This is a genomic window from Streptantibioticus rubrisoli, from assembly GCF_024436055.1.
In the GTDB taxonomy this organism is placed as follows: Bacteria; Actinomycetota; Actinomycetes; order Streptomycetales; family Streptomycetaceae; genus Streptantibioticus_A; species Streptantibioticus_A rubrisoli.
This window is the reverse complement of the sequence record NZ_JANFNH010000001.1, coordinates 279054-336724: the sequence shown is the minus strand read 5'-3', so window position 1 is coordinate 336724 and position 57671 is coordinate 279054. Positions and strand designations below refer to the sequence as shown.

Annotated in this window: 52 protein-coding genes, 1 pseudogene and 1 riboswitch (2 of these 54 cut by a window edge); of the genes and pseudogenes, 37 read left to right on the top strand and 16 right to left on the bottom strand. The window is 70.7% G+C overall.

The annotated features are described in order from the left end of the window. The 4 genes in view from NON19_RS01655 to NON19_RS01640 are tightly spaced (at most 30 nt apart) and all read left to right on the top strand, a layout consistent with a single transcriptional unit that may run on beyond the window. A protein-coding gene (locus NON19_RS01655; RefSeq protein ID WP_255924698.1) for a pyridoxal phosphate-dependent decarboxylase family protein crosses the window boundary here: on the top strand, positions 1–1226 show its 3' portion. It extends 274 nt beyond the left edge of the window; the window shows 1226 of its 1500 coding nt (coding positions 275–1500); its start codon lies beyond the left edge, outside the window; its stop codon occupies positions 1224–1226. 30 nt (positions 1227–1256) lie between these two features. Beyond that, entirely contained in the window at positions 1257–2594 is a 1338-nt protein-coding gene (locus NON19_RS01650; protein ID WP_255924697.1) for a lysine N(6)-hydroxylase/L-ornithine N(5)-oxygenase family protein, read from the top strand. A gap of 1 nt (position 2595) precedes the next feature. Next, complete coding sequence (locus NON19_RS01645; protein WP_255924696.1) at positions 2596–3189, top strand: GNAT family N-acetyltransferase; 594 nt, start codon at positions 2596–2598, stop codon at positions 3187–3189. Between the two features lie 11 nt (positions 3190–3200). Continuing rightward, a complete protein-coding gene (locus tag NON19_RS01640; protein WP_255924695.1) occupies positions 3201–4991 on the top strand; it encodes an IucA/IucC family protein in 1791 nt (596 codons plus the stop codon). An 88-nt stretch (positions 4992–5079) separates the two neighbouring features. Here the strand turns inward: NON19_RS01640 and NON19_RS01635 are convergent, their stop codons facing one another. From NON19_RS01635 to NON19_RS01620, 4 genes are read right to left on the bottom strand one after another with little or no spacing between them, the layout of a single operon-like run. Further along, positions 5080–5550 carry a DUF3291 domain-containing protein gene (locus NON19_RS01635; protein WP_255924694.1) on the bottom strand — a complete coding sequence of 157 codons (471 nt, stop codon included), beginning with the start codon at positions 5548–5550 and terminating at the stop codon, positions 5080–5082. 32 nt (positions 5551–5582) lie between these two features. Beyond that, positions 5583–6221, bottom strand: a complete 639-nt coding sequence (locus NON19_RS01630; RefSeq protein ID WP_255924693.1) for a helix-turn-helix transcriptional regulator — start codon at positions 6219–6221, stop codon at positions 5583–5585. A gap of 58 nt (positions 6222–6279) precedes the next feature. After that, positions 6280–7488: an MFS transporter gene (locus NON19_RS01625; RefSeq protein ID WP_255924692.1), complete on the bottom strand. Its 1209-nt coding sequence runs from the start codon at positions 7486–7488 to the stop codon at positions 6280–6282. After that, complete coding sequence (locus tag NON19_RS01620; protein ID WP_255924691.1) at positions 7419–9614, bottom strand: MMPL family transporter; 2196 nt, start codon at positions 9612–9614, stop codon at positions 7419–7421. The genes NON19_RS01625 and NON19_RS01620 overlap by 70 nt, the downstream gene beginning before the upstream one ends. 128 nt (positions 9615–9742) lie before the next feature. On the opposite strand from NON19_RS01620, the gene NON19_RS01615 reads away from it, so the two are divergent. Then, complete coding sequence (locus NON19_RS01615; protein ID WP_255924690.1) at positions 9743–10357, top strand: TetR/AcrR family transcriptional regulator; 615 nt, start codon at positions 9743–9745, stop codon at positions 10355–10357. Here NON19_RS01615 and NON19_RS01610 read toward each other — a convergent pair. The 3 genes from NON19_RS01610 to hemH are packed head-to-tail and all read right to left on the bottom strand — an operon-like array spanning position 10348 to position 13309. Next, positions 10348–10806, bottom strand: coding sequence for an L-2-amino-thiazoline-4-carboxylic acid hydrolase (locus NON19_RS01610; protein ID WP_255924689.1), 459 nt, complete (start codon positions 10804–10806; stop codon positions 10348–10350). The genes NON19_RS01615 and NON19_RS01610 overlap by 10 nt on opposite strands. Further along, positions 10806–12176: a protoporphyrinogen oxidase gene (hemG, locus tag NON19_RS01605; RefSeq protein ID WP_255924688.1), complete on the bottom strand. Its 1371-nt coding sequence runs from the start codon at positions 12174–12176 to the stop codon at positions 10806–10808. Before hemG ends, NON19_RS01610 begins: the two co-directional genes overlap by 1 nt. Further along, positions 12173–13309 (bottom strand): ferrochelatase, encoded by a 1137-nt coding sequence (gene hemH, locus NON19_RS01600; RefSeq protein ID WP_255924687.1) that lies wholly within the window; start codon positions 13307–13309, stop codon positions 12173–12175. Before hemH ends, hemG begins: the two co-directional genes overlap by 4 nt. Positions 13310–13529: 220 nt before the next feature. Here hemH and hemE point away from each other — a divergent pair, with 220 nt between their 5' ends. From hemE to NON19_RS01565, 7 genes and pseudogenes are all read left to right on the top strand, one after another. Next, positions 13530–14567: a uroporphyrinogen decarboxylase gene (hemE, locus tag NON19_RS01595; protein WP_255924686.1), complete on the top strand. Its 1038-nt coding sequence runs from the start codon at positions 13530–13532 to the stop codon at positions 14565–14567. After that, positions 14564–15517: an oxygen-dependent coproporphyrinogen oxidase gene (gene hemF / locus NON19_RS01590; RefSeq protein WP_255924685.1), complete on the top strand. Its 954-nt coding sequence runs from the start codon at positions 14564–14566 to the stop codon at positions 15515–15517. The genes hemE and hemF overlap by 4 nt, the downstream gene beginning before the upstream one ends. Beyond that, complete coding sequence (hemA, locus tag NON19_RS01585; RefSeq protein WP_255924684.1) at positions 15514–16839, top strand: glutamyl-tRNA reductase; 1326 nt, start codon at positions 15514–15516, stop codon at positions 16837–16839. The genes hemF and hemA overlap by 4 nt, the downstream gene beginning before the upstream one ends. Before the next feature lie 29 nt (positions 16840–16868). Then, complete coding sequence (hemC, locus tag NON19_RS01580; RefSeq protein ID WP_255925011.1) at positions 16869–17768, top strand: hydroxymethylbilane synthase; 900 nt, start codon at positions 16869–16871, stop codon at positions 17766–17768. Next, a complete protein-coding gene (hemB, locus tag NON19_RS01575) occupies positions 17765–18754 on the top strand; it encodes a porphobilinogen synthase (RefSeq protein WP_255924683.1) in 990 nt (329 codons plus the stop codon). The genes hemC and hemB overlap by 4 nt, the downstream gene beginning before the upstream one ends. 147 nt (positions 18755–18901) lie before the next feature. Further along, positions 18902–19789 (top strand): MBL fold metallo-hydrolase, encoded by an 888-nt coding sequence (locus NON19_RS01570; RefSeq protein WP_255924682.1) that lies wholly within the window; start codon positions 18902–18904, stop codon positions 19787–19789. Positions 19790–20083: 294 nt separating this feature from the next. Further along, a riboswitch (cyclic di-AMP (ydaO/yuaA leader) is annotated at positions 20084–20259 on the top strand. A gap of 3 nt (positions 20260–20262) precedes the next feature. Next, positions 20263–20619: pseudogene (locus NON19_RS01565) on the top strand (transglycosylase family protein); the annotation flags it as partial. Between the two features lie 221 nt (positions 20620–20840). Here NON19_RS01565 and NON19_RS01560 read toward each other — a convergent pair. Both NON19_RS01560 and NON19_RS01555 read right to left on the bottom strand, forming a co-directional pair. Beyond that, a complete protein-coding gene (locus tag NON19_RS01560; RefSeq protein WP_255924681.1) occupies positions 20841–21824 on the bottom strand; it encodes a quinone oxidoreductase family protein in 984 nt (327 codons plus the stop codon). Positions 21825–21989: 165 nt separating this feature from the next. After that, positions 21990–22544 (bottom strand): GNAT family N-acetyltransferase, encoded by a 555-nt coding sequence (locus tag NON19_RS01555; RefSeq protein WP_255924680.1) that lies wholly within the window; start codon positions 22542–22544, stop codon positions 21990–21992. Between the two features lie 119 nt (positions 22545–22663). Between NON19_RS01555 and NON19_RS01550 the strand changes: the two genes are divergently transcribed. After that, a complete protein-coding gene (locus NON19_RS01550; RefSeq protein WP_255924679.1) occupies positions 22664–23521 on the top strand; it encodes a patatin-like phospholipase family protein in 858 nt (285 codons plus the stop codon). Between the two features lie 35 nt (positions 23522–23556). On the opposite strand, the gene NON19_RS01545 is transcribed toward NON19_RS01550, so the two are convergent. Then, positions 23557–23790, bottom strand: a complete 234-nt coding sequence (locus tag NON19_RS01545) for a hypothetical protein (protein WP_255924678.1) — start codon at positions 23788–23790, stop codon at positions 23557–23559. A 165-nt stretch (positions 23791–23955) separates the two neighbouring features. Between NON19_RS01545 and NON19_RS01540 the strand changes: the two genes are divergently transcribed. From NON19_RS01540 to NON19_RS01530, 3 genes are all read left to right on the top strand, one after another. Next, entirely contained in the window at positions 23956–24333 is a 378-nt protein-coding gene (locus NON19_RS01540; protein ID WP_255924677.1) for a hypothetical protein, read from the top strand. Positions 24334–24511: 178 nt separating this feature from the next. Beyond that, positions 24512–27226, top strand: coding sequence for a discoidin domain-containing protein (locus tag NON19_RS01535; protein WP_255924676.1), 2715 nt, complete (start codon positions 24512–24514; stop codon positions 27224–27226). A 136-nt stretch (positions 27227–27362) separates the two neighbouring features. Continuing rightward, entirely contained in the window at positions 27363–27929 is a 567-nt protein-coding gene (locus NON19_RS01530) for a DJ-1/PfpI family protein (protein ID WP_255924675.1), read from the top strand. 70 nt (positions 27930–27999) lie between these two features. Here the strand turns inward: NON19_RS01530 and NON19_RS01525 are convergent, their stop codons facing one another. Together NON19_RS01525 and NON19_RS01520 are read right to left on the bottom strand one after the other, a co-directional pair. Beyond that, positions 28000–28911 (bottom strand): glutaminase, encoded by a 912-nt coding sequence (locus NON19_RS01525; RefSeq protein ID WP_255925009.1) that lies wholly within the window; start codon positions 28909–28911, stop codon positions 28000–28002. Between the two features lie 86 nt (positions 28912–28997). Next, entirely contained in the window at positions 28998–30443 is a 1446-nt protein-coding gene (locus tag NON19_RS01520; protein ID WP_255924674.1) for an APC family permease, read from the bottom strand. Between the two features lie 252 nt (positions 30444–30695). Between NON19_RS01520 and NON19_RS01515 the strand changes: the two genes are divergently transcribed. Beyond that, positions 30696–34310 (top strand): hydantoinase B/oxoprolinase family protein, encoded by a 3615-nt coding sequence (locus tag NON19_RS01515; RefSeq protein ID WP_255924673.1) that lies wholly within the window; start codon positions 30696–30698, stop codon positions 34308–34310. A gap of 27 nt (positions 34311–34337) precedes the next feature. Here the strand turns inward: NON19_RS01515 and NON19_RS01510 are convergent, their stop codons facing one another. The 3 genes from NON19_RS01510 to NON19_RS01500 form a co-directional block, all read right to left on the bottom strand. After that, on the bottom strand, positions 34338–34775 hold the full coding sequence (locus NON19_RS01510; RefSeq protein WP_255924672.1) for a hypothetical protein: 438 nt from the start codon (positions 34773–34775) through the stop codon (positions 34338–34340). 152 nt (positions 34776–34927) lie between these two features. Beyond that, positions 34928–35068 (bottom strand): DUF6126 family protein, encoded by a 141-nt coding sequence (locus NON19_RS01505; protein ID WP_255925008.1) that lies wholly within the window; start codon positions 35066–35068, stop codon positions 34928–34930. Positions 35069–35091: 23 nt separating this feature from the next. Next, positions 35092–35442, bottom strand: coding sequence for an ArsR/SmtB family transcription factor (locus tag NON19_RS01500; protein WP_255925006.1), 351 nt, complete (start codon positions 35440–35442; stop codon positions 35092–35094). Positions 35443–35699: 257 nt separating this feature from the next. Here NON19_RS01500 and NON19_RS01495 point away from each other — a divergent pair, with 257 nt between their 5' ends. Next, a complete protein-coding gene (locus NON19_RS01495; RefSeq protein WP_255924671.1) occupies positions 35700–35936 on the top strand; it encodes a DUF6296 family protein in 237 nt (78 codons plus the stop codon). A gap of 58 nt (positions 35937–35994) precedes the next feature. Here the strand turns inward: NON19_RS01495 and NON19_RS33035 are convergent, their stop codons facing one another. Continuing rightward, positions 35995–36537, bottom strand: a complete 543-nt coding sequence (locus NON19_RS33035) for a chaplin (protein WP_303653200.1) — start codon at positions 36535–36537, stop codon at positions 35995–35997. Between the two features lie 587 nt (positions 36538–37124). Between NON19_RS33035 and NON19_RS01485 the strand changes: the two genes are divergently transcribed. The 19 genes from NON19_RS01485 to NON19_RS01395 all read left to right on the top strand — a co-directional run. Continuing rightward, positions 37125–38072, top strand: coding sequence for a quinone oxidoreductase family protein (locus NON19_RS01485; RefSeq protein ID WP_255924670.1), 948 nt, complete (start codon positions 37125–37127; stop codon positions 38070–38072). Between the two features lie 144 nt (positions 38073–38216). Beyond that, positions 38217–39047 carry an IclR family transcriptional regulator gene (locus NON19_RS01480; RefSeq protein WP_255924669.1) on the top strand — a complete coding sequence of 277 codons (831 nt, stop codon included), beginning with the start codon at positions 38217–38219 and terminating at the stop codon, positions 39045–39047. Between the two features lie 217 nt (positions 39048–39264). Then, the gene (locus NON19_RS01475) at positions 39265–39945 is read left to right on the top strand and encodes a peptidylprolyl isomerase (protein ID WP_255924668.1); all 681 of its coding nucleotides are present in this window, start codon (positions 39265–39267) and stop codon (positions 39943–39945) included. Positions 39946–40146: 201 nt separating this feature from the next. Further along, positions 40147–41997, top strand: coding sequence for a glycoside hydrolase family 15 protein (locus NON19_RS01470; protein WP_255924667.1), 1851 nt, complete (start codon positions 40147–40149; stop codon positions 41995–41997). A gap of 118 nt (positions 41998–42115) precedes the next feature. Next, complete coding sequence (locus tag NON19_RS01465) at positions 42116–43138, top strand: GlxA family transcriptional regulator (RefSeq protein ID WP_255924666.1); 1023 nt, start codon at positions 42116–42118, stop codon at positions 43136–43138. Next, the gene (locus tag NON19_RS01460; protein ID WP_255924665.1) at positions 43135–44829 is read left to right on the top strand and encodes a thiamine pyrophosphate-binding protein; all 1695 of its coding nucleotides are present in this window, start codon (positions 43135–43137) and stop codon (positions 44827–44829) included. The genes NON19_RS01465 and NON19_RS01460 overlap by 4 nt, the downstream gene beginning before the upstream one ends. After that, entirely contained in the window at positions 44801–45454 is a 654-nt protein-coding gene (locus NON19_RS01455; protein ID WP_255924664.1) for an SRPBCC family protein, read from the top strand. The genes NON19_RS01460 and NON19_RS01455 overlap by 29 nt, the downstream gene beginning before the upstream one ends. Continuing rightward, positions 45451–46461, top strand: coding sequence for a 3-oxoacyl-ACP synthase III family protein (locus NON19_RS01450; RefSeq protein WP_255924663.1), 1011 nt, complete (start codon positions 45451–45453; stop codon positions 46459–46461). Before NON19_RS01455 ends, NON19_RS01450 begins: the two co-directional genes overlap by 4 nt. A 293-nt stretch (positions 46462–46754) precedes the next feature. Further along, entirely contained in the window at positions 46755–48071 is a 1317-nt protein-coding gene (locus NON19_RS01445) for a PucR family transcriptional regulator (protein ID WP_255924662.1), read from the top strand. 266 nt (positions 48072–48337) lie between these two features. Beyond that, the gene (locus NON19_RS01440; RefSeq protein WP_255924661.1) at positions 48338–49318 is read left to right on the top strand and encodes a 3-oxoacyl-[acyl-carrier-protein] synthase III C-terminal domain-containing protein; all 981 of its coding nucleotides are present in this window, start codon (positions 48338–48340) and stop codon (positions 49316–49318) included. A 51-nt stretch (positions 49319–49369) separates the two neighbouring features. Beyond that, positions 49370–50290: a diiron oxygenase gene (locus NON19_RS01435; RefSeq protein WP_255924660.1), complete on the top strand. Its 921-nt coding sequence runs from the start codon at positions 49370–49372 to the stop codon at positions 50288–50290. Then, positions 50280–50540, top strand: a complete 261-nt coding sequence (locus NON19_RS01430; RefSeq protein ID WP_255924659.1) for a hypothetical protein — start codon at positions 50280–50282, stop codon at positions 50538–50540. Before NON19_RS01435 ends, NON19_RS01430 begins: the two co-directional genes overlap by 11 nt. After that, complete coding sequence (locus NON19_RS01425; protein WP_255924658.1) at positions 50537–51472, top strand: aminoacyl--tRNA ligase-related protein; 936 nt, start codon at positions 50537–50539, stop codon at positions 51470–51472. The genes NON19_RS01430 and NON19_RS01425 overlap by 4 nt, the downstream gene beginning before the upstream one ends. Continuing rightward, positions 51469–52572 carry an SDR family oxidoreductase gene (locus tag NON19_RS01420; RefSeq protein ID WP_255924657.1) on the top strand — a complete coding sequence of 368 codons (1104 nt, stop codon included), beginning with the start codon at positions 51469–51471 and terminating at the stop codon, positions 52570–52572. The genes NON19_RS01425 and NON19_RS01420 overlap by 4 nt, the downstream gene beginning before the upstream one ends. After that, positions 52569–53156, top strand: coding sequence for a ferritin-like domain-containing protein (locus NON19_RS01415; protein WP_255924656.1), 588 nt, complete (start codon positions 52569–52571; stop codon positions 53154–53156). The genes NON19_RS01420 and NON19_RS01415 overlap by 4 nt, the downstream gene beginning before the upstream one ends. Continuing rightward, positions 53153–54028 (top strand): 4'-phosphopantetheinyl transferase superfamily protein, encoded by an 876-nt coding sequence (locus NON19_RS01410; RefSeq protein ID WP_255924655.1) that lies wholly within the window; start codon positions 53153–53155, stop codon positions 54026–54028. Before NON19_RS01415 ends, NON19_RS01410 begins: the two co-directional genes overlap by 4 nt. Before the next feature lie 52 nt (positions 54029–54080). Continuing rightward, positions 54081–56375, top strand: a complete 2295-nt coding sequence (locus tag NON19_RS01405) for an MMPL family transporter (protein WP_255924654.1) — start codon at positions 54081–54083, stop codon at positions 56373–56375. A 52-nt stretch (positions 56376–56427) separates the two neighbouring features. Then, a complete protein-coding gene (locus NON19_RS01400) occupies positions 56428–57048 on the top strand; it encodes a methyltransferase family protein (protein WP_255924653.1) in 621 nt (206 codons plus the stop codon). 13 nt (positions 57049–57061) lie between these two features. Continuing rightward, positions 57062–57671, top strand: partial view of an AMP-binding protein gene (locus tag NON19_RS01395; protein WP_255924652.1) — the 5' portion only. The gene runs 1052 nt beyond the window's last position; 610 of the gene's 1662 nt are visible here — the first part of the coding sequence; its start codon is at positions 57062–57064; its stop codon lies off the right edge, out of view.

Below are 57671 nucleotides of genomic sequence, written 5' to 3'. Positions count from 1 at the left end.
CGGTGGTGATACCGGCGGTGCTCGCCGAGGCGGTGATCTCCTCGGTCAACTCCTCGCTGGACACCTGGGACCAGAGCTATGGCGGCACGCTGATCGAGCGGCGGCTGATCGACTGGACCGCGGAGCGGATCGGCCTGGGCGAGCACGCGGACGGCGTGTTCACCAGCGGCGGTACCCAGTCCAACCTGCACGCGATGCTGCTCGCCCGCGACGAGGCCTGCCGTACCGCGCAACAGCACTCGCCGACTCCGTTGCGCAAGGCGGAGATCCTGCCCCGGCTGCGTGTCCTCGCCTCCGAGTGCGGCCACTTCAGCATCGCCAAGGCCGCCGCCCTACTGGGCCTCGGCTACGAGGCCGTGCTCCCCGTACCCTGCGACGAGAACCGGCGGATGCGCACCGACGCGCTCGCCGCCGAGCTGGACCGCTGCCGGGACGAGGGCCTGGTGGTGATGGCGGTCTCCGCCACCGCGGGCACCACCGACTTCGGCAGCATCGACCCGCTACCGAAGATCGCCGAGCTGTGCGAGCGAGCCGGGACCTGGATGCACGTGGACGCCGCCTACGGCTGCGGGCTGCTGGTCTCCAACCGGCGCCGCCATCTGCTCGACGGCATCGAGCGTGCCGACTCGGTGACGGTCGACTACCACAAGTCCTTCTTCCAGCCGGTCAGTTCCAGCGCCATACTGGTCCGCGACCGCTCGACGCTGCGCCACGCCACGTACCACGCCGACTACCTCAACCCGGTCAGGGCCGCCGAGAACCTGATACCCAATCAGGTGGACAAGAGCATCCAGACCACCCGGCGGTTCGACGCGCTCAAGCTGTGGCTCACGCTGCGCGTCATGGGAGCCGACGGTGTGGGAGCGCTGTTCGACGACGTGGTGGACCTCGCCGCCGACGCGTGGAAACTGCTGGGCGACGACCCGCGCTTCGAGGTGGTCACCGAACCCCAGTTGAGCACCCTGGTCTTCCGCTACGCCCCGGCGGAAGGCGCCACCCCCGCGATGTGCGACCGGGCCAACCTACGCGCCCGTGAGGCACTTGCCGCCTCCGGCGAGGCCGTGGTCGCCGGCACCGTGGTGGACGGACGGCACTACCTGAAGTTCACCCTGCTCAACCCCCGCACCACGCTGGAGGACATAGCGCACGTCCTCGACCTGCTCGCCGACCACGCCCACCGCTACCTGTCCGAGCACGCGGAACCCAGCCAGGCCCTGGCCAGCTGACCCACCCGACCCACCGGACCGGAGAGACCCTTGGCCACGCCCCCCACCCCCCATGATCCCAGCAGGCCGTACGACTTCATCGGCATCGGCCTCGGCCCCTTCAACCTCGGCCTCGCCTGTCTGACCCAGCCGATCGAGGAGCTGACCGGACTGTTCCTGGAGAGCAAACCGGGCTTCAACTGGCACACCGGAATGCTGCTGGAGAGCAGCACCCTGCAGACCCCGTTCATGTCGGACCTGGTCACCCTCGCCGATCCGACCTCGCCCTTGTCGTTCCTCAACTACCTCAAGGAATCGGGCCGCCTGTACTCGTTCTACATCAGGGAGAACTTCTACCCGCTGCGCAGCGAGTACAACGACTACTGCCGCTGGGCGGCCGGCAAGCTGGACAACCTGCGCTTCGGCCACCAGGTGACCAGCGTCGAGTACCACGAGGACGACGGGCTGTACGCGGTGCACGCCATCGTGCTGTCCACCGGCGAGCGCACCGTGCACCGCGCCCGGCGCCTGGTGCTCGGCACCGGAACGCCCCCGCACATCCCCGAGCCGTGCCGCGGCCTGGAAGGCGATCTGATCCACAACTCCCGCTACCTGGACAGCAGGTCATCGCTGCAGGAGAAGCGGAGCATCACCATCGTCGGCAGCGGCCAGAGCGCCGCCGAGATCTACTACGACCTGCTGCAGGACATCGACGCCCGCGCCTATGAGCTGACCTGGGTGACCCGCTCCCCGCGGTTCTTCCCCCTGGAGTACACCAAGCTCACCCTGGAGATGACCTCACCGGAGTACATCGACTACTTCCACGCCCTGCCGCAGGCCACCCGCGACCGGCTGACCGTGGAGCAGAAGCCGCTCTACAAGGGCATCAACTCCGACCTGATCAACGCCATCTTCGACCTGCTGTACCAGAAGAACCTCAAGGGTCCCTGCCCGACCCGGCTGATCACCAACACCGCGCTCACCGACGCCGGTTACGACGCGGCGAGCGGTACGTACACCCTGGGCCTGCGCCAGCAGGAGCAGCGGCGGGACTTCTCCCTGACCACCGAGGGCCTGGTGCTGGCCACCGGCTACCGCTACCAGGCGCCGGACTTCCTGGCCCCGGTACGCGACCGGATCGTCTGGGACGACCAGGGCCGCTTCGCGGTGCGCCGCAACTACAGCGTCGACACCGCCGGGAACGAGATCTTCGTCCAGAACGCCGCGGCGCACACCCACAGCATCACCGCACCCGACCTGGGCATGGGCGCCTACCGCAACTCGTGGATCATCCGCGAACTGCTGGGCCGGGAACACTACCGGGTGGAGAAGTCCATCGCCTTCCAGGAGTTCGGCGCTCCCGTCGGCGCTGAAGGAGGCGTGGCCTGAGATGACCGACGTGGTCTTCAACCGTACCGACGAGCGGCTCGGGCGGTTCGCCGTCCGCCCCGTCGACCCGGCCACCGACACCGAGCTGCTGCACCGTTGGGTCACCCACCCCAAGTCCGTCTTCTGGATGATGCAGGACGCCCAACCGGCCGATGTGCGCCGCGAGTTCGAGGCGATCGACGCCGATCCGCACCATGACGCGCTGCTTGGGCTGTACGAGGACCGCCCGGCGTTCCTCGTCGAGCGGTACGATCCCACGCACAGCGAACTTGCCGGACGGTACGCCGTCCGGCCCGGCGATGTCGGCATGCACTTCCTGGTGGCGCCCACCGACACCCCGATCCCCGGCTTCACCCGCGCCGTCCTCACCACCGTGATGGAGCTGCTGTTCAGCGACCCCGCCAACCAGCGCGTCGTGGTCGAGCCGGACATACGCAACCACGCGGTGCACGCGCTCAACGCGGCGGTGGGCTTCCGGGTCGTGCGGACCATCGCGCTACCGGACAAGCACGCCCATCTCAGCACCTGTACCCGTCAGCAGTACCTGGCCGCCCGCGAGGGCGCCGCCACCGTGGCTGCCGAAGCCACGCAGTGAACCGGAGCGCCATGCACAACCACACCCCGCGCGACGTGGTCGCGCATCTGACACCCGAACTGTGGAGCCGCGCCAACCGGTCGCTGGTCCGCAAGGCCCTCGCCGAGTTCTCCCACGAACGGCTGCTGGCCCCGAGACGGCAGGAGTCCGGCGAGTACACCGTCACCAGCGACGACGGCACGGTGGAGTACCGCTTCACCGCCCGGCTGCTCACCTTGGACCACTGGTGGATCGACCCGGACTCCATCACCCGGCACCGCGGTGGCGCCCAACTCCCCCTGGACGCACTGGACCTGTTCATCGAACTGCGCGAGACCCTCCACCTGGACCAGGAGGTCCTCCCCGTCTACCTGGAGGAGATCAGCAGCACACTGGCCAGCAGCGCCTTCAAACTCTCCCAGCCACCGGTCGGTTCGGCGGAACTCGCCAAGGCCCCCTTCCAGCGGATCGAGGCCGGGATGACCGAGGGCCACCCCTGCTTCGTGGCCAACAACGGCCGGTTGGGTTTCGGCGCGCCCGAGTACCTGACGTACGCGCCCGAGGCCGCGGACGGGGTACGGCTGATCTGGCTGGCCGCCCGGCGCGACCGGTCGACGTTCTCGGTCGGCGCCGACCTGGACTACGACGAACTGATCCGCTCCGAGCTGGGCGAGGCAACCCTGGAGCGGTTCACCGCCACGATGGCCGAACTCGGCCTGGACCTCGGTGACTTCCACCTGATGCCGGTCCACCCCTGGCAGTGGTGGAACAAGCTGTCGGTGACGTTCGCCGCCGAGGTCGCCCAGCGCAACATCGTCTGCCTCGGCCACGGTGACGACACCTATCTGCCCCAGCAGTCGATCCGCACCTTCTTCAACACCTCCGACCCGTCCAAGCACTATGTGAAGACCGCGCTGTCGGTGCTCAACATGGGCTTCGTGCGCGGCCTTTCCGCCGAGTACATGAAGGCCACTCCGGCGATCAACGACTGGCTGGCCGCACTGGTCGCCGAGGACGAGGTGCTCCAGCGAACCGGTCTGGCCGTGCTCCGGGAGCGGGCCGCCGTCGGCTACCACCACAGGCAGTACGCCGCCACGTCCGCCAAGGGCTCGCCGTACCTGAAGATGCTGGCCGCGCTGTGGCGGGAGAGCCCGGTGCCGAAGCTGGCGCCCGGTCAGCGACTGGCCACCATGGCCTCGCTGCTGCACGTCGACCGGGGCGGGGGCTCGTTCACCGCCGCGCTGATCGAGGAGTCGGGACTCGACGCCGCGACCTGGCTGCGCCGCTATCTGGACGCCTACCTCACCCCGCTGCTGCACTGCTTCTACGCCTACGGCCTGGTGTTCATGCCGCACGGCGAGAACGTCATCCTGGTGCTGGATGGCGGGGCCGTCCAGCGGGTGATCTTCAAGGACATCGCCGAGGAGATCGTGGTGATGGACCCGGACACCCCGCTGCCGCCCGAGGTCGAGCGGATCCGCGCGCGGGTGCCGGAGGAGTTGTGGACGCTGTCGCTCTTCACTGATGTCTTCGACTGCTTCCTGCGCTTCCTCAACGGGATCCTCAGCGTGAACGGCACGCTGGACGAGGACACGTTCTGGTCGACGGTCGCCGACTGCGTGGCCGAATACCAGTCGGCACACCCGCACTTGGCCGAGCGGTTCAAGCGGTACGACCTGTTCTGCGGGGAGTTCGCACTCTCCTGCCTCAACCGGTTGCAGCTGCGCGACAACCGGCGGATGGTCGATCTGCAGGACCCGACCGGGGCGCTCCAACTCGTCGGCACCGTGAAGAACCCGATCGCGCGCTTCGCCCGAACCTGACGAGACCCCGCATCCCGTCGTCCCCGGGGCCCGGAGCGGGGAAGGCCGCGGCCCCGCCCGGGGTGGGTCCGCGTCGGCAAGGCGGACCCTAGGCTTGCGCGGTTCTGGCTGGCGCCGGGTAGGGGTCGCGGAAGGTGAAGGCGAGCGGTCCCGGGCCATGTTCCCGCACCATGGCGATCCGCTCCATCGCCTCGGCCACGCTCGGGCGGTGACCGGCCGGGATCCACCACAGGGCCTGGTACGCCTCGGCCATGCGATGGAACCACTCGCGGCGACGGCTCAGCACGCGGAGATGGTCGGTGTGGTAGGTGAAGTTCCGCAGGGCTTCGACCGACTCCCAGACCGAGCAGTTGATCAGGAGCATGTCGTCGTTGTCGTCGGGTCGGAAAGCGGTCGCGTCCGCGCCCCCGTCGTCGACCATGCGCCAGACGAACCCGGGACTGCCGTCCGCGAGGGCGTTGATCTCGGGCAGTTGAGCGACGAAGTCGGCCAACTCGGGGCCGTCGAGCGGGGCGACCATGCGGCCGACGTTGACCTGCGCGAGGTGAAAGCCAGTCATGTGCCCAGCATGGCCCGGCCCAACTTCTATAGTCAATGAGATTTGTTTTTAGAAAGTGCCACGCAACACCCGCCGGGACACGGTTCCATCGCCGGTGACCACTGGTAGGTCGCCAGGCCCTCGATCAGCGCGAGGTTCATCCCGCAGATGAGGGCAGGGAACTCCTCCGCCAGCGCGTGGAAGGGGCAGTTGTTCAACCGCAGCGTCTCCCCGTCCCAGAAGGGCTGGTAGCCGCGCGCCCGCAGCACCTCGACCAGATCGCCGGCAACCGCGTCCGGGTGCGCCGCCCCCGCGGCCTTCGCCGCGGCGTGCAGTTCCCGGTCCAAGCCTGCGTTCTCCACCACCTCGGCGAGCAGCCGACTGACGGCGTCGTAGGACCGGGGCGGCACGGACGCGGTGTGCTCACCCTCGGCACGCCCGTACACCTTCGCGGGCCGCCCCGCCCCGGGGCCGCTGCGCCCCGACAGCCGCCGGAAGGACACGGTCAGCAGTCCGGCCTCGACCAGCTTGTCCAGGTGGAAGGCGGCCAGCGACCGGGAAATCCCGACTGCCTCTGCGGCCGCGTCGCGCCCTACCTCGCCCGGGGCAGCGGCGACGTGTCGATAGAGCTGGCGGCGCACGGGATCACCCAGCATGCCCAACACTGCGAATGCGGAGTCCTCGGCGGTCACGCGGCGATTCTATGACCGATGGGAGTCACCCAAGCAGCGCCGAGCAGTCGTCATGGGTCTACCCATCCCCCCGACTCCCCGCGCCGTGGAACCCCGCCGCCACCACCGCCACGCCCGCCAGGGCCAGAATCGCGCCGCCCAGAAGGATCCAGTGCAGGCGGTCGGCTGTGACGTGTTGCCGGAAGGACAGACCAGCCAGGGCCACGCCCGCGGCGGCGCCCAGTAGGCGACCGGCGGAGAGTTGGGCGGAGACCCGGCCGTGCAGGGCGTCGGGGACGGAGTTCAGGGCGGCGCGCGAGGTCGCGGGGAACAGCAGGCCGAGCGCGAAACCGAGTACCACACCGCCGGGGACCATCAGCGGGCCGTGCGGCGGCAGCAGCGCGTACGCGCCGAACACCACCGCGGCGGCCAGGAAGCCGCACAGGGCCGGGCCGCGCTCCCCGTACCGGTCGGTGGTGCGTCCGGCCACCGGACTGGCCGCGCCGATGAACAGGGCCAGCACCATGGGCGCCGCGGCGGCGGTCAACGCACCGTAGCCCGCGGCCTGTTGCAGGTACTGCTCTATGGCGAAGAACGTGCCGATCATCATGGCGAAGGTGAGCGCCGCTGTGATCGACGCCGCTCGCGCGGTGCGCATCGGGCCGTCCGCGGCACGCGACGGCCCGGACGTTGCGATCCGCACCCAGCCGAGTGCCGCCGCGACCGCCGACAGCGTCAGCGCCAGCAGCGTCCACCAGTTGGCCCGCCAGCCCCAGCCCGCGGTGAGCAGTCCGCCGAGCAGCGGCCCGACGAGGTTGGCCAGGCCGGAGGCGCCGCCCCAGATGCCCAGCGCGGTCCCCCGGCGCTCGGCCGGGAAGCCGCCGACCGCGCCGGTGAGCGCGGCGGGGCTGGCGAGCCCGGCGCCGACGCCCTGCACCACGCGGGAGGCGATGAGCACGGCGAGGGATCCGGCCAGCGCGCCCATCAGCGTTCCGGCGGCGAACACGGCCAGCCCGAGCAGCGCGGTGCGGCGCGGCCCGAAGCGCTCCACCATCCGGCCGCCGGGCAGCAGTCCAGCCGCGTAGGTGGCGAAGTAGGCGGTCAGCACCCAGGACTGGCCCTGTGCGGTGGCGCCGAAGTGACCGCCCGCCGAGGGCAGTGCCACCGTGACGATGGTGCCGTCGAGTTGCAGCAGCGTGGCGACCGCGGTGCAGGCCGCTAGCTGCCGCCACGCGGCGCGGGCGACGACGGGCCGTTGCCCGCTTCCTTCGGTGACTGTCTGGGCCATGGCTGTGTCGGCTCCCGGTGAACTGTCGTGGTGGGCTGGGTGGTCAGGGTCCGGCCGGGCCACCACGAACGCTCCCCCAGCAGATGGGTGAGGGCGGGCACCAGTGCGGTCCGTACCAGGAAGGTGTCCAGCAGCACGCCGACGCAGACGGTGAAGCCGAGTTGGAACAGCATGACCAGCGGCAGCACCATCAGCACCGCGAAGGTACCGGCGAGGATGACCCCGGCACTGGTGATCACCGAACCGGTGGCGCGCAGCCCGACGGCCACCGCGGTACGGGTGTCGTGGCTTCGGGTCTCCTGCCGGACCCTGGCCATCAGGAAGATGTTGTAGTCCACGCCGAGCGCCACCAGGAACAGGAACGCGAAGGTGGGCTCGACGGGGTTGATGCCGTGCTGGTGCAGCAGTACGCGGAAGACGAACACCGAGATCCCGAACGCGCCGAAGAACGAGGCGACGACGGTACCGATCAGGTACAGCGGGGCGACCAGCGCGCGCAGGAGTGCCACGAGGATCACCAGGATGATCGTCAGCACCAGCGGTACGACGACCCGCAGGTCGTGGTCGGCGGCGTACTTGGTGTCCAGTTGCACCGCTGGGTCGCCACCCACCAACGCCCTGGTGCCGGAGGGGAGTTGGGTGGACAGCCGGTGCCGGATGTCAGCCAGCCTGGCCAGTCCCGCGCTACCGTACGGGTCGACGTCCAGCACGACCCGCAGCTCGCCGATCCGCCCGTCCGTGGAGCGCACCGGCAGCGGCGCGACGGAGGCGATGTCCCGGACCGGGCGCAGCGCCGTGCTGGCCGCCGCCAGGTCGGACTCGCGCAGCGGGCCGCCGGTACGCTCCACCAGTACCGTGGTGGGCGCCGCCGTGCCCGCCGGGAAGGCGTGCGCGATGGCCTGGTATCCGGCCGCCGAAGAGGTGTGCGCGCGGAAGGCGTTGAGCAGGTTGACATCGTCGGTGTAGCGGATGGCGCCGAGCGATCCGACGGCCAGCAGTACCAGGGTGCCCGCCACCGCCCACCACGGGCGGGTGAGCACGGCCCGCGCGATGCGCTCCCAACCGCCCGACCGCTCCTGCGCGTCGAGGCGCCGCCGCCCGAACGCCCGGCGGCCCAGCAGCACCAGGAGCGCGGGAAGCAACGTGAACGCCGCCAGCAGCACGCAGCCCACGCCGATGATGCCGACCGGGGCGATCACCCTGGTCGAGCCGAGCCGGGTGGCGAACAGCGCGGCCAAAGAGGCGATGACGGTCAGGCCGCTGAAGAACACCGAGCCCCACACCCTGCCCAGCGCGGCGCGCATCGCCGCCGCGCTGGAGCTGTGGCGGCGCAGTTCGTCCTGGTAGCGGGCGATCAGCAGCAGGCAGTAGTCGGTTCCCGCGCCGAACATCAAGATGAGCATCAGCGAGGTGGCCTGACTGTTGACCAACAGCCCGCCCCGCGTGGCCAGTACATAGACCAGGCCGGAGGCGAGCACATACGCCAGGCCCACCACGAGCAGGGGCACGAACGCCAGGACGGGCGAGCGGTAGACCACCAGCAGCAGTACCAGGACCAGTGCCACGGTGGCCGCGAGCAGCCGGAAGTCGATGCTGCTGAAGACACTGATGGCATCCGCGCTGATGCCCGCCGGGCCGGTGACGTAGGTGCGCAGGCCCGGGACCGTCCGCAGTCGGCGTTTGATGGCGTCGACTGCCTGGCGGACCTTCAGGCCGTGCGCGGTCACGGGCACCACGGTGACCGCTACCGTGCCGTCGGCGGACCACAGCCGTGGTGCCCCCTTGGCCGAGCCGGGTGACGGCAGCGTCGGGCGGCCGATGTCGGGCAGGCCGCGCAGCCGGGCGGCGTCCGCCACCAAGGCGTTGCGGTCGGCGGGGGTCAGGCCGGTGGGGCGCTGGTAGACGATCAGGGCGGGGAGCGCGTCGCCGGTCGCGAAGCGCTGGGTGAGCAGTTGGTCGACGCGCGCGGACTGCGAGGAGCGCGGCAGGAAGGCGGCGTTGTCGTTGCTCTCCGCCTTCGTCAACTTGCCCTGGAGCGGCCCGAGTACGGCTGCCACACCGAGCCAGCCGATCACAACGGCCCACAGCACCAACCCGAATCGGCCCGTGCCTAAGCGCGAACTCACTTCGCCTGCCTCCGCCTCTCGTCGCGTTCCCCCGACGAACGGCCTACGCTGCACGCTGTTCCGGTTCGACGCTCGATGGAAAGCGTAGACGGATCGCCAACAGACTGACAAGTTGTCTAAGGGGTGTCATGGTTTCCAGTTGGGACAAGGTGGTGGCCGAGCACAAGGAGCAGGTCCGGGCGCGCATCAAACAGGCGGCGATCTCGGTCGCGGTGGAGAAGGGCCTGGCCAACACGACCATGGCGGCGATCGCCGAGCGGGCCGATGTGTCCCGGGCGACGCTCTACAACTACTACCGCCATGTGGAAGGCGTACTGTTGGCCGTGGTGCAGGACGAGGTGGACCTGTTCTACCGGCACCTGTGCGACCGGCTGGAGCAGGCGGCCGGACCACGTGAGCGGCTGGCCGCCTTCATAGGGACGCACCTGGAGTACTTCGCCCGCCCCGAACGCCGCTCCCGCGCCCTGGAGTTCCAGGCCGCCGGAATCAGCCCCAGCATCCGCACCCGGATGACCCAGCACACCGACCGGCTGCGCCAACTGCTCTCCGAGGTGCTGACGGACGGGCGGCGCGACGGTGTCTTCCATGCCGAGGTGAGCCCGCAGCGGCATGCGGAGTTGCTGATGCACCTGCTGGCGGGGGCGCGCGAGCAGGTGCTCAGATCGCCCGATTCGGTGGAAACGGTCGCCGCGGACCTGCGGCTGCTGCTGGCGTCCGGCCTGTTCGCGCCCGATCAGCCCTGACGCGGCCTCGAGTAGCGGAAGGCGCACACATGGTGTCCGTCGGTCTGCCTGCGCAGGCTCCGCACGGTCATCTCGGGGAAGGCGCGCCGGGTGGCCTCGAAGTCCAGCTCGCACAGGATGGGCAGCGGCTCGTCCAGGCCCAGGTCCTCGGCGGCCATCAGGCACATACAGGTACGGCAGGCTTCGAGCACCGCGTCCTCGGTGTCGGTCGATATGTCGATCGCCTCTTCGAGGAAGCCCATCTCCTCGAACCTCGGCAGCGCCTTGCCGATGCCCTCGGCGAGCGAGCAGCCGCTGATCAGCGGTCCCATGCGGGCGGCCTGTCGCTGCGGGTAGCCGTCCAGCAGGATCTCCCGCGCCTTGTCCGCACCGTGTTCGGCGCGCAGTTCCAGGTAGCGCTGGAGCCGTTCGCTGAGCATCCGGCGGGTCTGGGCCTTCTTGTCCTCCATCAGTGCTGTCCTCCTGTGGCGACGGTGGGTGCCTGGGTGAGCGCCGCACGGATCTCGGCGGCGGCCCGGTGGGCGTCGGCCACGCAGTCCCGCACGGCCACGCCGTGGTACGCGCTGCCCGCGGCGTACAGCCCCGGCAGGCCCGCCAGTTCGTCCAGCGCGCCCTGGATCCGGGCCTGGTGGCCCAGTTCGTACTGCGGGATGCCCTCGGTCCATACGTGGTCATGGGTGAACTCGGGCGGTTCGGTGAGGCCGAGCAGGGCGGCCAGGTCCCGGTGGAACCGTTCGATCACCACCTCGCCGGGCAGCCGGGTCAGCTCCGGGTCCTCGACCCCGCCAGCGAAGACCCGCAGCAGTACGCCGTCGGCGGGGGCGGTGTCCGGGAAGACGGAGGAGCTGTAGACGGTGCCGAACATCCGGGTGGTCTCGCCCGCCGCGGTCAGGAAGCCGAAGCCGCGGGGCACGGTGGCCAGCGACGATCGGCGGTAGCCCAGTGCCGTGACCCGGATCGGGGCGTAGCGCACGGCGTTCAACCACTGGGCGGCGCGCGGCAGATGGGGCTGGAGCAGCCGCGCGGCGGCCGGGGCGGGGACGGCCAGCAGGACGTGGTCGGCGCGGATCTCGTCGTGCGCCGTGTGTACGAGCCAGCCGCCTACGTCGCGCCGCTCCAGGCGGTGCACCGGGGAACGGGTGCGGATGGCGTCGCGGAGCCGGGCGGCCAGCGCGTCGACGAGCACCCGCGTCCCGCCGTCACGGAAGCTGGTCAGCCTGGCACGCGGTGTGCCGCGCAAGGCCAACGTCAGCAGACCCCGGTGCTGCCGCTCCAGCTCACGGATCCGGGGGAACGCCGCGTCCAGGCTGATCTTACGGGGGTCGCCGCCACTCACCCCGTGCACCACCAGCGGGCCGAGCAGGTCGGCCGCCTGGCGTCCGAACCGCCGGGCCAGGAAGGTGTGGACGGTCTCCTCCCGTCCCTCGACCCGGCCGACCAGCGGTTCGACGAGCAGCCGCGGTTTGGCGTAGGCGGGCAGCAGCGCACTGGTCAGCGCCGCCCCGGCGGTGGACGGCAAAGGCTGTAGTCGGCCGCCGCGCAGCACAAACCGGTCGCGCGCCTGGTCCGCCGCGGGGAGCAGTCGATCGGCCAGGCCCAACTCGTCCACCACGCGGCGCAGTTCGGCGGATCCGTCCAGGAAGCCGTTGGGACCCAGGTCCACGGTGTAGCCGTCGGCCGAGTGGCTGGCGATCTTGCCGCCGACCGTTTGGGCCGCCTCCAACACCGTTACCTGGCAGGCCTGGTGGAGGTCGAACGCCGCGGCGAGCCCGGTGATGCCGCCGCCGATGACGACGACATGCGGGCGGTCGGGGCTCACCGCGTCGACCGGTGTGCGGGCAGCGCGGGCTGCCGTTCGGTCCCGGGGTCGGTACGGCGGTGCGCCCGCGCGGGGTTGAGGATCTCCCGGCACCGCGCGTTGTCGCACCCAGCGCAGCGCAGCGTGAACTGCCGTGAGCAACCGCGTCCATCGCGCAGGTGGTCGGCGACGACCTCGGCGAGCGCGTCCAGGAAGACCGGGTCGTCATTGGGCGCGGGCGCACGGTGGAAATCGGTGACCCCGGCCTGCTCGGCCACCTCGGCGAACTCGATGTCTATCTCGGAGAGGGTATCCAGGTGATCCGAGGTGAAAATGATTCCCACAATCAATACATGCCGTCGTCCCTGCCCACCGAGCGCCCGGATGACCGATTCCGTGCTCGGCCCCTGCCAGGCCACCGGCCCGACATCGGCCTGAAAGGACAGCGCGTACTCATGACCGCCGCCGATCTCCCGCATCACATCATGCACAGTGGCCGCGACTTCCTGAAGATAGGGGTCTCCCCGGTCAATGACCCGGCGTGGCAGCGAGTGCGCGCTAAACAGCACGACGACATCGCCGCGGACCGACTCGTGGAAGTGGCCGAGACCTTCCCTGACTTTCGCCGCCATGGCCCGCACGAAGGCCGGATGGGCCGACCAGCGGTCGATGACGCTCCATTCGAAGGACTCCGCCAGCCCCAACCGCCGCGCGGTGCGCCACAGTTCGTTGAGGCTGGAACCCGTCGTGGTGCACGAGTACTGCGGATACTGCGAGAAGGCGACGGCGCGCCGCACCCCGTCCGCCGCCATCTGCCGCAGAGCCTGCTCGCTGGACGGATCGGTGTAGCGAAAGGCCAGGTAGAAGCGGTGCGGCGCGGTCTCGGGACAGAGCACGTCCAGCCGCTCGACCATCCCACGCCCCTGTCGGGTGGTCCAGTCATACAGCGGTGAGCCACCGCCGATGGCCTCGTAGAGGCCGCGCACCTTCGGCGCCCGGCGCTTCGCGATGAACGCGCCCAGCCGCTCCTGCAACGGCAGTTGGATGATTTCCCGGTCCAGGAAGAGGTTGCGCAGAAATGGCTCGACGTCATCGAGCGACCGCGGCCCGCCGAGATTCATCATCACGATTCCGGTGGGCTCCTGATTCACCATCGCACATTCCCCCAGTCAGGCGAGATCCAGCCACCCGGCGCCACGTCGAAGCAAATCCGGAAGACGGGATTCATTCCCAACCCACCGGCAGCGGCGGTGATTTGGCCGCGCCTGACGGACAATGGTGGCAAGTCAGCGATTGTTGCATCAACTTGACAGCCCGACAAGGGAGTTGCAACCTGTCTAAGGTCCAAACTTCCTGTCGACTGGGGGAACGCAGGTGAGTCTGTTTCTGGACGCCGCGTCGGGCAAAGACACCGCCCGAGCGCCTATTTGGATCATGCGTCAGGCGGGCCGATACCTTCCCGAGTACCGCGCGGTCAAAGAGCGGTACGGATTCTTTGAAATGTGCCGCAATCCGGAAGCCGTCACCGAAGTGACACTGCAACCGGTACGCCGTTTCGATCTCGACGCGGCGATCTTGTTCAGCGACATCATGGTGCCGCTCGCCGCGATGGGAGTGGAGATCGACTTCGCCCCCGGCCCGGTGATCGCCCGACCGGTGCGCACCGCCGCTGACGTGGCGCGACTGCGCGTCCCGGAAGCAGAGGAGATCGCCCCGTTCGTGGCCGCCGCGATTCCCATGGTGCGCGCGGCCACGCACGTACCGTTGATCGGATTCGCCGGAGCGCCGCTCACCCTCGCCGCCTACCTGGTGGAAAGCGGAGGCACCGCCGAGGGGTTCCCCGGCTTCCGGTCCTGGCTGCACCAACAGCCTGGCACCGCGCACGCCCTGCTGGACAAGCTCACCGAGGTCACCATCCGCTATCTGCGCACGCAGATCACCGCCGGGGTGCACGCCGTCCAGCTCTTCGACTCCTGGGCCGGGGTGCACTCCGCCGCGGTCCACGCCCGCTTCGGCCAGCCCTACGCGGCCCGGGCCCTGGCCGGGATCGGCGATCTGTCCGTACCGCGGATCTACTTCGCGACCAACGCCCACCACCTGCTGGACCAGTTGGCCGACCTGCCCGCCGAGGTGATCGGTGTCGACTGGCGCGCACCGCTGTCCGCGGTACGCCCCGCGCTGCCCGGCCGGACGCTGCAGGGCAACCTCGACCCCGCGGTGCTCACCGCGGCCCCCGAGGTGATCGCCGAGCAGGCGCGGGAGGTCCTGCGGCACGGGATCGGCGGACCGCACATCTTCAACCTGGGGCACGGCATCCGCCCGGACGTCCCGCCCGACCGCGTCAGCCGACTCGTGGACGCCGTGCGGTCGTTCGACCGCGAACCGGCGGCCATACCCGGGGGGCTCCGGTGAGGGACCGCGGCAAGGTGCTGGACCTGCTCAAGGACCAGCAAAGTCAACTGGTGGCCGCCTTCGAGGAGTGCGACGGCTGCGAACGCTTCCGGGAGCACGACTGGCTGCGCCCAGCGGGAGGCGGCGGCTGGGCCCGGATCCTGGAGGGCGGCGCGGTGTTCGAGCGGGCGGGGGTGAACGTCTCGGCGGTGCACGGCGACCGGGTACCGCCGTCCATCGCCCGCACCGAGCCCGGACGTGAACTGACCGGCGGCTTCTTCGCCACCGGACTGTCCATGGTGGTCCATCCGCGCAACCCCTGGGTGCCGTCCTTCCACGCCAACTTCCGCTATTTCGAGGTCAACGACCAGGACACCTGGTGGTTCGGCGGCGGCGCGGACATGACGCCGTCGTACGGTTTCGAGGAGGACGCCCGGCATCTACACCGCACGCTCAAGGACTGCTGCGACCGCTTCGAGCCGGGCTTCTACGCCTCGGCGAAGCAGGAGTGCGACCGCTACTTCTACCTGCCGCACCGGCAGGAGACCCGCGGCGTCGGCGGCATCTTCTTCGACCGGCTGCGTCCACCCGGGCCGCACGGCTGGGACCATGCGCTGGCCTTCGTCGAGGACGGACTGACCAGCCTGCTGCCCGGCTACCTGCCGATCGTGCGCCGCCGCACGCTCCTGGAGTACGGCGAGCGGGAGCGGCGCTGGCAGTTGCACCGGCGCAGCCGCTATGTCGAGTTCAACCTGGTCTACGACCGCGGCACCCAGTTCGGGCTGCAGACCGGCGGCAACATCGACGCCATCTTGATGTCCCTTCCGCCACTGGCCGGTTGGACCTTCCACCCGCAGACCGAACCGGGCAGCGCCGAGGAGCGGCTGGCCGACTTCCTGCGCCCGAGGGACTGGCTGGCCGCCGAGGGCGACAGCCGCTCGGCGGCGATCGGGCAAGGGGCGAGCCGATGACGCTGTTGAGCATGGGCACCAGCCACCACCTCGCCCCCTTGGCCCTGCTGGAGGCGACCGCGCTCACCACACCGGACGTCATCCGGCTGCTCGACCGGTTCGCCGACTCCCCCGCCGTACCGGAGGCTGTGCTGCTGGCGACCTGCAACCGCACCGAGTTGTACGTCCATACCGATGCCGATGCCGCCGACGACCCCGACGCCGCCGACACCGTGCTGGCCCTCTTCGTGGCCGCGCTGGCGCAGGCGGGCGGCGCGGATCCGGCCGAGCTGCGCTCGATGTTGTGCGTACGACGGCAACGAGAGGCTGTGGAGCACCTGTTCACGGTGGTCAGCGGGCTGGACTCGCTGCTCATCGGCGACCAGCAGATCCGCGGCCAGGTCCGCGCCGCGTACCAGCTGGCCGATGAGCGCGGCACCGTGGGGCCGGTGCTGCACGGGCTGTTCCAGCGGGCGCTGCGGGTCGGCAAGCGGGTGGAGAACGAGACCCGGATCGGCGCCGCCGCGTCCTGTCTGGTCACCGTCGCGCTGGAGGCCGCCGCCCGGCTCGCCGGTCCACTGGAGCGGCACCGGGCCCTGGTGCTCGGCTCCGGCAACCTGGGCAGCCTGAGCGCGGTGGCGCTGCACCGGGCGGGCCTGAGCGAGATCACCGTGGTCAACCGGACCGCGCGCACCGCCGAACGGCTGGCGCGGGAGCTGGGCGTGCACACCGCCACCTGGCCCCAACTGCCGCAGGCACTGCGCCGGGCGGACCTCGTGGTGTCCGCCACGGGCGCCAGGAACCCCGTTCTCACCCGGGAGTTGGTGGTGGACGCGCTCACCGCGCGGCCCGGCGGGGTGAAGGTCCTCATCGACCTGGCGCTGCCCCGGGACATCGATCCGGCGGTCGCCACACTGCCCGGCGTCCAACTCATCGACCTGGTAGGGCTGGAGACCCGGCTCAAGGAGGTCTCCCGGCGGGTGCCGATCGCCGAGGCCCACCGCATCGTGGCCGCGGAGACCGGGGCGTACCAGACCGAGCGCCACCGGGACGCCGCGACCGGGGCCATCGTCGCCATGCGCAGGTCCGCGATGGCCGTGGTGGACGAGGAGGTGGACCGGCTGCTGCACCGCGTGCCCACGCTGCCCGGGCAGGTGCGCGGGGAGGTGGAGCGGACCGCCCGGCGGATCGCCAGCAAGCTGATCCACCGGCCGACGGTCCGCCTCCGCGAGATGGCCACCGAAACCGGTGGCCACACCTATGTCGAAGTGCTGCACGACCTCTTCGGGCCGGAGCCCGCGGGCACCGCGGGCGCGCCGAACAGCAACGGGGGAGAACGGTGACCACTCAGGCGTCCACCCGGTTCCTGCGCATGGGAACCCGCAGCAGCGCCCTGGCGCTGGCCCAGTCCGCGTCCTTCGCCGCCGCGCTCAGCTCCGCCAGCGGCGCCACGGTACGCACCGTGGGCATCACCACCCAGGGCGACACCAGCAACGCGGCCATCGCCACGATGGGCAACACCGGTGTCTTCGTACAGGCGGTGCGCGCCGCCTTGTTGAGCGGGGAGATCGACTTCGCGGTGCACTCCTACAAGGACCTGCCCACCGCGCTGCCCGAAGGCATCACCCTCGCCGCCGTCCCAGCCCGGGAGGATCCGCGCGACGCCGTCGTCACCGCCGACGGCCGAACGCTGGAGCGGTTGCCCGCGGGCGCCCGGGTGGGCACCGGATCCCCGCGCCGCGCCGGGCAGTTGCTCTGGGCGCATCCCGGGCTGGAGGTGGTGCCGCTGCGCGGCAACGTCGACTCCCGCATCGGCCGGGTCCGTTCCGGGCAGCTGGACGCGGTCATCGTGGCCGCCGCGGGGCTCGCCCGGCTGGACCGGCTGGCCGAGGCGAGCCAACTGCTCGACCCGGACGCCTTCGTGCCCGCCCCGGCCCAGGGCGCGCTGGCGGTGGAGTGCCGTACGGACGACCTCGGACTGCTGGCGCTGCTGGGCAGGCTGGACGACCGCGGCACCCGGGTCGCGGCCGCGGCCGAACGCGCTGTGCTGGCCCGGCTGGAGGCTGGGTGCAGCGCACCGGTCGGGGCGCACGCCCGGATCGAGCGGGCGGGGGCGCGACTGGAGCTGTCGGCGGTCATCACCACGCCCGACGGGCGGCACCGCACCCTGCGCACGGTGGCCACGCCCCCGGCCGACGCCACGTTGGCCGCGCACGCACTGGCCGACGCCCTGCTGGCCGACCACAACCTCGCGACGGGAGCTGGAAGTTGACCTCCGATGCGCTGCACCCCGTACCCAGGCCGCGTCGGCTGCGCGGCACCGCGGCGGTTCGCGATCTCGTCGCGGAGACCCGGTTGCACGCCAGGAACCTGGTGCTGCCCCTCTTCGTCAAGGAGGACCTGAGCGATCCGCGCCCCATCGCCGCCATGCCGGGCGTGGTCCAGCACAGCCTGGCCTCGCTGCGCAAGGCGGTGCGCGAGGCGGCGGACGCCGGGATCGGCGGCGTGATGCTGTTCGCGGTGCCGAACCGCAAGGACGCCACCGGTTCGCAGGCCGACCGGCCGGACGGCATCCTGCAGCGGGCCATCGGCGAGGCCGTGGCCGAGGCGGGTGACGCGCTGGTGGTGATGAGCGACCTGTGCCTCGACGAGTTCACCGATCACGGGCACTGCGGAGTGCTGGACGCCGAAGGCCGGGTGGACAACGACGCCACGCTGGAGCGGTACGCCGCCATGGCGGTCGCCCAGGCCAGCGCGGGAGTGCACATGGTGGGTCCCAGCGGCATGATGGACGGGCAGGTGGCGGTGATCCGTGCCGCGCTCGACGGCGCCGGTTTCACCGACGTGTCGATCCTGGCCTACACGGCGAAGTACGCCTCCGCCTTCTACGGCCCGTTCAGGGACGCGGTGGAAAGCGAACTGCGCGGCGACCGCCGCACCTACCAGATGGACCCGGCCAACGCGGCCGAAGCGGTAAGGGAGTTGCGGCTGGACCTGGCCGAGGGCGCCGACCTGGTGATGGTCAAGCCCGCCATGGCCTACCTGGACGTGCTGCGCACCGTCGCGGACCGGTGCGATGTCCCGGTGGCCGCCTACCAGGTCTCGGGTGAGCTGGCGATGGTCGAGGCGGCCGCCGCCCGCGGCTGGCTCGACCGTGACCGCGCCATCCGGGAGACCCTCACCTCAATCCGCCGCGCGGGCGCCACCGTCATCCTGACCTACTGGGCGGCCGAGGTGGCCAGGGAGTTGACCGCATAGGGCAGAGCCGAGAGAGACGATGCCGCGGCGAAGTACAAGAGCGGCACCCCCTTCTATTCTCCGCCTTCCAGGCGATATGCATGGATCGGGCAATCGATCACCGGTCGTCGCCCTCCCCAGCACGGAAGTCGGAGAAGGAGTCCCCGCATGCCCAACGCACCGTCCGAACCTGGCGGCTGGTACGTGGATGACCGCTGCACGAACTGCGATGTGGCGCGGCAACTCGCCCCCGGGCTGATCGGCGAGGCCGAAGGGGTCTCGCGGATCCTGCACCAGCCGCGGAACGCCGAGGAGCTGCGGCAGTTGCACGCCGCCGCGTACGCCTGCCACACCCGCTCGATCCGCCACCCCCTACGGCGGCTGGACCCCGCGCTCGACCCCTATCCACTGCGCCTGGACGAGGGTCTGTACTTCTGCGGGCACAACTCGCGGCGGACCGCGGGCGCCAACTCCTACCTGCTGGTTCGCCGTTCGGGGAACCTGATGGTCGACACGCCGCGCTGGAGCGCCGAACTGGCCGACAGATACGAGGCGTTGGGTCCGGTCACGGACGTGCTGCTCACCCACCGGGACCATGTGGCGCACGGCCGCCGGTACGCCGACCGGTTCGGTGCCCGGCTGTGGATCCACGAGGGCGACCTGGCGTACGCCCCGGACGCCGACCGCGTGCTGCGCGGCACCGATCCGTTCGAGGTCGCGCCGGGCGTCGTCGCCCATCCGCTGCCCGGGCACACCGAGGGCAGCGTGCTGTACGTGGCGGACGAGCGGTACTGCTTCAGCGGCGACAGCTTCTACTGGTCGCGGGGCACTCAGGACGTGGAGGTGGCGCAGAGCGTCACCTGGTACTCCATCGAGGCGCTGGCGGCCTCGCTGGCTCGCAGCGTGGACCGGCTGCGCTTCGAGTGGCTGCTGCCGGGGCACGGCGACCGCCAGTACCTGCCCGCCGACGAGATGGCAGAGCGGATGCGGGGCCTGGCCAAGCGGGTGCGGGCGCTGCGGCCCGAGCCCGTCGACTTCACCGCGGTGCGGTGGTGAGGGGGCGCCCGGGGCGCTGGCGAAGTGTGGGCCAGGCCACATTGACAGGGGTACGAGGGGGGTCGGGGGTGTGACTTACCTCTCCCCGGCAAATCGGACTAATAGCTCGATTTCCGGATTTCACACCCTCTGACCTGCGGATTCCTCTATTCCCGTATCACCGGATGCCCGCTTGATCCCGCTGAGGGGCTCTTGCCGTCTTCCGGAAGCGCATGTTTCTGTCGACATCGCCCGCTTCCGCGGGCCCCGCTGGTTGGAACGCCGAGTCCTGCCGCCGACCGACGGGAACAGTCGACGCGAACAGCGCCGAAGGCAGGAGCGGGGGACCCAAGGTTCGCTGCCGGAACCGCACCCCACCTGAGGGGAACCGGGACCGGCTCGGGGTGAAGTCGTGCGCCTTCACGGCCGCGACCGGGCACTCACTGGCCCGAACCCGACAGCTGACCTCGCAGGCGTCGGTGAGGAACCCACCCATGCTCAAGCTGCGCCGCGCCTCCAAGACCACCCGTCTCACCGCACTCGCCGGTGTCGCCACCACCGCGATCTGCCTGCCGGTCCTCGCATCGACCACCGCCTCGGCCGCCTCCTCCGCCACCTGGGACCGGGTTGCCCAGTGCGAGTCCAGCGGCAACTGGTCCAACCACAACACCGGCGGCAACGGCCACTACGGCGGCCTGCAGTTCTCGCCGTCCAGCTGGGCCGCCGCAGGCGGCCTGAAGTACGCCCCGCGCGCCGACTACGCCACCAAGGACCAGCAGATCACCGTCGCCAACAAGCTGCTGGCCATGCAGGGCCCCGGCGCCTGGCAGTGCGCCAAGGCAGGCGGCCTCAAGTAAGCCCCCCAGCCCCACGGCCCACACCGGCCCCGCTCACCCGCCGGTCCACGCCGTGGGGCTGACCCCTGCGGCGGCTGAAGACCGCGGCCGTCCGGCATCCCCCGAAGGGGCGCGGGGCTGTGCTCATCTCCGCCTCCGCCGCGTGGGCGCGACCAGCCACGACCGCGCCGCAGCCGATCCACGGCACATCGCGGCACTTCCAGAAAACCGCCGCGCTACCGCTGTCCGCCGACCCGCAGCACCAACTTGCCGGTGGTAGTGCGGGATTCGATCAGCCGATGCGCCTGCGCGGCCTCGTGCAGCGGCAGTTCATGGCTGATCGGCAGCTCCACCGTGCCGTCGGCGGCCAGCCACAGCGCCCGGTCGGCCAGTCGCCGTAGCGCGTCGGGCGCGGTCTCGGCCAGGCCGTAGAGGCTGAAGCCGTACACCCCGTAGCCGCCGGGCGCAAGGGTGTCGAAGCCCGACGTCCACGGCTGCTCGCCGCTGGCGTTGCCGAACGAGACCGCCCGGCCGAACGGTGACAGCAGCTCCAGCCCCTGGTGCCAGGTGCGGCCGCCCACCGGATCCAGCAGCAGGTCCACACCGCGTCCCGCGGTGGCCTTACGTGCCTGGTCCGCCCAGCCGTCCCCGACGAAGACCTCGTCGTACCCCTGCCTGCGGACGTAGTCGACCTTGTCGGGACGGGAGACCACCGCGTAGACGGCGCCCGCCCCGGCCCGCTTCGCGATCTGCCCGACGACGGTGCCGACGCCGCCCGCCGCGGACTGCACCAGTACGGCCTCGCCCGCGCGCAACCGCCCGACCTCGTGCACCAGGGCGTGGGCGGTCGGCAGCACGGTCGGCAGTGTGGCCGCCAGCCGCAGGCCCACGCCCTCGGGCACGGGGAAGGTCAGCGCGGCGGAGACCACGGCGGTCTCCGCGTAGCCGCCGACGAGGGTCAGCGCCGTCACCCGCTGCCCCACGGCCAGCCCCGTGACCCCGGCGCCGACCGCCTTGACGGTCCCGGAGACCTCAAGTCCCGGGGTGAACGGCGGCGCGGACGCCAGATACCCGCTGCCGCGCATCTTGATCTCCACGAAGTTCACCCCGGCCCACGCCACCTGGACGGCCACCTCCCCCGGCCCCGGCTCCGGCTCGGCGACCTCCCGCACCCGCAGCACCTCGGGCCCACCGAGCTCCTCGACCACGATCGCGCGCATGGCGACACTTCCTCCCCGCATGTGAAGTTCGATGATCTACGAACTACTGGGCCACGATAGTACGTGAACCATCGAACAACCGGTAGGGCGTCCCGCATGGACCACGGCGCCGCGGATGACCCGGCGGACCGGAAGGCGACGGTGTGGCGGGTCCGGCAGGTTCGGTCAACTCCGTTGTGTCCGCCCGGCGTTGCGGCCGCCAGCGTCCTGGGTCAGCTGGTCCGCCAGCAGGTCCATCAACAGGCTGTCGTGCCAGGTGCCGTCCTCGCCGCGCTCGTACTGCCGCATGATGCCGACTGGCCGAAAACCGACGTTGCGGTAGCACTGGATCGCGGCGGCGTTGTCCGCCGCCGGGTCGATCACCAGCCGGTGGTGGCCATGCGCGACGATCAGGTGCCGCGCCAGGGTGCGCACCGCGTCCGTACCCACTCCACGGCCGTGTACGGCCGGATCCAGGTAGATGTCGATGTTGGCGTGCCGATAGTCCGGCTCCGTCTCGGCCGCCCACTGGATCGCGCCGACCACGCGACCCTCGCACTCGATCGCCAGGTGCTGGACGCCCGGTTCCGCCAGATCCTCCCGCACCGCCGCCACCATGTCGTCGCCCCCGCGCCACCACCGGCGCACCTCGGGCGTGGCGCGGATCCGCGCCAGTGCCGGGATGTCGGCGGCCGTCACCGGCCGCAGTGTGACCAGGGTGCCGTGCAGCGTCGTCTCCATGCCCGAAGACGCTACCCGCGGGGGCCTGGGGCCGCCCGCTGCCTCGGCCTGTGGGGGCCGCCCTCTCGTGGACCGACCCGCGCCGCAGTACTGTGGCGCGGATACCGAGGGAGGCCGGGTTGGGCAGGGGCGAGCGGGCACTGGTGCTGGGCGGCGGCGGAGTCACCGGAGTCGCCTGGGAGTTGGGGCTGCTCACCGGGCTGGCGGACGCCGGGCTCGACCTGGGCGACGCGGAGGTGGTGATCGGCACATCGGCCGGTTCCGTCGTCGGCGCCCAACTCACCTCCGGCACCCCGCTGGAGACCCTGTACCAACGCCAACTCGCCCCGCCGCACGGGGAGATCGCGGCGGCGATCGGCAAACGCGCCGTCCTCACGATGGCCCGCAGCGCGCTGACCTCGCCCGACGTTCGCGCCGCGCGCAGGCGCATCGGCCGGATGGCACTCGCCGCGCGGACCGGGCCGGAGGCGGAGCGGCGCAAGGTCATCGAGTCCCGGCTCACCTCGACCGAGTGGCCGCGTGAGCGGCGGCTGCTGGTCACAGCGGTGGACGCGCACACCGGCGGGTTCGCGGCGTTCCACAGCGGCAACGGGGCACAGCTGGTGGACGCGGTCGCCGCGAGTTGCGCGGTTCCGGGGGTGTGGCCGTGCGTGACCATCGGTGGCCGCCAGTGGATGGACGGCGGCGTGCGCAGCAGCGCGAACGCCGACCTGGCACATGGCTTCCGCCGGGTGGTGGTGATTGCCCCGCTGCCCCTGCACACGCCGTTGATGCCCGGCCCCCACCAGCAGGCCGACCGGCTGCGCCGCGACGGTGCGCGGGTCACCGTGATCACACCGGACGGACGCGCGCGTGAGGCGATGGGCCGCAACGCGCTCGACCCGGCGAAGCGCGCCGACGCCGCGCGGGCCGGTCGCGAACAGGCGCCCGCCATCGCTCGGTTGGTCAACGACGTTTGGCGGGGCACCCGTTCCTGAACGTACCGCTTCGCCGATTGCTGCTCGGGCGGCTGTTACGCGGCACCGCGTGCCAGCGTGGCGGCCGCCGGGTTATGTCGCAGCGGGATGTCGCGGCCTTCGGCCCGCCACTCCCGAACCAGTGCGTTGAACACCGGAGTCAGCGACCTGGGCTCCTCCCGCGCGGCCTGCGACGCGGCGGCCTGCGTCGACTCCGTCATTGCCGCCTTCTTCGACAGTTGGATCACTTCCGGCATTTCACTCATGTCTTCACCGTGGTTTTCGGACATCCGGGCACCATACGTCACCGGGTGCCGCTCCGCTGTGGCTGCCCTCTCGGTACGGTCGCCGCCGCGGTCCGTCGGGCGCCCTGGCCGACGCGGGCTTACCGTCGGTTATGGGCGGAACCCCCGTCCCATCGCAGTGAGGAGCGTCTCAGCGAAGGAGCGTCCAAGATGACCACCCAGCAGGATGCGGCGCAGGTGACCGTGGTGCTCAACGACTGCGCGGCCCAGGACGCCGACACGGTGTTCCGTTCGCTCAACACCGCTTTCCCGGCCACCCCCGGCGGCGCTCCGGGGTCGCCGATCAGCACGCGGCAGGGCGGGCAGACCGCATGGATCGAGAGCTTCGACGTGTCGGCCGAGGGGCCGCACTCCGCCGCCAGGGAGCTGACCGGTCCGGTAACCGCCGATCTGCAGGGCTGCCCGGACGCGGTGCGCAAGGTGGAACACGCCCTCGGGGACTCGTTCAGCGTGGCGGAGCACGGCCTGATCCACGGCGACCAGGAGATCGACGTACAACTCCGCATCGAATCCACGCGTCCGCGTTGACGGTCCGCCAGATGATGGCGCGCCGGGTTCGGTAGAAGTCCGAACTCCACATCACCATACGTCCGTTCACTTTTTGAACGTAGAGCGTCGGTCGTTGACGCTCTACGTTCATCCCTTTATGTTCGCTGCCACCCTTCGCTGGTGATCACGAACAGAGGGAAAGCGAGAACGGACGACGATGAGCAACCCCCCGGCGCCGCGAGCGCGCCGCACCCGCCTGCACCGATGGATACGACCCACCACCCCCGCGCTCGCGGCACTGCTCATCGCGGCCGCACCCACAGCCCCACCGGTAGCCACCGCCGCCGACCGGCCGGACCCGCCCGCCGACCGTTCCTGCACCACGTCGGATCCCGGCTGGACGCTCACCTCCACCGCCATCGACCCCAAGGACAGCTACCACGCCTTCGTCGGCAACGGCTATCTGGGCCAGCGGGTGCCCGCAACCGGCAGCGGCTACTTCGCCTCCGCCGCCAAGACCGGCTGGCCGCTGTACAGCCCCCGCTATGACGGCTCGTTCGTCTCGGGCCTGTACGCGCACAACAAGCAGACCACCAGCGACCGCCAGGTGATCGCCGCGCTGCCGACCTGGACCGGGATGACGGTCGGCACCGGCGGTGAGACGTTCGACGGAGACACCCCGACCGGCCGCGTCTCGCACTACCGGCAGGCCCTCTATCTGCGGTGCGGCCTGGTGCGCACCTCGCTGACCTGGACCGCGAGCGATGGCAGGGCGACCGATCTGGTCTATGACGTCTTCGCCGACCGCGCCGACCAGCACGTGGGCGCCGTACGGCTGCGGATGACACCGCACTGGAGTGGCCAGACGACCGTCACCGGCCTGATCGACGGCCGTGGCGCCCGGATGCTCTCCGCCACCGGTGTCCGCTCGCAGGGGCGCACCCAGCGGGTCGGGTTCCGCGCCGACGGCACCGGCACGGCGGGCGCCGTCGCCTCAACACTGAGCGCCAGCCCCAACGTCCACCCGTCCCGACTCGGCCAGGACGGAGAGGAGTTGACGGGACGTCAGGCAACCGCGTTCCCGGTTCAGGGTGGCCGGACGTACACGCTCACCAAGTACGTCGGCGTCGACACCGCGCTCACCTCGCACGATCCAAACGACTCGGCCGTGGCCGCCTCCCGGCAGGCGGCGGCGCGCGGTTGGGACGCGCTGTTCGCCGCGCACTCGGCGGCCTGGGGCGGCCTGTGGCGCGGCGACATCGAGGTCGCGGGCCAGCCGGAGTTGCAGTCATGGGTGCGCTCCTCGGAGTACGGACTGCTCTCCAGCGTCCGCGCCGGATCCGGCAACAGCATCGCGCCGACCGGGTTGAGCAGCGACAACTACGCGGGCCTGGTGTTCTGGGACGCCGAGACATGGATGTTCCCCAGTCTGCTCGCCTACCACCCGGAGTTGGCCAGGTCGGTGGTGGACTACCGCTACCGGACCCTGGCGGGCGCCCGCGCCAACGCGCGGCAACTCGGCTACCAGGGGGTGTTCTACCCATGGGAGAGCGGCAGCCAGGGCAACCTGCGGGCGGAGTGCCAGAGTTGGAGCCCGCCGCACTGCGTCACCCAGATCCATCTGCAAAGCGACATCGCGCTCGCCGTCTGGCAGTACTACCAGGCCACCGGTGACACCGCCTGGCTGCGCGAGCGTGGTTGGCCGGTACTGAGCGGCATCGCCCAGTTCTGGGCCGGACGCGTCACGCCCAACTCCGACGGCAGCTACTCCATCAAGAACGTCGCCGGGCCCGACGAGTACAGCAACGGCGTCACCGACGGGGCGTTCACCAACGCCGGTGCCGCGACCGCGCTGCGCGCCGCCACCGCGGCGGCCAAGCTGCTCGGCCGCCCGGCACCCGCCGACTGGACGCGCGTCGCCGACCATCTGCGCGTCCCGTACGACCCGGACACCCATGTCTTCCAGCAGTACGCGGGGTACAAGGGGTCGCTGATCAAGCAGGCGGACACGGTGATGCTGATGTATCCGCTGGGCTGGCCGATGCCGGGAACCTCGGCGCAGGCCACCTTGGACTACTACGCGGCGCGCACCGATCCGGACGGCCCGGCCATGACGGACTCCATCCACGCCATCGACGCCGCCGCCATCGGTGAGCCGGGTTGCTCGGCGTACACGTATCTGATGCGTTCCGCCGAGCCGTTCGTGCGCGGTCCGTTCGACGAGTTCTCCGAGGCGCGCGGCGGCAAGGCGGGAAACTCGGACCCGCTGGCGGGCGCGCCCGCACAGGACTTCCTGACCGGGGCGGGCGGCTTCCTGCAGACCTTCGCGGGCGGCCTTGGCGGGCTGCGCTGGAGCACCGACGGGGTACGGCTCGACCCCACGCTGCCGCCGCAGTTGGCGGGCGGCGTCACGCTCAAGGGGCTGCACTGGCAGGGCCGTACGTTCGACGTCGCCATCGGGGCGCACGCCACCACGGTACGGCTGACCAGCGGCAGGCCGTTCGACGTGCGGACCGCGCAGGGCAGGCAGGTGGTGAGCCGGGGAGTGCCCGCGGTGCTGAAGACCCGGCGGCCGGACCTCGCGGCCACCACCGACGCGGCCAGGTGCGCGAAGGTGACGGCCAGTTCGGCGCAGCCGGGGATGTACGCCGAGGCGGCGGTGGACGGCAGCGCCACCACGGCGTGGGTACCGCAGGGCACCGAGGGCACGTTGACGGTCGACCTCGGCCACCCGGTGCGCATCGCCGCGGTCACGCCGCGGTGGACGGCCACCCGACCCGCGTCGTACGGCGTGCGGGTCTCGGTCGACGGGCGGCACTGGACGGAGCCACGGGGTGCCATGGTGGCCCGCTATGTGCGGGTGACGGTGCGCGCGGCGGACGCCGACAGCCACCCGGGCATCGCCGAGTTGACGGTACGACAGGCCGACTGACAGGTACCGATCACTATCTGTCCACAGGCGGTTGCGGAGCGCCGCGAGATGGGGGAGGTTGATTACGGGCGCCGCCTCGGCGATCGTCGAGGCGGCGCCCGCACAGACCACGACGACCACGAGGCGGTGCTTGGCCATGACGGTGAAGATCCTGCTCGTCACCGGTGACGCGGCGGAGTCCCTGGAGGTGCTCTACCCGTACCAGCGCCTGCTGGAAGAAGGCTACGAGGTCAAGATCGCGGCGCCGACGCGTAAGAAGCTGCGGTTCGTCGTCCATGACTTCGAGGACGGCTTCGACACCTACACCGAGAAACCGGGCTACACCTGGCCCGCCGACCTCGCCTTCGCGGAGGTGGACCCGGCCGACTACGCCGCGCTGGTCATCCCCGGCGGACGGGCGCCGGAGTACCTGCGCAACGATCCCGAACTCCAGCGGATCGTGCGGCACTTCTTCGATACCGACAAGCCGGTGGCCCAGATCTGCCACGGTCCGCAGATCTCCGCCGCCGCGGGCGTGCTGGACGGCCGACGCACCGCCGCCTACCCCGCGCTGGAACCGGATGTCGCGGCGGCCGGGGCCGACTACGAGGACGGCGAGGCCGTGGTGGACGGGGTGCTGGTCTCCGCCCGCGCCTGGCCCGACCACCCGGCGTGGCTGCGGGCGTTCATCGAGGTCCTGCGCAGCAAGGCACCGACCGGCTGACCTGCCCGCGCCCCTTCAGGGCGCTGCCGAGCCGCAGTGGATTCGCCCGACCTGAATCGTTTCGCCGTGCTCAGAACACCGAGCAGCCGGTGACCGTGGTGAAGTAGTCCAGCGCCACCGTGGCACCCACGGAGTTGCCCGCGGTGTCCAGGCCGGGGCTCCAGGCGCACAGCGCGCCCACCGCCGGGATGATGGCGAGGATCGCGCCGCCCACCCCGCTCTTGCCGGGCAGCCCCACCCGGTAGGCGAAGTCGCCCGCCGCGTCGTAGGTGCCGCAGGTGAGCATCACGGCGTTGACCCGCTTGGCGTCGCTGCGGGTCAGCAGCCGTGAGCCGTCCGACCGCAGGCCGTGCCGGGCCAGGAAGCCACCGGCGAGCGCCAGGTCACGGCAGCTCGCGCGCAGCGCGCAGTGCGCGTAGTAGTGCTCCAGGACGGTCTCGACCGGGTTGTCCAGGTTGCCGAAGCTGGCGATGAAGTTGGCCAGCGCGGCGTTGCGCAGCCCGGTCTCCGACTCGGAGGCGGCCACCTCCGGGTCGGTGGCGATCGACGGGTTGCCCGCCTCGGCGCGCAGGAACTCGCGCACCGCGCCGCTGGCGTCGCCGGTCAGGGTGTGCAGCACGTCGGTGACGACCAGGGCGCCGGCGTTGATGAACGGGTTGCGCGGAATGCCGTGCTCGGTCTCCAGCTGGATCAGCGAGTTGAAGGGGTTGCCGGACGGCTCCCGGCCCACCCGCTTCCACAACCCGTCGCCGCCCTCCGCGAGGGCCAGCGCCAGGGTGAACAGCTTGGAGACGCTCTGTATGGAGAACGGCGTCTCATGATCGCCCACCCCATGGAACTCGCCGTCGATCGTCGCCAGTGCCATCCCGAACGCCTGCGGGTCCACCGCGGCGAGCGCCGGAATGTAGTCCGCGACCCGTCCGTGCCCGAGCACGGGCCGGGCCGCCTCCATCGCGTCGTGCAGGATCCGCTGGTAGTCCATGGGGTGTTTCACCAGCCCATTGTCCCTGCCGCACGCGCCACGGGCACACCCGGCCCGCGCCGTGGCGGCGAGCGAGGGACAGGCCGTCAGTCGACGTCGGCCACGATCGACCCCACCCGCTCCCCCAGCGTCCGGTCCCGTGCGTTGAGCACCAGCGCGTACCCCACCGCCACCACGATGATCGCCCCGCTGATCAGTGGGAAGACATCGAACGGTGCGGGCTGGCCCGGCTTGACGAGTTGGTAGAGGGGGTAGCCGATCGCGGCCACCCCGGCGATCGGGAGGATCAGGTGCCGCACCGGTGAGAACAGCTCCGGGTGGTTGCGGCGGTAGTAGACCGGGAGGGCCAGGTTGGCCACCAGCCAGGTGACCACGATGAGGATGGTGCCCAAGGTCGCGGACTCGCCGAAGTAGGTGACCGGATCGATGTCCCAGCCCCAGCCCCAGCCGAAGGCCAGGCCGAGGGCGACGGCGAGGTAGACCACGAAGCTCACCCACGGCGTGCGCCCCTGTGCGGTGACCTTGGCGACGACCGGCGGAAGCAGGCCCTCCCGGCCGGAGTTGAAGATGAGCCGGGACTGGGAGTTGGCCGCCGAGATCAGCGACCCGGTGATGGAGGTGAACCCCGCGAGATAGGCGAGGAACGCGCCGCCGCCGAGGATGCCCAACGCCACGTCGACGAACGGCACGTCGGACTTGGCGAGGGCGGCGGTGTCGTAGTTGAAGCCGACCACCGTGACGTAGGCGAACAGCAGATAGCTGACCGTCATCGCGGCGATGGACAGATAGATCGCCCGCGGCACCGCGTGCCGCGGGTTGGTGGTCTCCTCGGCGAGCGCCGCGGAGTTCTCCCAGCCGACGAAGAGGAAGACGGCGAGCGGGAAACCGAGCCCAAGTCCCTTGAAGCCGCCCGCCAGATGACGGGGGTCGAAGGGCGCCATGGTCAGATGCCCGCCGTGCCGGACCAGCACCCAGACGCTCACCAGCACCAACAGCCCCATCTCGAAGCCGAACAGCGCGCCCGCCCACTTGGTGGAGACCGAAACGCCCCTGACCACCAGGGCGAAGGAGACCAGCGTCCACAGTGCGGTGAACCACTGCCAGGCGATGTGCACCCCGGTGTAGTGCGCGATGATCGTCGCCGTCCAGCCGCCGGAGATGGCCACCACCGCCGAGACCGCGATGATGTAGCCGAGCGACACCACGATCGTGGTGGTGATGGCCGCGACCGGGCCGAACGTCTTGCCGATGAACGTGATGAACGAGCCGGTGGACGGAATGGACCGGGAGAACTCGGCGAGGGTGTTGCCGAGCAGGGCGACCACGACCGCCGCCGCCAGGATGGTCAGCGGCGCGGCCACCCCGGCGGTCTGCGCGATCAGCGCGAAGCCGAAGAAGAAGCTCATCGCCGGTCCGATGTTGGCCATGGTCGACGCGGTGATGTCGGCCAGCCCGAGCGCGCCGCGGCGCAGGCGTTCCGGCTGGACCGAGGGGGCGGCCCCGCCGCCCGTTCCCAACGCTGTGGTGTCCACGGCTGCTCCTCATTCACGGGGTCCAGGGGACGCGTGACGCACCGGGCGCCTCGCCGGTCGCACGGTCCACGGGCAGGGGAAGGGAAGGAAGAGTGCCACTGCCGCGCGAACGCCCCTCGCGAGCCGCGCGCGCCGTGCGCCTCATGGCCTCAATACCCACCGACCGGCCGGTTGTACCTGATGACCGGCCGCCTTGCCGCGACAGGGGGCACGATCGTTTGTGGTGGATCACCGTGGGGAAGGGAAACCGGCGTGGCTGGTGCGGGCTGGCAGTTCTGGGTGGACCGCGGTGGCACGTTCACCGACATCGTCGCCCGCGGTCCGGATGGCCGGGTGACCACGCACAAGCTGCTGTCGGAGAACCCCACGCGCTACCGCGATCCCGCCGTCGCGGGCATCCGCGCGCTGCTCGGCGTCTCCCCGGACGATCCCGTTCCGGCGGACCGGGTGGACGCGGTGCGGATGGGCACGACGGTGGCGACCAACGCGCTGCTGGAGCGCAAGGGCGAGCGGACCGCGCTGGTGATCACCAAGGGGTTCCGGGACGCGCTGCGCATCGCCTACCAGAACCGGCCGCAGATCTTCGCCCGCGAGATCGTGCTGCCCGAGGCGCTGTACGACCGGGTCATCGAGGCCGACGAGCGGATCACCGCGGACGGTACGGTGCTGCGCGCACCGGACCTGGAACGGCTGGGCGAGGAGCTTCGGCACGCCCAGCGCGACGGCATCCGCGCGGTGGCGGTGGTGTGTCTGCACAGCCATCTGCACCCCGCCCACGAGCAGGCGATCGGCAAGCTGGCCGAACAGATCGGTTTCCCCCAGGTGTCGCTGTCCAGCGAGGCCAGCCCGCTCATGAAGCTGGTGCCGCGCGGTGACACCGCGGTGGTGGACGCCTATCTCTCGCCGGTGCTCCAGCGGTACGTACGGCAGGTCGCGGACCAGATGCACGGTGTGCGGCTGATGTTCATGCAGTCCAACGGCGGACTGGCGGAGGCCGGGCACTTCCGGGGCAAGGACGCGATCCTGTCCGGACCGGCCGGAGGCATCGTCGGCATGGTGCGGATGTCGCAACAGGCCGGATTCGACAAGGTGATCGGCTTCGACATGGGCGGCACGTCCACCGATGTGTCGCACTACGCGGGCGAGTACGAGCGGGTGTTCAACACCCAGGTCGCCGGGGTGCGGCTGCGCGCCCCGATGCTGGCCATCCACACCGTGGCCGCCGGAGGCGGATCCGTACTGCACTTCGACGGCAGCCGCTACCGGGTCGGCCCGGACTCGGCGGGCGCCGACCCGGGACCGTGCTGCTACCGCGGCGGCGGACCGCTGGCCGTCACCGACGCCAATGTGATGCTGGGCCGCATCCAACCCGACCGGTTCCCCAAGGTGTTCGGGCCGGACGGCGACCAACCGCTGGACGCGCAGCTGGTGCGGCGGCGGTTCACCGAAGTGGCCGGGCGGATCCGGGAAGCCACCGGCGACGACCGCTCACCCGAGGAGGTCGCCGAGGGATATCTGCACATCGCGGTGGCCAACATCGCCAACGCGGTCAAGCGCATCTCCGTACAACAGGGCCACGACGTCACCGAGTACGCGCTGACCACCTTCGGCGGCGCCGGAGGCCAGCACGCGTGCGCCGTCGCCGACTCGCTCGGCATCCGCACCGTGTTGGTGCCGCCGATGGCGGGTGTGCTCTCCGCCCTGGGCATCGGGCTCGCCGACACCACCGCGATGCGGCAGCAGTCGGTGGAGGTACGGCTGGAGCCGCGGGCGATGGAGCGGGTGCGTTCGGTGGCCGACGCTCTGGAGTCGGCGGCCCGCGGCGAGCTGCTGGACGAGGACGTACCGGCCGAGCGGATCCGGGTGAACCGCCGCGCCTATCTGCGCTACGACGGCACCGACACCGCCGTACCGGTGGAGTTGGCCGAACCGGCCGAGATGATGGCCGAGTTCGAGGCCAGCCACCGCTCCACCTACTCGTTCCTGATGGACCGCCCGGTCATCGTGGAGGCCCTCTCCGTGGAGGCGACGGGGCTCACCGAGCACACCGGCCTCGACCGCCTCGGCACGCCCGAGGAGGCGGAGGACGCCGAGGAGACCGCGCGGACCGCCACCGCCCGGATGTACACCGGCGGTGCCTGGCGGGAGGTACCGCTGCGGCGGCGGGAGCGGATGCGGCCCGGCGAGGAGGTGACCGGACCGGCCATCATCACCGAGGCGAACGCCACCACGGTGGTGGACGAGGGGTGGCGGGCGTCGGTGACCCGGTTCGGGCATCTGCTGGTGGAGCGGGTACGTGCGCGCACCGAGGCGGAGGTCGGCACCGAGGCCGACCCGGTGATGCTGGAGATCTTCAACAACCTGTTCGTGTCCATCGCCCAACAGATGGGCGCGCGGCTGGAGTCGACCGCGCAGTCGGTCAACATCAAGGAGCGGCTGGACTTCTCCTGTGCGCTGTTCGACCCGGAGGGCAACCTCATCGCCAACGCACCGCACATTCCGGTGCACTTGGGCTCGATGGGCACCAGCGTCAAGGAGGTGCTGCGGCGCCGCGCCGGAACCATGAAGCCGGGCGACGCCTACGCCGTCAACGACCCCTACCACGGCGGCACGCATCTGCCCGACATCACCGTGGTGACCCCGGTCTTCGGCACCGGCACCGACGGCCAGCGGCAGATCCTGTTCTTCGTCGCGTCCCGTGGCCACCACGCGGAGATCGGCGGCATCACTCCCGGTTCCATGCCCGCGGGCAGCCACCGGATCGAGGAGGAGGGGGTGCTGTTCGACAACTGGCTGCTGGTGGAGAACGGTCGGCTGCGCGAGGCGGAGACCCTGCGACTGCTCACCGAGGCGCCGTACCCGTCGCGCAACCCGCACACCAACCTCGCCGACCTGCGCGCCCAGATCGCCGCCAACCACAAGGGCGTTGAGGAGGTCGGGGCGATGATCCGGCACTTCGGCCTCGATGTGGTGCAGGCCTACATGCGGCACGTGCAGGACAACGCGGAGGAGGCGGTGCGCCGGGTCATCGACGCGCTGGACGACGGTGAGTACCGCTATGAGATGGACTCCGGCGCGGTGATCTCGGTACGGGTCCGGGTCGACCGCCAGCGGCGCCGCGCGACCGTTGACTTCACCGGCACCTCGGCACAGCTCGACAGCAACTTCAACGCGCCGTCCTCGGTGGTGACGGCCGCGGTGCTGTACGTCTTCCGCACGCTGGTCGCCGATGACATCCCGCTCAACGACGGCTGTCTGCGCCCACTGCGCATCGTCATCCCGGACGGCTCGCTGCTCGCTCCGACGTATCCCGCCGCGATCGTCGCCGGTAACGTGGAGACCTCACAGGCGATCACCGGCGCGCTGTACGCGGCCCTTGGTGTGCAGGCCGAGGGATCGGGGACGATGAACAACGTCTCCTTCGGCAACGAACGCCATCAGTACTACGAGACCGTCGCCTCCGGTTCGGGTGCCGGTGACGGGTTCGACGGGGCGTCGGTGGTGCAGACGCACATGACCAACTCCCGGCTGACCGACCCCGAGGTGCTGGAGTGGCGCCTGCCGGTGCTGCTGGAGGAGTTCGCAGTCCGGCCGGGCAGCGGCGGCGCGGGCCGCTGGCGCGGTGGTGACGGAGCGGTGCGCAGGATCCGGTTCCGGGAGGCGATGACGGTGAGCACGCTGTCCGGACACCGCAGGGTGCCGCCGTACGGGCTGGCCGGGGGCGCTCCGGGGGCGCTGGGCGCCAACCGCGTGGAGCGTTCGGACGGCACGGTCACCCGAATGGCCGGTTGCGACTCGGTGGACGTGCGACCGGGTGATGTACTGGTGGTGGAGACACCCGGCGGCGGCGGATACGGTTCGCCGTGAACCGCCGCGCCGCCACCTGTCGGGGCGTCAGCTCCACAGCGGGTACGTCATGCTCTGCGGGGTGTCCGCGGGCCTGGCGCCCGGATAGGTGACGGTCAACCTGCTGTACTGCCAGTGGCGGGACTTGCCGTTCCACTGCCGTACCCGGTCCAGCCGTACCAGCGCCGGATAGCTGTGGAACCTGCCTGCGGCGCAGTAGGGCTTGCAGTCGTTGACCACGTCCTGTCCCGTGGCGGTGGCGGAGTTGGGTCCCCACCGCGACCAGTGCAGTTTGTCCAGGTAGTTGTTGCCGTCGGCGCACGCGATGAGGAACGTCGCTGGGCGGACCTGCGGACGGTAGAAGCAGTCGACGACGACCCGGGTGGGCGATTGCGGTCGGGAGTTGGCGGACGCGGAAGCGGACGACGGGGCGGCGATCGCCGCTAGCGCCGTACCAGCACACACCAGGATTGCTGTCTTTGCCACACGACTTTGCATGTTCGCTCCTCAACCGCTCCGGCGGAGCTCGTAACGGCTGTCGTTGCGATGTCGACGCTACGTCCGTACAGAGGGATGGGCCACTCGTACGGGTCACAACTTCGCAACACGGCCACGGGCCGGTGCCATGTCCCGCCGTGTCACATGCGGTGTCCGCCGACGTAGAACAGCAGCCAGATGAATCCGGCGAACAGGTGGGTGGCGAAGACATAGATGAAGACCCTCAGGAGCACTCCGCGCTCCTTGAACCGCTCGCTTCCGGCTCCCGGGTCCCTGGGCAGCGGACGGTCCGCGCTGTCGTCGATCACGAGGGCCCTCCACCGCGGGCGTCGGGCGCGCGTAGCTCGGCCAGCAGCCCCTGCTGTCCGGCCAGCATCTCAGTCAGGATCCGCCGCGCGGCCTGCATCAGTTCGGCCACATCGCCGCCCGCCAGCTCGTAGACCACGGTGGAGCCCTGGCGGGTGGCGGTCACGATTCCCGACCGGCGCAGCACCCCGAGTTGCTGGGACAGGTTGGACGGCTCGACCTCGATCGCGGCCAGCAGGTCGCGCACCGGCATCGGGCCGTCCTGGAGCAGCTCCAGCACCCGGATGCGCACCGGGTGCCCCAGCATACGGAAGAACTCCGCCTTCGCCTGGTACAGCGGAACCCGCACCCCGGACACCTCGCCTCCTGCCACCGGGGCCTCCTGCTGCCGGGCCAATGAATTGAAGAATTCTTCAATTCATCCTAACAGCCACCGCCCGGACCGGCGGGCGAGGAGTGGCCGGTTTGGGGCGCAGGTGCCGCCGTTGAACGATGGGCAACGGCTGAAACAAGATCGCTTCCATGCGCGAGCGCACGACAAAGGTGCGAAACTCAGGACATCGCGGTTACACCTTGTGTCCTTGCATGTGCTCAATGGGAGGTGCCATGGACCAACAACCCACCGCATACGAGCTGACCTTCCCGCAGGGTGAGCAGGAGGCAGCGGCCGACACGGTGGTGGTCCGCCGCACGGAGGCCGCCGGGCCGGGCGGCAGCGCGGTGTACGAGGACGACAGCGGCATCATCCGGGCGGAGATCAGTGACAAGGGAGAGGTCAGAATGCTGGCCAGCGGAGGGCGCCAGGCCCTCCGCCGGCCGACGAGTGCGCGTCCGCTGGAGTGACGGAGCGTGGCGGCTGGGGGCTGTTCTCTTCGGGACGAGCCCCCGCACCCGGGGGCGGTCAGCGGTAGTGCCTGCGGTGGGTCTGGTGGTGGACCGGGCGGCGGTGGGTCGGGCGGTGGACCCGGTGCATGCGCGGGTGGGCCGGACGGCGTAGGTGATGGCGGGCCGGGCGGTGGGTCATCGGGCGGTGCGCGGCAGGGCGGTGCAGGTGCGCCGCGGGGCGGTGCGCCGCGGGGCGGTTCACATGGGGCGCGGGGCGGCTCGCCAGGTGCGCGGGGGCGTCGTGCCGGGTGCCGGACTTGACGTCCCCCATGGCGCCGTTGGAGCCGCCGCCACCCATGGCCTGCCCGCTCAGTCCGCCACCGTTGCCGGAACAGGCGTTCCCGGCAGTGGGGTTGAGCAGTCCGACGATGTCGAGCGTGTTGCCGCACAGGTTGATCGGAAGGTCGATCGGAATCTGCACGACGTTGCCGGACAGGACACCGGGTGAGGCGGCGGCGACACCCTGGGCGCCCGCGTCGGCACTGGCACCGGCCGCGCTGGCCAGGACCAGCGCGCAGGCGGTCGCGGTCAGCACCGCGGCCTTCTTGATGGCTTTCATGTGGCCTCCGTGGTGGGACGGTGGGGACGGGTTCCCGAGCCGACATGTCACCACGCGCCGTGCGACGGCAGCGGCCCGCACACGGGGGGTCATCCGTTTGCACCGGTCGGGTAAGCCGAAATTCCCTCGAACAGCCCCCACCTGATGGTCGTACAAACGCGGCGCGCGGCGAAGCGCTCCTCGCCGCCGCATCGACCGCTATCCGGTTGATCCGCCGTCACACCCCGGTACCGGCGCCACCGCGCAGCCAGAAGGGGGTAGCCAGGCCAAAAAAATTAGCCGCGTTCGGAGCCTGGGAAAATCCCAGAAGCAACTCTACCGAACCTAATTCCCCCGTGGATTCGGTGTGTTGCCGCCCCGAACGCGACTGACATCACTATGTCAAAAAACCCGTCAACCCGCAAGGACCGGCTCCGTTTCTCACCAGACGAGAAAACCGCGGCACCGCAGTCCGCCCTTTCGGACATAATGCTTTCACGCTTTCTCGCCGGGCGAGAAAGCGTGCCCCGGGGCCACCGGTGGCTCGCCGCAGCCCATGGCCTAGCCTGTCGGAGCGGGCGCTCCGCAACGTCCAGCCAAGGAGAGATATGCGCGCGATCACCATGCGTCAGTTCGGCGGGCCAGAAGTGCTGGAACTCGCCGAGGTTCCTGATCCGGAGCCCCGCGCGGGGCACCTTCTGGTGAATGTCACCCGGGCCGGGGTCAATTACGCTGACGTGCACGTTCGCGAAAACACTTATCTGGCTCCGGTTGATCTGCCCTATATTCCCGGCAATGAAGTGGTGGGAACAACGCAGGACGGCCGCCGGGTCGTGGCGCTCACCAGGGGCGGCGGTTATGCCGAGAAGGCCGTGGTGCACCGCAGAGTGGCCTGGGACGTTCCCGATGACATCACCGACGAACAGGCCGCGGTGCTGGCCCTGCAGGGCAACACCGCCTGGCACCTGCTGTTCACCGTCGCCCAGCTGACCGGTGGACAGAGCGTGCTGATCCCCGCCGCGGCGGGCGGCGTCGGCTCCCTCGCCGTACAGCTGGCCAAGCAGGTCGGCGCCAAGGTCGTCGCGCTGGCCAGCACCGAGGCCAAACGGCAGCTCGCCAAGGAGCTCGGCGCGGACGCCGTACTCGACTCGTCCACCACCGACGGCCTCACCGAGCGCATCCTGGACGCGGCGGGCGGCCCCGTGCACGCCGCCTTGGAGATGACCGGCGGCCAGACCCTGCGGGCCACCCTGGCCGCGGTGGCGCCCCGCGGCCGACTGGCGGTGTACGGCTACGCCTCCGGGGAGACCTGCGATGTGCCGACGCGGGTGCTGATGGAGAAGTCCATCACCGTCTCCGGTTTCTGGCTGCCGCACCTGTACGCGGACCGCAACGCACTGCCGATGAGCATGAGGGCGCTGACCGCCGCCGTGCGCTCCGGCGACCTGCGCCCGTTGGTCGGCGCGAGCTACCCGCTCGCCGAGGCCGCCCAGGCGCACCGCGACCTGGCCGCCCGTACCCAGACCGGGAAGCTGGTGCTGGCCACCGCACCGTAAGATCGTGCGCACCGTGGGCACTCCTCGCCGCGCGCCCGCCTTGGCCGAAACACGACGGCTGGCCTGGCGGAACCCGTGGAAGGCTGTGTCCCCGCGGGGGGACCGGGGGACACGGCCAGAGCGAGTAGAGGGCGGGCTCACTGCATGAACAGGCACAGTGCGCAAGGCGGTCAGGCGGCGTCGGGCGGCACCAGCCACGCCGAGCGGGTCTTCCGGGTCCAACGGGCCTTCGCCGAACTGGGCGGCACCTCACACGGCCCGGGAGAACTGGCCAAAGTCACCGGACTTGACGACTCGGCGGTGCACCGCATCCTGCAATCCGGCGTCTACCAGGGGAACTTCGTCCGGGTCGGACGCGGCCGGTACCAACTGGGCCTGTCAGCGGCCAAGTTGGGCCTGCAGGCACTGGCCCACGGTCCCGAGGGCGACGCCGGGCACGCCGTGCTCCAACAACTGCGCGAGCGCACCGACGGCGGCCTGGCCTTCCTCTACATGCTCGCGCCGTTCGGCGGCGCCCAACGCCAGTGCATCGACATGGCGGTGGGCGACTCCGACCTGGTCGAGCTGGGAATGACGCCGCGCGATGTGCTGTCGGTGACCCGCTCGCTGCGCACCGGTGCCTCCGGCCGAACGATCCTGGCCTACCTGCCCGAGGCGATCCAGGCCCGGGTGCTCGCCGAGCCGGTACCGCAGGAGGCCGGGCCCGGGGTGTTCCGGGACAACGACGAGCTGCTCGCCTCACTGGCCGAGGTGCGGGACCAGGGCTTCGCGCTCGGCCAGCAGGAGTGCATGGCCGACTGGAACTCCTGCGCCGCGCCCATCATGTGGGACGACTCCATCATGGGCGCGGTGCTGCTGCTCAAACCGGCGAGCGAGATGCCGCGCGCCCCGCAGAACGTCATCGACGCCACCAAGGCCGCCGGTGCGGGGCTGAGTCGACTGGCCAGCGGGCCATGGCCGTCGACGGTGCAGTAAGCCCTCCGCTGGGAGTGCGGCGATGTGCCGTCGATCGTCCGCGGCGCCATCGTGGCTGGTCGCACCCACGCGGCGGAGCCGCACATGGACACAGCCTCGCGCCCCTTCAGGGCGCCACCGAAAGGCAGCGGACTTCGCCCAGGCTGCCGCGCAGCCCTAGGGTGACCCCTGCCAACTCATCGTGCCGTGAGCGCAACAGACCTCGGAGGTCCGTCAAATGCAGCGCAAGCACTGGGTTCCCCTCGCCGTCGCGGCGTCCGTCGTCCTCACCCTGACGACGGCCGCCTCCGCCAACTCCCGTACGGATGAGCACCGTTCGGCCGCGTCGGCCGCCCCGGCACCATGCGGCTTCACCAAGGCCGTGCCCGCCGACAGATTCAAGGGCATACCGGTCTTCGACCCCGCCGCCGCGGCCCGGCCGTACTCCGCGACCCTGCGGACCAGCCAGGGCCGCGTCACCTTCAAGGCGCTCACCGACAAGGCGCCGTGCACCACGTTCTCCTTCCGGTTCCTCGCCCAGCGCGGCTACTTCGACCGGACGCACTGCCACCGGCTGACCACCCAGAAGATCTACGTGCTGCAGTGCGGCGACCCCACGGGCACCGGCAGCGGCGGCCCCGGCTACTCGTTCAACGACGAGAACCTGTCCGGCGCCACCTACCCGGCGGGCACGGTGGCCATGGCCAACGCGGGGCCGAACACCAACGGCAGCCAGTTCTTCTTCGTCTGGAAGGACACCAAGCTCTCCCCCGCCTACACACCCTTCGGCCAAGTCACCGGCGGCATGGACGTGTTGCGCAAGATCGCCGCGGGCGGCGAGGACGACCAGAACGGCCCCGGCGACGGCTTCCCGACGCTACCGGTCGACATCGCCCGGGTACGCATCGCAGCGCACTAAGCGCTCCGCTGGGGGCGCGGTCGATGTGCCGTCGGTTGTCCGCCGCACGGTTGTGGCTGGTCGCGCCCACGCGGCGGAGCCGCACATGGACACAGCCCCGTGCCCCTTGAGGGTGCCTGACGAGAGCCCCGAGCGGGACGCGTTGCGGCCGTCGCGGCGGTATACAGGAGAGGGCGGGGTCCGCGCGTCCCAGGAGGGGCCATGCAGCTCGTCACCGACAGTTGCCGATCCGACTACACACCGATAGAGGACCACGGGATCATCGGCGATCTGCACACCGTGGCCCTGGTGGGAGACAACGGCACGATCGACTGGTGCTGTCTGCCGCGCTTCGACGCGCCGTCGGTGTTCGGCTCCCTGCTGGACGCCGAGGAGGGCGGCTGTTTCTCGGTGTCGGTGGCGAAGGCCGAGCGCACCAAGCAGATGTACATGCCGGACTCCAATGTGCTGCTGACCCGGTTCCTGGCCCAGGACTCCGTCGCCGAGCTGTACGACTTCATGGTTCCGGACCATCCGTCGTGCCCGAAGGCGAGCGTCCGGCAGATCGTCCGCCAGGTAAGGGTGCTCAGGGGCCGGGCCGAGGTCCAGGTGTGCTGCCGGCCCGCGTTCGACTACGCGCGGGTGCCGCACGAGGTGAGCGTCGTGCCGGATGTCGGCGCGGTGTTCACCAGCGCGGCCGGTGCGTTGACGTTGCGCTCATCTGTGCCGCTGCGGGTCGACGGCGGTGCCGCGGTGGCGACCGTCGAGCTGGAGCCGGGGCAGACCCTGGAGGTGGCCGCCGAGTGGGAGGGCGAGTTGCGCCCGCTCGGTGACGCCGAGGTCTCCAAGCTGCTGGACCTGACACTGGCGTACTGGGACGGCTGGCTGCGGCAGTCCCGCTACCAGGGCCGCTACCGGGAGATGGTGGAGCGCTCCGCGCTGGCGCTGAAGCTGCTGGTCTACCAGCCCACCGGGGCGCTGGTCGCGGCGCCGACCACCTCGCTACCGGAGGCCGTCGGCGGGGCGCGCAACTGGGACTACCGCTACACCTGGGTGCGGGACGCCGCCTTCACGCTGTACGGACTGATGCGGCTGGGGTTCACCGAGGAGGCGGCGGCGTTCGTCGACTGGCTGCGCACCCGCTGCCTGGAGGCCGCGCCGGAGCGCGGGCTGCAGGTGCTGTACGGCATCGACGGTCGCGCGGAACTGCCGGAGACGGTGCTCGACCACCTCGACGGCTACTGCGGTTCCCGTCCGGTGCGCATCGGCAACGCCGCCGCCAGCCAGCTCCAACTCGACATCTACGGCGAGGTGATGGACTCGGTCTACCTGTACAACAAGCACGGCCAGCCCATCTCCTACGACCTGTGGGAGGCGCTGAGCCGTCAGCTGGAGTGGCTGGAGAAGCACTGGGAGGACCCGGACGAGGGCATCTGGGAGGGCCGCGGCGCCCGGCAGCGGTACACCTACTCGGCGTTGATGACCTGGGTGGCCTTCGAGCGGGCCCAGCGCATCGCCCAGCAGCGCGGCATGCCCGCGCCCATCGAGCGCTGGCGGGACACCGCGGGCGCCGCGTACCGCTTCGTGCAGGAGATGTGCTACGCGCCCGGGCACGGCGCGTACATGCGCAACCCCGGCAGCGACACGCTGGACGCGGCGCTGCTGGTGATGCCGCTGGTGAAGTTCGCGTCCCCGACCGACCCCAGGTTCCTGTCGACCGTGCGCCGGATCGAGGAGACGCTGGTCAGCGACAGCCTGGTGCACCGCTACCGGATCGACGGCAGCGACGGCTTCACCGACTCCGAGGGCACCTTCAACCTGTGCTCCTTCTGGTACGTCGAGGCGCTCTCCCGCGCCGGACGGGTGGGCGAGGCCCGCTATGTCTTCGAGAAGATGGTGACCCAGGCCAACCACGTGGGCCTGTACTCCGAGGAGATCGGCCCGGCCGGTGAGGCGCTGGGCAACTTCCCGCAGGCCTTCACCCACCTGGCGCTGATCAGCGCGGCCACCAACCTGGACCGTTCGATCAAGAGCCACCCGGGCCCGGCCGCCCGGCACTGCCAGCGGGCGTGATCTGGCTCACCCCCGTGCGACCCGGCGCGCTGTTCAACGGCGCACCGCCGCCGGGCTGGCAGTAATCGTCAACAGACTGTCATTGCGGACAGGTTCGGTTCGCCGACAGGCTGTGACCGTGATCCAACGACGAGTGGTGGTCGTGGTCTACTCCGGCGTCCAGGCGCTGGACGTCACCGGGCCCGTTGAGGTGTTCGACACGGTGAACCGCCGGTTAGCCGGGCAGGGGGTGGGCTACCGCATCGAGTACGTGTCCGCCGACGCGCCCCTGGTGCGCACCTCGGTCGGTCTGGTGGTCCAGGCCGCGCCGCTGGAGGAGGCGGTGGGACCCATCGACACCCTTGTGGTGCCGGGGGGTTGGGGACTGCGCGAGGCGCTGGGGGATCGGCGGTTGGTGTCCTGGATCGGCGAGGCCGCCGCGCGGTCGCGCCGGGTGGCCTCGGTGTGCGGCGGGGCGTTCCTGCTGGCCGAGGCGGGTCTGCTGGACGGTCGGCGGGCCACCACGCACTGGGCGTACTGTGAGCAGTTCGCCCACCGCTATCCGCGGGTGACGGTGGACTCGGGGCCGATCTTCGTGTGGGACGGCCGGTATGTGACGTCCGCCGGGGTGTCCACCGGTATCGACATGGCGCTGGCGCTGGTGGAGGCCGACCACGGTGCGGGCGTCGCCTTGGAGATGGCCCGCTATCTGGTGCTGTTCTTCAAACGGCACGGCGGGCAGTCGCAGTTCAGCGCGGTGCTGGAGGCGCAACTGGCCGACCGGCTGCCGATCCGGGCGGCCCAGGAGTGGATCCTCGACCACCTCGAAAAGCCGTTGCCGGTGGCCGAGTTGGCGCGACGGGCGAACATGAGCCCGCGCAACTTCGCCCGGGTGTTCCGCCGCGAGGTGGGGACCACACCGGGCCAGTACGTCGAGCGGATGCGCATCGCGCGGGCGCGTGAGCTGCTGGAGACCACCGAGCTGCCGATCAGCCATGTGGCCAGGCGCTGCGGCTTCCCGGCGGTGGAGACCTTCCTGCGGTCCTTCGGCCGGACCATGGGGCTCGCCCCCGGCGAGTACCGGCAGCGCTTCCAGGTGCTCTCCCCCGCTGGCCTGATCGTGGCGCCGGGCCGGGACGATTTCGCGGAGGTGGGCTCATGACGCGCCTTGTCGACCATCTGGCCGCCGAGTTGGCCCGTATCGGGGTGCCGTATGTGTTCGGCGTGGGCGGCGCGAACATCGAGGACGTCTACGACGCCCTGCACCGCCAGCCGGGGGTGGTCGGTGTGGTGGCCAAGCACGAGTTCGCGGCGGCCACCATGGCGGACGGCTACGCCCGGGCCACCCGGCGGATCGGTGTGGTCGCGGCCACCTCGGGCGGCGGGGCGATGAACCTGGTGCCGGGCCTGGCCGAGGCTCATGCCTCACGGGTTCCGCTGCTGGCGCTGGTGGGGCAGCCGCCGACCGCCCTGGACGGGCGCGGGGCGTTCCAGGACTCCAGCGGCAAGGGCGGCTCCTTCGACGCGGCACGGGTCTTCGCGCCGGTGTCCCGGTTCTGCGCCCGGGTCAGCGAACCGGAGTCGTTCCCCCGGCTGTTGGCCGAGGCCGTCGACACGGCACTGGCCCACCCGCGGGGTCCGGCCGTGTTGCTGCTGCCCAAGGACGTACAGCAGGCCCTCATCACGGTGCCGCGGGACACACCGCTACCACCGCCGCCGGTGCCGCGGCCGGATCCGGAGGCGGTGGACCGGGCCGTGCGGCTGCTGGGCGGCGCCGAGCGGGTCCTGGTGATCGCGGGCGAGGGGGTGGCCGCCTGCGGTGCCCGGGCGGAACTGGCCGGGCTGGCAACGGCGTTGGGGGCCTGGGTGGCGGTCAGTCCGGACGCCAAGGACGTGTTCCCCAACCGCGATCCCCGGTTCGTCGGTGTGGCCGGGGTGATGGGGCACCCCGGCGTCCAGGACTGCCTGCGGCGGGCCGATGCCTGCCTGCTGGTCGGCACCCGGCTGCCGTTGATGACCCGCGCTGGCCTGGACGACGCGCTGCACGGCACCCCGGTGGTCTGCGTGGACCCGGAACCGCCGTTCGTCCCCGGGATCGCGCTGAGCGGCGACCCGCGCGAGACGCTGCGCACCCTCACCGCCCGCCTGACGCCCCGGCCGCGCCCGCACCCCGAACTCCCCGGCGGTCCACGCCCGTTGACCGTGCCGCCGTTCACCACGGCCGCCACCTCCTACCCGCAGGCGCTCTCGGCGATCGCGTCGGCGCTGCCGGATCGCGCTCATGTCTTCGTGGACGCCGGGAACATCGGGGCCAGCGCCATCCATCTGCTGCCCGCGCCGCGCGACGGCCGGTTCGTGGTCGCCGTGGGCATGGGCGGCATGGGCTACACCTTCGGCGCGGGCATCGGCGCGGCGCTGGCCACCGGGCGGCGCACCTATGTGGTGGCCGGGGACGGTGCGTTCTTCATGCACGGGATGGAGGTGCACACCGCGGTCGAGTACGCGGCGCCGGTCACCTTCGTCATCCTCAACAACAACGCGCACGCGATGTGCGCCACCCGCGAGGAGTTGTTCCAGGGCGGGGCCCGTACCGAGAACGTCTTCCGCCCCTCCGACATAGCGGCCGGTGCCGCGGCCCTGTTCCCGGACCTGTACGTGGCCCGGGCTCACTGCGCCGGTGAGCTGCGCCAGGCCCTGCTGCGCGGCAACGACGCGGCCGGTCCGGCGCTGGTCGCCATGGACTTCGACCACCGGGAGATCCCCCCGTTCCTGCCCTTCCTGGCCACCCCCGGCCAGGGAGCCGACCGCACGAAGGAGAACACCGATGACCGCGGACCCCTCCACGTTGGCTGAAGTCCCCGGACTGATAAGGGTGGAGAACACCTCCCCCGAGCAACTCGCCGCGCACTGCGCCCGGATGACCCGGGAGAGCTATCCGCACCAGCAGGTCTACGGGCGGTACTGCACCATCGAGGAGTACGTCGACTGCCCGCCCGAGCAGGTCTACGACTATCTGCGCCAGGGCCACCATCTGGAGGAGTGGACCTGCAGCCTGCGGGACTTCGGCCCCACCGACACCCCGGGCCTGTGGCGCGGCCGTGACCTGCTGGAGCCCGGCACCAGCATCTACTGCAAGGTGGTGGCCAACTCAGAGGCGATGACGGTGGACTACCACTGCGCCTGGGACCAGGGCGAGACGCTGTGGATGATCTATCTGATGCGGGTGGTCCCGGCGTCGCTGGTGCTGGGCGAGCCGGGCTCGGTGATCACCTGGACCAACTGCCGCCATCCGTACTACGACGCCAACCCGTACCCGCAGCGGGCACCGCGCCCCGACCGGCGCTGGGTGGGCGAGTACTGGGACCTGTTCTACGCCGGACACACCGTGGAGATGCGCAACCTCAAGGCGATCCTGGAGCACCGCCACAAGGCCGGGCTCCCGGTCAGCGTGCCGCCCGCGCGGGCGGTGGCCCGGTGACCCCGGTCAGCCTCACCGACGTGGCGGCGTATCTGCCGGGCGAGCCGGTGCCCGCGGAGTTCTACACCGGCTACCCCGGGGCGGAGGACCGGCTGCGGGACAGCCCGATGTTCCGGGTGCCGCCGTTCCGGCACCACGTGGCAGAGGATGAGACCAACGTCGACCTGATCGAGCGGGCCGTGCGGCCGCTGGTCGAACGGCACGGCAGGGCGGCGATCCGCGGGGTGGACGTCCTGCTGGTGCACAGCCAGTTGCCGGACGTGCCGTTCGTCGGCGCGGGCACCGAGGTGGCGCGCCGCCTCGGGATGGCCCCCGAATGGCTGCTGGACGTGGCCAACGCGGGCTGCGCCTCGTTCGTCCATATGCTGGGCATCGCCCGGCAGTTGCTCACCACCACATCGGCGAGGTCCGCACTGATCTGCAACGCGCAGACCGCGGCGGGCCAGTTGTTCACCCAGTCCGAGGTGCGCGGGCTCGCCCAGGCCGCGATCCCCGGCGACGGGTGCGGAGTGGGGTACGTCACCAGGTCGGGCCCCAATCCGGTACTGGACGTGCGGGTGCGGCACATCGCCGAGTACGCCGGTGACATGACGATGGTGCGCGACGACGGCCGTAGGTACTGGGAGCCGGGCGAGGCGCAGTTGCGGATCGGCTTCACCGAGACCGGGGTCGCCAAGGTGCTGGAGCGCGGGAACCGGTTGGTTCCCGCGCTGGTCACCGAGTTGTGCGAGGCGCTCGGCAGGAAGCCAGCGGACATCGACACACTGATCACCAACCAGCCCAACCGCACGTTCCTGCGCAACTGGCGGGAGGCGCTGGGGATTGCCCCGGAGCGCCATCCGGACACCTTCGACCACTGCGGCAACCTCTTCGGCGCCGCGATCCCCGTCACGCTGGACCGCGCCATCCGCACACAAGGCCTGGTGGACGGCGGCCTGCTCGTGCTGGGCGGTTTCGCCCACGCGGGCGACTTCGCGGGCGCGGCGGCGGTGGAATGGCACCACTGAACGCTTCGCTGGAAGTGCCGCGATCTGCCCGTCGGTCGACTGCCGCACCATCGTGGCTGGTCGCGCCCACGCGGCGGAGCCGCACATGAACACAGCCCCGGGACCCTTCAGGGCGCTACCGACCGCAGCCCAACCGGCAGCGGAACCAACCGAGTTCACCGCGGCCGAGCGCCCAGCGGCAACGTGGCGCTGGACACATTGGCAAGTGCTAAGGGCAACCCTCCCGTCACGCCTCGTAGTCTACGAGGACAGCCGTCGAACACCCGGCGGCCACCGTCAAAGGGAGCTGCAAGATGTCGGTACCCGCGCACATCGCCTCGGTACGGGCGATAACCTCAGGCACCGCCAAGGGCACCGAGGGCCCGTCCGACGTCATCCACCTGCCCAATCCGCGCCCCTTAAGCGGTCATGACTCGGTGGTGCCCGCGCTCGCCGAGTCACTGGTCCGAAAGACACCCCAACTCGTCGAAGAACTCATCGAGTTGGCCTCCGGCCGGAACATCGAGCACATCCAGCAACTGCCAGCCTGCGACATACGCCGCTCACTGCGCGAGCACGTACTGGGCTTCCTGCGGTTCCTCGCCCAGAAGCCCTTCCCCGGTGACGACCCGCTCGCGGTGCCCATGGCCTGGGGCCACCACCGCGCCCAGGAGGGCGTGGCCCTGGAGTCGATGCTGCGGGTGCACCGGCTGGCCACCCAACTGCTGTGGGAGAAGCTGTTCGACGAGGCCCGCGCCAGGTCGCCGGAGGTGCTGCAACGACTGCTCGACGAGAGCGCGCCGGTGTGGGACGTGCTGGACAGCTACTCGCTGGCGCTGGCCGAGGGATACCGCTCGGCCGAGTTGACCGCGCGCCGCGAGGACGCGGCGCGCAGGGACGCGCTGTTCGACGCGCTGGTCGAGGGGCGCGGCGTGGAGCCCGCCGTGGCCGCCGAGGCGCGGGTCACGCTGGGGCTGCCGACCCGCGGGCGGTTCGCGGTGGTCGCGGTGGACGCGGACGCGGGTGGCTCGTCGCGGACGCTGTGCGCCGCGCTGCCCGCGCGCTCGGTGCAGACGGTGTGGCGGCTGCGCTCGGACCGGGAGATCGGTGTGGTGGAACTGGGCCGCACCCCGCTGCCGCGGCTGGTCGAATGGCTCTCCACCGTTCCCGGCCAGCGGATGGGGGTCTCCGGAGAGGTGGACAGCCTCGCCGACATAGCCACCGCCTACCACTTCGCGGAGACCGCGCTGCAGACACTGCGCTACGGGACCACGGGCGTGGCGGCCTTCGACGACCGGCTGCTCGAAGCCTTCGTGGTGACCAGCCCGAACGTCGCCCAACGGCTGGCCCAGCGGGCCCTCGGCCGACTGCTGGACTGCGAGCCCGAGGAGCGGGACGTACTGCTGGCGACGCTGGAGGCGTGGTTCCGCTGCGGTTGCTCGGCCGCCAGGGCCGCGCAGCGGCTGCACTGCCATCGCAACACGGTGCTCAACCGGCTGCGCCGGGTGGAGTCGCTCACCGGCAACTCACTGGACGACGACCGCCACCAACTGGCCTGCCAGATGGCGCTGGTGGCGGTCCACACCCTGCCGCTCACCTCGCCGCCGCAGACCGCCACAGAGAACGTGTAATCGCCATGTAAACCCACGGGGCTGTTGTGCTCGGTGCACAGTGCGGCCACGGTAATCCGCAGCAGGCGGCCATCGACGCGGACGGTAGCCGGACGGAAGCATGGAGCAGGGGACGCGAAGGCGCAAGGGATTCGACACCCTTCAGGGAAGCGACGGCTTCCCGGCCAGCGCCTCGCCCCTCACCAGGCCGACGGTCCGCCCGCGACGGAGCGGGAGGTTACGACCTCGGCGCGCACATGGTTCGTTACGGGGGCTGGGAGTTGTCAGTGACGGATGTTTTCGTCGACTCGTTCGTCTACTCGCTCGGCGAACGCAAGATCCATGTCAATGAGACGGCGGCCGCGGGCAGGCTCATCTCGTCCGCGCGGGACCTGGAGTCCGCGGGCTTTCGCTGGCACCACGTGTGCGAACCCACCACCAGCGCCTACGACCTGGCGAAGGAGGTCACCGGGCAGCTCGCGGAATCCGGCCGGCTCGGTGACGTCGACGCGATCGTGTACGCCACCTGCCTGCCGCTGAACGGCAACGCCGGGGATCCGGCGCAGTGGGAGCGCACCAAGGACGTCAAGTACCTGATGGACTTCCCCGCGAGTCGGCTGCAGGCCGACTTCGGACTGCACAAGGCGGTTGTGATCGGCCTCAACCAGCAGGCCTGCACGGCCATGTTGGGCTCCGTGCGGCTGGCGCACGCGCTGCTGCAGGTGGAGGCGGACTGGAACCGGGTGCTGTGCGTGACGGCCGACCGGTTCCCCGAGGGGGCCAAGTACGAGCAGGCGTACAACCTGATCTCGGACGGCGCCGCCGCCTGTGTGGTGAGCCGTCAGCAAGCCGCCTTCCGGCTGGTGACCGCCCATCAGATCACCAACGGCGGCCTGGGGCAGGCGGGCGACGACGAGACGGTGGGCAGCTACTTCGCGTACACCCACCGGCTGGTGCGGGAGACCCTGGAGCGCGCCGGACTGGCCGCCGCCGACCTCGACTGGGTGGTCACCCAGAACACCAACGACAAGGCGTGGCAGATCCTGGCCCGGCTGCTGGGAGTCGGCTTCGAGAAGGTGTTCTTCTCCTCGATGCCGGACGTCGGTCATGTCATCTCCGCGGACAACGTGGTCAACCTCGCGGAGCTGCTCGCCACCGGGCGGGTGCGCCCGGGTCAGCGCATCGCCCTGATCATGGCGGGCTTCGGGCTGAACTGGCAGTGCCTGATCCTCGAAGCCACCGAAGCGGTGGCCGCCGCCCGGGACTGACCCCGGCCCGCAGGACACACGCCACGCAATCCACCATCGGATGAGGACCGCTTGAGTACATCGCCCGTGCCCAAAGCCCGGCTGGCCGAGGCACTCTCCTCGCTCGGCCCCACCGTCAGCAGGCTCAGCCACCTGTCGCAGCGCTCGTACCAGAACCCGTACACCGAGTTGGCGGCGTGGCCGCAGCAGGTGCGCCCGGAGGAGGAGTGGTTCAGCAGCCCCGAGTACCTGAGCCTGTACGGCACGCAGGACTGGGAGAGGCTGGACGAGGCGTCCCGTTGCCGACTGGCCTTCCACGAGGCCGCCAACTTCTACAGCCTCAACATCCACGGCGAGAAGTCACTGATGCAGGGCCTGGCCGAACGGCTGTACCGCAAGGACCTGTTGGACGTCTCGGAGTACCTGCACCACTTCCTGGACGAGGAGAACAAGCACAGCATCTACTTCGGCGCCTTCTGCACCCGCTACTCGCGGGTGTACCGCAGCCGCCAGTTCTCCTTCGAGGAGTCGCACGACTCCCGGTCGCGCGACATCGAGGACTTCCTCTTCTTCGCCAAGACCATGGTCTTCGAAGAGATCGTGGACAACTACAACTGGGTGCAGTCCAGGGACTCCCGGCTGCATCCGGTGGCCCGTTTCATCAACCACAACCACCACTTCGAGGAATCCCGCCATCTGATCTTCGGCCGCCGTCTGGTGACCGCGCTGTGGGAGGCGTGCGCCCCCTCCTGGGGCGAGCAGACCGTCCAGGAGCTGCGCGACTACCTGCGCGGTTACCTCACCATGGCGTGGCGCGAGTACTACAACCCGGACGTCTACGCGGACGCCGGACTCGAAGATCCGTGGGAGACCGCCGAACGAGCATGGTCCGCACCGGCGCAGCGGGAGCACCGCCGCGAGGTGTCGAAGAAGGTCGTCGGTTTCCTCACCTCGACAGGCATTCTCGACAAGGAGCCCGCCGATGCGTTCTGAGCAGAAGATCCGTGAGGACCTGCGGTCCTTCGTACTGGCCAAGGCCGCCGATAGGGAGGGCGCGGCGATCACCGACCAGACCCCGCTGTTCGAGGAGCGGTACCTGCGGTCGGTCCACCTGCCCGAACTACTGCTGCTGCTGGAGAGGCTGAGCGGTACACCGATCGACGTCGAGGACCTCAACCCGGCGGACTTCCGCGACATCGACTCGATGGTGCTGCGGTTCTGCAAGGCGGGAGCGACGCCATGACGGCCGTCGAGGCGCCCGCCGTCGATCCGGTACGGGCGGCGGAACTCGCCCGGATCGGCCTGTCCTGGCAGCCGTCCGGCCAGGCGGCGCTGCGCGGCCCGCTGTTGCGGCTCGCCGAGGAGTGCGACCGGGCCTTCACCACGCTGGCCGGGATCTGGCAGGCGGAGGAGGAACGGCACCCCGCCTCGCTGCCCGCGCGGCGGCTGCAACGGGTCGGCTATCTGCGCTCGTTCCCGCACCAGGCGACCTTCGCCGCCCGGCTGGCTCCCGAGGAATCCAACCTCGACGCGTTCCTGGACGGCCCGGTGCTGCACCAAGGCGGTGATGTCGCGGTGACCGAACTGGCGCCCATCGCCCAGGTGTTGACCCCGGCGGCCTGCTATCACCTGTTCAACGACCACCTGGGCGAGACGTTCGACGCGCCCCGGTACCTGACCACCCGCAACACCTGCTTCCGGCACGAGCGGTACTACGTGCCGCTGCGCCGGTTGAGCAGCTTCACTATGCGCGAGGTGGTCTGCCTGGGCAGCGGTGGCGAGGTGGCCGACTTCCTCGGGCACGCCCGTGCGGCGCTGGACGAGTTCTTCGACCTCGTCGACCTGCCGCTGGAGTGGCTGACCGCGACCGACCCGTTCTTCCGGCCGCAGGCCAATCCCAAGTACCTGATGCAGCGCGTCCAACCGGTCAAGCACGAGGCCACCTACGGCGGTGACCTGGCCATCGCCTCGATCAACCGCCACCACGACCACTTCGGTGTCAACTTCGATCTGACCCGGGGCGATGAACCGGCGCACAGCGGCTGTGTCGCCTTCGGCATCGAACGCTGGCTGTTCGCCATCACCGACCGCCACGGCACCAACCCGGCCGGCTGGCCGGGGTTGGCGGACGCCGCGGCGAAGGTGCGCTCCGGCCTGGGGGGAGGCAGGGTATGAGGGGAACCACCGTCATCACCGGCGCGGACGGCTATCTGGGCCGCAGGCTCGCCGCCGCGCTACTGACCGACGGCGACGACGACCTCGTCCTCGCGGTACGCGCCGCCGACGGCGCCGAACTCGCCGCCAAACAGCAGCGGTTGGACCAGTTGCTCGGCCCGCAGGCGCGGGACAGGACCCGCGTCGTCGCCGCCGACCTGTCCCGGGACGACGCGCTGGCCGACGTCGACCCGCGGGCGGTGACCCGGATCGTGCACGCCGCCGCCGTCACCCGCTTCAACGTCGAGCGGGACCTGGCGCGGCGGGTCAACGTGAACGGCACCGCACGGCTGCGGGCGTTCGCGACGCGCTGCGAGAACCTCCAGCGGCTGGCGATGCTGTCCACGCTGTACGCGGCGGGCCGTCGGCACGGCGACGTCCTGGAGGAGCGGTTCGACGACGTGGGGTTCGTCAACCACTACGAGTGGTCCAAGTGGGCCGCCGAGGAGGAGGTGCTGGACGCCGCCGGGGACCTGCCGGTCTCCGTGCTGCGGCTGCCGACGCTCATCGCCGATGACGACAGCGGCCAGGTCACCCAGTACAACGCCTTCCACAACACCTTGAAGCTGTTCTACTACGGTCTGCTGTCGCTGCTGCCCGGTGACGGTACGACACCGCTGAGCCTGGCCACGGCGGCGTTCACCACCTCGGCGGTCACCAGGCTGCTCGATCCCGCGATCGCCTCGGGCATCTACCACATCTGCCCGGACCCGGCCGACACCGCGACCCTGGAGGAGCTCATCGACATCTCCTTCACGGTCTTCGAGCGCGATCCGGGCTTCCAGCGGCGGGGTTTGATGCGACCGCTCCCCTGCGACCAGGACAGCTTCGAGGACCTGCTGTCCGCGGCCGACCTGCTGCGCGGCGGACCGATCAACCAGTCGCTGTCGTCCGTCTCGCCGTTCGCGCACCAGTTGTACCTGCCGAAGACCTTCCGCAACGACGCACTGCGGGCCGCCTGGCCCGGCTACGCGGCCCCCGACCCGATCGCGCTGGCGGAGACCACCTGCATACGGCTCATCGAAACCAAGTGGGGCCGCCGGACCCAGGAGACACCGTGACCACGCTTTCCGAGAACGACCTGTGGCTGCTCAGCTTCTACCGCTCCTCCGAGATCAACGGCGCGCTGTTCTTCGGCCGGGTGGCCCGCACCCTGCGCGGTGGACCGCTGCAGGCCGACGTCACCCACCACTTCGCCGACGAGGCCAACCACGCCAAGTACTGGACGCGTTGCATCGAGGACCTCGGCTACAACGCCGAGAAGCTCTCCGGCGCGTACCAGGACCAGTACCTGGAGGCGGTGGGCCTGCCCGCCAACCTCATGGAGGTCATGGCGATCACGCAGGTCTTTGAGAAGCGGGTGATCGGCCAGTACCACCGGCACCTGCGGGCGCCCGAGACCCATCCGCGGGTCCGGCAGACCATTGAGACGATCATGGAGGACGAGCGCTGGCACGTGAAGTACGTACGCGACGCGCTCCAGGAGATGGCCAAGAAGTACGGTCAGCAGCTCGTCGACGACACCCTCGCCCGCTTCACCGCGGCCGACGAGGAGGTCTATGCCAAGACCCTCGCGGAGTACGGCGAGCGCATCGCCTTCCTCGGTGACGGCGCCGTCGACCTGAGCGTTCCCGGCCCGGCATGACCGCGACCGTGCTCGCCGTGTGGACGCGGCAGCCGCTGGCCACGCACAGCCTCACCGGGCGGGAGCGGGACCGCCTCGCCGAACTGCCGCAGCGCGCCCGGCGGGAGTGGCTGGTCTCCCGGCACGCCCTGCGGGTGCTGCTCGGTGTGCTGGGACTGCCCCGGGACACCACCGGATACGCCTTTCCACACCGCCGGTTGTCGCTGACACACATCGAGGGGGCGGCGGTGGCGGCGGGCGCGGTGCGTCCCGTGCCACGGCTGGCCGGTATCGGGGTCGACCTGGAGGCCGACCGGCCGGTCCAGGTGGACACCGCGCGGTTCTTCCTCGACGAGCACGAGCGGTCCTGGCTGGCCTCGCTGCCCGAACGCGCCAGACCCACCGAGCAGTTGCGGCTGTGGACGGTCAAGGAGGCGCTGTTCAAGGCCGATCCGGACAACCGGCACACCGTACTGCTCGACTACAGCACCCTGGACGCCTCCGCGCGCCGGGGTCGCGCCCGGGCCCGCCAGCACGGCGAGCCGCTCTTCGGCTACGCCAGCGCCCGGCTGCGCGGAGCCCATCTGTCCATCGCCGCGGCGTTCCACGGCGAGACCCGTACCGCACAACCCATCGCACCAGAAAGGCAGACGCCAGTGCCGACCGCCGTCACCTTCGATGAGGTCGCCGACCGCATCAGCACCACGCTGTCCATACCGGTGGAGAAGCTGACCCCGCAGACCACCCTGCGCGAGCTCGCCGCCGACAGTTTCCTGCTGGTCGAGATGGCCGTTGACCTCCAGGAGGAGTTCGACACCATCTTCACCCAGGACGAGCTGCGGGAGATCACCACCCTCGGCGAACTCGCCGGGCTGGTGGGTGCCAAGGTCTGATCCGCACCGCGTACTCCCCCACCCCTCGGCCCCCCTCTCACCGGAGCTAGGTATGTCGGAACGTCTGATCCGCGCGATGGCACGATTCCGCTGGCCGCTGCTGGCCGTATGGCTGGTGGCGCTGGTCGCGGCCGGGGTGGCCGCGCTGCCCGTCGCCGACCGGCTCAGCGGTGGCGGCTGGTACGTGCCCGGGTCCGGCTCGCAGAGGGCGATCACGGCCACGCGGTCCGGCTTCACCGACCGCGGCGCCAGCGACCTGACCCTGGTGGTGCGCGACGAGCGCGACACCGCGGGCACCCCGGCGTTCGACCAGCGGGTGGGCCAGGCCATGCGGGAGGTGATCGGGGACAAGCGGCTGGCGGCGGTGGGCAGTTACGGCTGGCTCGACCTGTCCCCCGCGGCCCGGGGCAAGTTCGTCGGCAAGGACCGGCACACCGCCATCACCCTGGTCGGGCTGAAGCTGGACGACGGCACGGCCCGCCGGGTGCTGCCCGGCATCCAGACCGACATCGACCACCGCTTCGCCCCACAGGGACTGCGGGTCTCACTGGTCAGCGCGGGAACGCTGTGGGGCGAGATCAACACGCTCAGCCAGAAGGGCCTGCAGACCGCGGAACTCATCACGTTCCCGCTGCTGTTGGTGATCCTGCTGTTGCTGTACCGGGGCATCGCCTCGGCGATGGTCTCCTTCGTGGTGTCCGCGACGGCGATCGTCTTCACCCTCGGGCTGATGTCGGTGCTCGCCCAGCACTTCGAGCTGTCGATCTTCGTGGAGAACGCCGCCACCATGATCGGCCTGGGGGTGAGCGTCGACTACTCGCTGTTCGTCATCTCCCGCTACACCGACGAACTCTCCCGCGGCCGGGACCGCACCGCCGCGCTCGCCGCCACGCTGCGCACCAGCGGCCGGACCGTCACGTTCTCCGGGCTGATCGTCATCCTGGCGATGTCCAGCCTGTTCCTGGTGGACCTCAACGTCATCCAGTCGATCGCGCTGGGCATCCTGGTCGTGGTGGCCTTCGCGGTGCTGGCCGCGGTGCTCGTACTGCCACTGGTGCTGCTGCTGTTGGGCGACCGGATCCTGTGGGGCCGACTGCCCATGCAGCGGCGCGGCCCCGAGGAGCAGGGGCGGCGCTGGCGGAACGTGGCGCGGCAGATCATGCGGCGGCCGGTGCTCTTCCTGGTGGTGGCGGTCGTCGGCATGCTGGCGCTGGCCTCGCCGTCGCTGGGGTTGCGCACCTTCACCCCGGACGCGCGCATCGTGCCGCAGTCCTCGCCGGTGCGGCAGGGGTACGACGCGATGCGCGAGCAGTTCGGGCCGGGCAGCGCCTCGCCCAACGAGGTGGTCATCACCTCGGACACCCCGCTGAACACCGCACGGGACGGCGGCCGGATCCTGGCGCTGCGGGACGAGTTGGGCAGGCTCCCGCACGTCACCGGCGTCAACTCACCGGTGGACGCGCTCCGCGCGGTCAGCCCGGCACGGCCGTTCGCGGCGCTCGACCCCGCGGTGTTCGACCGGCTGCCGAGCGATGCCCGCGCCACCGTCGACCACTTCGTCTCCCGCGACCGGCGCACCATCGTGCTGGAGGTCATCGCGGACGACTACGCCTCCAGCGGCCCCTCCCGTGACCTGGTCGCGGCCATGCGGTCCACCGTGGACCGGCTCGGCGCGCCCGGCCTGCACGCGGTGGTGGGCGGTGAGACCGCGGAGGGCATCGACGCCAACTCCGCGATCTCGGACGGACTGCCGTCGGTGGTGGCGGTCATGCTGGTGGTCATCTACGTCCTGCTGCTGATCACCTTCAGGTCCGTACTGCTGCCGATCAAGGCGATCCTGATCAACCTGCTCTCCCTCGGGGCGACGTACGGCGCCTTGGTGCTGGTCTTCCAGCACTCCTCCGGCGCCGCGCTGTTCGGCTTCCAGCAGTTCGGCTACCTGCAGAACTTCGTGCCCATCCTGCTGCTGGCGATCCTGTTCAGCCTGAGCACCGACTACGAGGTGTTCCTGCTGCACCGCATCCGTGAGGAGTACGACGGCGGGGCGGACAACACCAGCAGCGTCGCCACCGGCATGGCCCGCACCGCGCCGCTGATCTCCGGTGCCGCGCTGCTGATGGTCGCGGTGTTCGGTGCCTTCGCCTTCACCGGCATCATGCCGATCCAGCAGCTCGGCTTCGGTCTGGCCGTCGCCATCGCACTGGACGCCACCGTCATCCGGCTGGTCGTGGTGCCCGCCGCCATGCAGCTGATGGGCCGCTGGAACTGGTGGCTGCCCGGCCTCCCGCGGCGGCCCGCACCCGTCGAAGGGACGCGGGAGTCCGAGGAGTCCGTCCTCCGGTCGTAACACCCGCCACAACCACCGCAGTCGCAAAAGCCAGAAAGGATGCCACCCTCACGTGGACGACTCCGCACTCCTGCTGCTCCTGCTGAACTTCGTGTTCATCGGCGCCCTGCCGCGACTCTTCTTCCGCTCGGACGGCAGCTTCAACCTCAAGTGGTGGCTGACCGCGCTGCCGTTCTTCCTGTGCCCGCTGTACATCGCGGCGGGGCTCGCGATCGGCTGGCAGCCGTTCTTCTCGGGCACCCCGCGAACCGTACTGACCCTGGCCTCCGTGGTGTTGAGCGTGGCGTCCATCGCGCTGATCTTCATGACGCTGGGCACCCACCGCATTCCGCTGGCGCTGTGGCACCAGGACAACGACGCGCCGCAGCACATCGTGACCTACGGCGCCTACCGCCGGATCCGGCACCCGTTCTACTCCTCGTTCCTGCTCGCCTTCCTCGCCGGGCTGTTGGTCTACCCGCACTGGGGCACGGTGCTGCTCGCGGTGTACGGGCTGGTGTCGCTGAACACCACGGCGGCGCGGGAGGAACGGCGGCTGAGCGCCTCGGAGTTCGGCGCCGAGTACCGGCGGTACATCAACCAGACCGGCCGGTTCCTGCCCCGCCTGGGCAGGATCGAGGACACCGCCGGGCCCGCGCGGCCGGTGGAAGCCGCCCAGGTCGCCGAGGGATAGGACGGTCGCCGACGTGTCACGTCTGATTTCCTGGCTCACCGACCCGCACCCGCGGCGCGGTGTGCGCTTCGCCTGCGACGGCGGCGAGTGGGAGTTCGTACCGTACCGGGAACTCGCCGCCTCCGCCCGCCGGATGGCCACCGAGATGGTGGCGGCGGGGGTGCGCCCGGGCGATGTGGTCTGCCTGCTGATGCCCAGTGGCCCGGACTGCCTGGCCGCGCTGTTCGGCAGCTGGGCGGCGGGCGCCACCATCTCCCCGCTGCTGCCGCCGTCGTTCCAGTCCGACAGCGAGTACACCGAGTACGTCGCCGGGATCCTGGAGCAGGCCCAGCCCGCCCTGGTGGTCACCGCCGAGGCCTACCGTCCGCTGGCGGCCGAGGCGATGGCCCGGGCGGGCCGCTCGGACGAACCGTGGATCCCGCGGGAGGGCGCCACCGAGATCCCCGTCGAGGACCACCACCGCAGCGGGATCGCACTACTGCAGTTCACCTCCGGCTCCACCGGGCAGCCGCGCGGGGTGCGGGTGTCGTGGGACAACCTGGCCGCCAACTACGCGTTGCAGAGCCGCATGATCGACTGGCGGGACGGGGACGGCTTCGCCTCCTGGCTGCCGCTCCACCACG

Bases quoted from the DNA above. Each gene is read 5' to 3' on its own strand.
- NON19_RS01645 (WP_255924696.1), top strand. From the start codon at position 2,596: ATGACCGACGTGGTCTTCAACCGTACCGACGAGCGGCTCGGGCGGTTC.
- NON19_RS01640 (WP_255924695.1), top strand. From the start codon at position 3,201: ATGCACAACCACACCCCGCGCGACGTGGTCGCGCATCTGACACCCGAA.
- NON19_RS01635 (WP_255924694.1), bottom strand. From the start codon at position 5,550: ATGACTGGCTTTCACCTCGCGCAGGTCAACGTCGGCCGCATGGTCGCC.
- NON19_RS01625 (WP_255924692.1), bottom strand. From the start codon at position 7,488: ATGGCCCAGACAGTCACCGAAGGAAGCGGGCAACGGCCCGTCGTCGCC.
- NON19_RS01615 (WP_255924690.1), top strand. From the start codon at position 9,743: ATGGTTTCCAGTTGGGACAAGGTGGTGGCCGAGCACAAGGAGCAGGTC.
- NON19_RS01610 (WP_255924689.1), bottom strand. From the start codon at position 10,806: ATGGAGGACAAGAAGGCCCAGACCCGCCGGATGCTCAGCGAACGGCTC.
- hemH (WP_255924687.1), bottom strand. From the start codon at position 13,309: ATGGTGAATCAGGAGCCCACCGGAATCGTGATGATGAATCTCGGCGGG.
- hemA (WP_255924684.1), top strand. From the start codon at position 15,514: ATGACGCTGTTGAGCATGGGCACCAGCCACCACCTCGCCCCCTTGGCC.
- hemC (WP_255925011.1), top strand. From the start codon at position 16,869: ATGGGAACCCGCAGCAGCGCCCTGGCGCTGGCCCAGTCCGCGTCCTTC.
- NON19_RS01570 (WP_255924682.1), top strand. From the start codon at position 18,902: ATGCCCAACGCACCGTCCGAACCTGGCGGCTGGTACGTGGATGACCGC.
- NON19_RS01560 (WP_255924681.1), bottom strand. From the start codon at position 21,824: ATGCGCGCGATCGTGGTCGAGGAGCTCGGTGGGCCCGAGGTGCTGCGG.
- NON19_RS01555 (WP_255924680.1), bottom strand. From the start codon at position 22,544: ATGGAGACGACGCTGCACGGCACCCTGGTCACACTGCGGCCGGTGACG.
- NON19_RS01545 (WP_255924678.1), bottom strand. From the start codon at position 23,790: ATGTCCGAAAACCACGGTGAAGACATGAGTGAAATGCCGGAAGTGATC.
- NON19_RS01540 (WP_255924677.1), top strand. From the start codon at position 23,956: ATGACCACCCAGCAGGATGCGGCGCAGGTGACCGTGGTGCTCAACGAC.
- NON19_RS01535 (WP_255924676.1), top strand. From the start codon at position 24,512: ATGAGCAACCCCCCGGCGCCGCGAGCGCGCCGCACCCGCCTGCACCGA.
- NON19_RS01530 (WP_255924675.1), top strand. From the start codon at position 27,363: ATGACGGTGAAGATCCTGCTCGTCACCGGTGACGCGGCGGAGTCCCTG.
- NON19_RS01525 (WP_255925009.1), bottom strand. From the start codon at position 28,911: ATGGACTACCAGCGGATCCTGCACGACGCGATGGAGGCGGCCCGGCCC.
- NON19_RS01495 (WP_255924671.1), top strand. From the start codon at position 35,700: ATGGACCAACAACCCACCGCATACGAGCTGACCTTCCCGCAGGGTGAG.
- NON19_RS33035 (WP_303653200.1), bottom strand. From the start codon at position 36,537: ATGAAAGCCATCAAGAAGGCCGCGGTGCTGACCGCGACCGCCTGCGCG.
- NON19_RS01485 (WP_255924670.1), top strand. From the start codon at position 37,125: ATGCGCGCGATCACCATGCGTCAGTTCGGCGGGCCAGAAGTGCTGGAA.
- NON19_RS01480 (WP_255924669.1), top strand. From the start codon at position 38,217: ATGAACAGGCACAGTGCGCAAGGCGGTCAGGCGGCGTCGGGCGGCACC.
- NON19_RS01475 (WP_255924668.1), top strand. From the start codon at position 39,265: ATGCAGCGCAAGCACTGGGTTCCCCTCGCCGTCGCGGCGTCCGTCGTC.
- NON19_RS01470 (WP_255924667.1), top strand. From the start codon at position 40,147: ATGCAGCTCGTCACCGACAGTTGCCGATCCGACTACACACCGATAGAG.
- NON19_RS01460 (WP_255924665.1), top strand. From the start codon at position 43,135: ATGACGCGCCTTGTCGACCATCTGGCCGCCGAGTTGGCCCGTATCGGG.
- NON19_RS01455 (WP_255924664.1), top strand. From the start codon at position 44,801: ATGACCGCGGACCCCTCCACGTTGGCTGAAGTCCCCGGACTGATAAGG.
- NON19_RS01445 (WP_255924662.1), top strand. From the start codon at position 46,755: ATGTCGGTACCCGCGCACATCGCCTCGGTACGGGCGATAACCTCAGGC.
- NON19_RS01430 (WP_255924659.1), top strand. From the start codon at position 50,280: ATGCGTTCTGAGCAGAAGATCCGTGAGGACCTGCGGTCCTTCGTACTG.
- NON19_RS01425 (WP_255924658.1), top strand. From the start codon at position 50,537: ATGACGGCCGTCGAGGCGCCCGCCGTCGATCCGGTACGGGCGGCGGAA.
- NON19_RS01420 (WP_255924657.1), top strand. From the start codon at position 51,469: ATGAGGGGAACCACCGTCATCACCGGCGCGGACGGCTATCTGGGCCGC.
- NON19_RS01410 (WP_255924655.1), top strand. From the start codon at position 53,153: ATGACCGCGACCGTGCTCGCCGTGTGGACGCGGCAGCCGCTGGCCACG.
- NON19_RS01405 (WP_255924654.1), top strand. From the start codon at position 54,081: ATGTCGGAACGTCTGATCCGCGCGATGGCACGATTCCGCTGGCCGCTG.